This window comes from Sphingomonas alpina, assembly GCF_014490665.1.
Taxonomy (GTDB): Bacteria; Pseudomonadota; Alphaproteobacteria; order Sphingomonadales; family Sphingomonadaceae; genus Sphingomonas; species Sphingomonas alpina.
Genome location: NZ_CP061038.1, coordinates 741,191 through 797,146, shown reverse-complemented (window position 1 = coordinate 797,146; position 55,956 = coordinate 741,191). Strand labels below are relative to the sequence as shown.

Sequence of the window (55,956 nt, the reverse complement as noted above, 5' to 3'; positions counted from 1 at the left end):
CCGCCTTAGCGGGTGAGGACGCGACACGCCAATTGCGGCGGGCCAAATTACGAATGGTGCGAGGCTTTTAGCGGTAGCGAGGCCCGAATTTGATCGTTATGCATCGCCCCCGGGGCGGGCATCATTTGTTGTGTACAGGAGTTGCCAATGGCCGATCGACTGCAAGAGTATCGCAATCGGGTAAGCGACGCCGTGGATTCCTGGCAGGCCAATGTCTGCAATCCATATATCATCGCCTACAACACAGCCTATCTCAGCTATAACGAGACCTTCAAGAAGCAGAAGGAAAGCGACAAGGCGCGCGCCGAGCTGTTCGTGTCGGCCGCTGCGATCCTGCCGGGGTCGATCCTGATGGCCACGGCGGCGAACGCGTCGCTTCGTGTGCTGGCCAATCGCGTTGCGCTCCACACCCTGGCGAATCGCAATCTCACCCGCGTTCTCAACGTCTATCAGGCGATCGGCGCCAGCCCGACGGCGATGTTCGCGGTCGGCAAGGTGCTCGACGGCGTGAAGGCCGAAATCGGCAAGCAGATCAAGGATTCGGTGACCAAGGCGATGCAGGTCAGCAACAACCTGCTCGCAACCGATCCGCTCAACCGCGACAAGCAGCTCAACACCTGGCTGACCAACCACAAGCTCTGCGCCTTCGAAGCCGCCGATGCGATCGAGCATAATCGCGCGATCGGCGACGCAGAGAAGAAGCGCATGTTCGGCCTGTTGCAGCAGGCGCCGATCGCCAACAAGCCGGTCGGCATCATCGATCCGTCGCGGCTGGCGCTCAAGATCGAGCTTGGCTTCTATATGATGGCGCTGCTCGATTCGGACGAACTGATCACCACTCAGGCGACGGGCTCGGGCGGCATTGCCCGCTCCACCAGCAAGCCGATCGACATGATGCCCAGCGATCCGAAATATCCCCGCTCGACCATGCCGAGTTACGGCCCGGGCTATGTCGGTTCCTATCAGTCGGTCGGCATTTCGCGACCCGGCGGCGATGTCGAAGAGCAGATCGACAAAGTGCACAAGCAAGTGCGCGGTACGGCTTTCTACGCGCCGTCCGGCTGGTTCGGAAAATCCGATCTGGCCACCGTCAAGAACAAGGAACTGACCGACGCGGAAAAAACCCTTGGCTGGCTCGCCACGCAAACCTCTCCACTGACGCCGCTCGGGTTGCGGTCTTGAGGCTGGTGAACAGGACGTGCGCCGCGTTCGTCACGCTCGCCGGGCTGACGACCGGGGCGTGCCACGCGCAATCGCCCTCCGATGCGGAAGCGCTGACCCAGGTTCGCGCCGCCGTTGATGGCATTCCGGTCTGTGCGCCGCTCGTCTCGGGCAGCTGGCCGATCGAATTCAGCGCGGAGGCACTGGCAACGCCGGGAATCGACGCACTGGTCGCGGCGGGGCTGGTCAAGCGCGTGGCGCTGCCCAATCCCACGAAGGAGCGCGAGCGTGTCCGGATCGAACCCGCATCGACGGGTGAGAGCGACGTCCGCCTGTTTCGCATCAATGACAAGAGCCCGCCCCAGCCACAGCTGTGTTTCGGCCACAAGCAGGTCGAATCGGTGCGGGTCGAACCGGATGGCGGCACCGGCCAGCGGCTGCGCTACACCTATCGCATCGTCGGTGCGCCGGCTTGGACGGCGCGTCCCGATATCCGCGCCGCCTATCCGTTCCTCGCGCCCTTGCTGGACAAGCCGCAGCTGGCGCGGGAGGCCGCCTTTCTGGAGAAAGGCCAGTGGCAATTTCCGGGCAAGGCCGACCGCAGTGGCAATGGCGATCTGGAGATAACAATCCTGTTCAAATGAGGCGCCGTCACCGTGATGGCCTTACATTTGAGGCGTGGACGATACAGACTGCCTCTTTTATGAATGATCTTCCTGTAGCGTAAGGGGTTACCGATGCAGAACAACAACGACGCAAAGGCCGAGCAGGTTTCCGCCGTGAAGGAAGAATGGCTGCAGCCGGAAATCGTGTCCGTCACGCCGATTACCGAGGCACGCGGCCTTGGCGGGGCCGGCATCGATTTCGCTTCCGAACAAAGCTGATATCCCTACACATCAGTACCGGTTCGGCGGTCTCAATCTCTCGTCAGGGACACCCCTGACGGGATTGAGAGGTCTCGATGCTGCGCATGCCACCGATCCCCGGACCGACGTCCGGATCGAGATCCGCGAACCGCTGCCGCCCTACCCCGAGCAGTTCATCTTCGAATGGGGTGGCCGCTATGCGCTTCGGCTCGGTCGGATCGGGCAGGACTGGTCGTTCGGCTCACGGTTCGACGGCACGATATTGGTCGCGCCGGATGGACGGTCGATCAGTCTGGTTTCCGCAACAGATCCTCTTTCTGCAGGACTGGCCGACATCGTGTCGCGCCGGGTGCTGCCACGCGTGGCGACGCTTTTCGGGGGTACCGCACTTCACGGCGCATCGCTGAGCAAGGGCGATGCCGGGCTCCTGCTGCTCGGATCGTCCGGCGCAGGCAAGTCGACCACCACCGCAGCGCTGGCGGCGGCCGGCTGGCATATTCTCAGCGACGATATCTCGATTGTTCGGAACGACGGTGCGCCACGGCTCGAGCCCTGCACGACCGGCGTCTGCGTCTGGCCCGACTCGCTCGCGGCACTGGGACTGGATCCCCGGGCCTGCACGAACATGGCCGGCTATGACCGCAAGATACGTTACGATCCGGCGGTCGAGCACAGGATATCCCCGGCACGGCTCAGCGCCTGCATCCTGCTGCAACGATCCCCGGACGCCTCAGCGATACGCCTGGAGCGTCTCAGTCAGGCAGAGGCGCTGATCTCGGCCATTCGCCAGCTGGTCGTGTTCAACCCCGCCGGGCCGCATGAGGATCGGGCGCTTCAGGTAGGCCGGCTCAACACCATCATGTCGAAAACACCGGCTTTCCGGCTGGTCTATCCGGAAGGCTATTCCTTTCTTCCTGCCGTTGCCGACCAACTGAGCGAGGTCCTGCACCAGGATTGATGACATTTGACTGACCCACCACCGTCATTCCCGCGAAAGCGGGAATCCCGCTTCTTCTTCTCAGTGCGGGGCAAGGCAGCGTCATCCCCGCTTTCGCGGGGATGACGGGAAGGTGCACCTACAGTCACTCCCCCAGCATGCACCCCCTGTAAAACCGACCCGTCAATCCTGCTCGACCACAATCAGCTTTTGCTCGCGCATGTCCGCCATCCACGCCTCGATTTGCGCGGCGCACAGCTCCGGCGTCACATCGTAGCGATCCAGCATCAGCGCGCACAGGCCGGAGACCGTGTTCGGCGTGTCGAGCAGATCCCAGATCCGCGCGGCCGTCCGGTTGAGTTCGAGAAAATTGCCGCCCGCTATGTCCATGATCATCGCGCCGTCATCCAGCGGCGCCGTAATCAGGTCCGGTGCGCGGCGAACGCGTACATCACTCATCTGCCGGCCTTCGCATCCCGTTACGCCCGAAGCTTAAAGGCATTTTCAAGCCAGATGTCCACCGCGACGCAAGCCCAGATGCCGGTCAGAAACGGATTGGGCGCAGGGCCGGCAAGGCCGGAACTCCGCCATGCGCGGTGCTCGTCGAACAGTCGGCCGACAACCGCGCCATCGACCCAACCCATCCGTGCCGCAAGCAGCTCGGTCGCTGGCCGCTGGTCGAAATATTGTGCCACCGCGTCGATCACCGGGGCGGCAAATCCCGCCTTGTCGCGCCGCGTCCTGATCGGCTCGGGCAAGGTGTTGCGCATCGCCTCGCGCAACAGATGTTTGCGCTGGCCATCGCGCAACAACATCCCGCCGGACGCGCCCATGAAGAACCGCACGAGACGAAGATCGTGAAACGGGTGGCGCAGCTCCACGCCGTGGCGCGCCACGCTGGCATGGATCGGATCGAAGATGAGCTCCCGATGCGCCGGCGCCAGCGCTGCGGACCGCCGCTTCTGCGCGAACCCCGGCAGATCGTCCCCATGCGATTCCGCATGCCAGCGCTCGGCCAGGCCGACCTGCCCGGCCCAGTCGGGCCGTATCCAGGGCGGCAGGGGTGCGGCCGGATCGACAAAGGGCCAGACGGCTCTGCGCCTCCGCCCTGCGCTGACGATCGGGCCAATGCCCTGCGCCAGGACGCGGCGGGCATTGCCGGCAAAGGACCGGTCCAGCCCCTGCGGAAATCCTTCGCGCAACAGGCTGCCGATCTGCCCGGACAGGAACAGGTCGGGCCAATGCGCGTGCGAGCCGTTCATCCAGTCGTCGCCGCCCTCCCCGGTCAACAGGACGCGCTCGTCCAGTTGCTGCATCAGCCGGCAGGCCGAGAGAGTCGGGCCAAGCGAATTCGGCCGCATCGGAAAGAGCAGCGTGTCGGCGCACCAGCTGCGGCTCGCATCGAGATCATGGGCAGAGTCCGGAATAACCCGGGCCGAAATCCCGAGATGCTGCTCGACCAGCTCGCTCCAGTAGGTCTCGTCATGCGGTTCGCCGGGATAGCGTGCACTGATCGCGCCGGGCGGCCGATCGATCCGTCCGGCTCGATAGAGCTCGGTCGCCCGGCACATGATCGCCGATGAATCCAGCCCACCGGACAGATGTGCCGCGACCGGCCTGTCGCTGCGCAGGCAGGCGATCAGCGCCTGATCGAACAGCGTGTTGAAACGCTCGACATGTTCATGGTCGGAAAGGCGTGACAGATCCTCATAAGTTTCTTCGTACCAGCGCCAGGTCCGGACGCCGCCACGATCGAAGGACAGCGCGCCACCGGGCGCGAGGCGGAATATCTCCTGCCATGGCGTTTCGGTCCGGCTGACGAAGCGGGCGGAGAGTATCTCGCCCAACAATCCCTGATTGAGCGCGGGAGGATCGCTCAGTCCGGCCATCAAGCCGCGCGGCTCGGTGGCAAAGGCGAAGGCGGTTCCGTTGAGCGTCCACAGCAGCGGCTTCCACCCCGTTGCCGATCGCGCGCACAACAAGCGCCGCTCCCGCTGCTGCCAGATCGCCAGGGCGAAATCACCGACCAGCTCGTGCAGGAAGCGCTCGCCAAGGCGAACGAACAGGGCAAGCGCGATATACGAGTCGGGGGCGGCATGCAGCGCCCGTCCGCTCTCCCCGAGAAGATCCAGCAATGGTTCGCGATTGTCGAGGCGACCATCAAAGCAGATCGTGATCTCGGCCTCTTGCCCCACCGATTGATGATGAATGCTGGTTGGCGACGCACCAACCAGACCGGCGGGTCCGTCGTGCCAGAGCTGTGCCGGGTCGCTGCCGGACAACGGCAAGGTGCTGGCCATATCGTGCAGCAGCGTGGGCTCGACGTTGCGGCCATCGCCGCGGATAACGCCCGCTATCGCCCCCATCGCACTCATGCCTTCCCTTGAAGCACCATAACCATTCGGCGCTCCAGTGACAGATACCAAGCTACGCCGATCATGACCCGTCCATGTTTCCCGGCGAAGGCCGGGACCCAGTCGTGAAACAGTCGGCAACCGCTGCTGTCTTTCGTTTCCTTGACCTTTCCGACTGGGCCCCGCCCCCCGCCGGGGGAGCGGCAAGAATGGGTTAGAATCAACGCAGCTCGGTCCGATTCAACCCCAGCGGAGATCGGCGCAAGGTCACACAATTACTCCAATGCCCGTCCCGCTCTTTGACATGACTGGAAAAACTGCCGGATCGCCGGCGCGGGAATTTCCCGAAACAACCGTCTCGTCCCGGCAAGAGCAATACGTCGCTCCCTGTTATCTCCCTGCGTCTCCCTGTTACCGCGCCACCAACTCCCTGTTCCCACGCGCGATTCTCCCTGTTCTTCAATAACAGGGAGTTGATATACAACCGTCTGATAAACAAGGATAATATCAACGAAAATGGAGTCAGAACCACCAGAAAAAGTGCCCGCTCCCTGTTATTCTCCCTGTTATTGCCGATGAACAGGGAGAATTGGCCCGGCAAGACGGGCCCGGCACCTTTGCCTGGATCAGTCCCCGGTCACTTTCACCGGCCCGAGATCGCCCAGCCCGACCGTCCCGCTTGCCATGGCGAGCATCGCGTCGAGGCTCTTCTTGGCCTGCAGCCTTAGCCCTTCCTCGATTTCGACGCGCGGGGTCAGGTCACGCAGCGCGAGATAGAGTTTCTCCATCGTGTTGAGCGCCATGTACGGGCAGATGTTGCAGTTGCAGTTGCCGTCCGCGCCGGGCGCACCGATGAAGTTCTTGAGCGGCTCGGCCTTTTCCATCTGGTGGATGATGTGCGGCTCGGTCGCGACGATCAGCGTGTCGCCGTCCATGTCGCGCGCATAGGCCAGGATGCCGCTCGTCGACCCGACATAATCGGCATGGTCGAGGATATAGGGCGGGCACTCAGGGTGTGCGGCAACCGGGGCACCGGGATGCAGCCCCTGCAGCTTGAGCAGCTCTGTCTCGCTGAACGCCTCGTGCACGATGCACACGCCCGGCCAGAGCAGCATCTCGCGCCCGGTCTTGCGCGCGAGATAACCGCCGAGATTCTTGTCCGGGCCGAAGATGATCTTCTGGTCGAGCGGGATCTGGCTGAGGATCTTCTCCGCCGAGGAACTGGTGACGATCACGTCGCTCAGCGCCTTCACCTCAGTCGAGCAGTTGATATAGGTCAGCGCGATATGATCGGGATGCGCCTCGCGAAAGGCCTTGAACTGATCGGGCGGGCAGCTGTCTTCCAGGCTGCAGCCGGCATTCATGTCAGGCAACACGACGATCTTGTCGGGGCTGAGGATCTTCGCGGTCTCGGCCATGAAACGCACCCCGCAAAAGGCGATGACATCGGCATCGGTCGCCGCGGCCTTTTTCGACAAATCGAGGCTGTCGCCGACGAAATCGGCAAGATCCTGGATCTCGGGCTTCTGGTAGTAATGCGCCAGGATGACCGCATTGCGTTCCTTGCGCAGCCGGTCGATCTCGGCCCGAAGGTCGAGTCCGGTCAGGTTGCCGATGCCTCCCCGGCCACTAGATACGCGTGCGTCCATGTACCAATGCTCCCGCGAGTTACGGGTGTCATGTGGACGTGCCGCGCCCGGTGATCAAGGGACCACCCGGCGGCGGCGGATAATCGAGTGGCGCAACGGCCGCCCCGGGCGAACCCGCGGTCACCGCGCGGTAGAATGACGCGCCGGCCGACGAATAGGGCAATGTTTCGATCACAAGTTGCAACCCGACGATCGTACCGATTCCCCACAACCAGGCCGGATGGACGCGCCCGGTGCGGCGCAGATCCGCGAGAATGCCAATCAGCGGAAACAGCATGACCGCGCCGAAAACCGCCTCATGCGCATAGGGGATCAGCAGCGGCATCGGCAGCAACCGGCCAAACGCCGGGCCGAGCAATAGAGTCATGCCGCAATAATGTAGTCGCCGATGCCACTCGGTCTGCCGCCGCAGCGCGATCGCCGCCGTGGTCAGACCGGCAAAGGTCAATATGCTGAGCGGGTTGAAGATCAGGAACTGCAGCGGCAGGAAAAAGAATGGCGCCTGGCCGCGCCGCACCATCAGCACCGTGACCGCGATGCCGAGCACCACCATCAACACCATCCATGCCGCGCCGATCCAACCCAGACGCCGGTGCAGCGCCATCGCCCCGTTCGCGGCGAAGATATTCTGCAGGACGTAAAGCGCGACCCAGCCCATGAAGACGACCGCATGAGCGTGCACGATCAGCGGCGATGAAAAGCTCGAACGCCCCATGGCGAGTTGCAACGAGAATGCCGCCACCACGATGCCTGCCATGACGAACGCCATGACCAGGAAGAAGCGGCTCTCGCGCGCCATCCCCGATGCCGGTGCAGCTAATGTGGCCATGAATCACCCCCGTAATTCCAATCCCCGGAATATCCTATCACGAGGCGGGCGGCGGCTCCAGTTCAGCGGCGGTTGCCAAGCACCTCTTCGAGCGAGCGCGATCGGTCCATCTGCTCAGCCGGCCCACGGCGTTCGAACGGAAAGCTGACCACGACACGCACATCGCCAAGGCCGGTCGCTGCCAGCGGGCCCGTGGCGATCTCGGCCAGGACGCGGCGGGCATTTTCTCGGGCAACCGCCAGATGCTCGGGCTTGGCACCTTCCTTCTGCGCCGCGGTCTTGGCGTTGAGCGTCGCCCGGCGGACCAGCTGATCGGCGGCATCGCGGGTGACGAACAAGCCACGCGTGCGATTGGCGGTCTGCGCCGCCCAGTCGATATTCGGGGCGGCGGGCACCACGTCGGGCGCTTGAATGGTCAAGGTCCGACGCGCCGGATCCCAGTCATAGGCATCGGCCGACACACGCGACATATCGATGAAATAGTCGACCGAAAACGGCGCCTTGATCACCTTGTCGGAGGTCAACATGCCGAAACCGCGCGTGTCGGAGGCCGATGCCTGCACCGTGCCGGACAGCGCGCCGACCTTGATCGCGCTGGCGCCGGAGAATTTGGCGCTGACGATCCTGGTGATCGCCGTGCCATCATCCTCCCGGCTGATGGCATAGCGTTCGGTATATCTGTCCCATGCGATCCAGCCGCCGACCAGTGCAGCGATGATCACCAGAATGGCGAGAACGACCTGTGCGATGCGCTTGTTGTCCATCGCTCAGTCCTTCACGATCGACCAGGCATCGCCCTGTTCAACCACCAGGCCCCGGTTGCGCAGGTCGATCAGATGGGCGAGCACGGATCGCTCTGCGGCTGGAAACAGGCGCGGGTCGATCCCGACATACATGCGCTCCACCATCCCCGGGATCGCACGTGTCTCTTCGCGGAGCAGGCGTACGATCTGCCCCTCGCGCTGCTTGCGGTGCCCCATCATGCCGCGCACCAGCCGCTGCGGATTCTCCACCGGATCGCCATGCGCCGGGTAATAGATACGGTCGTCGCGCTGCATCAGCTTGTCGAGACTCCGCATATAATCGGCCATGTCGCCGTCCGGCGGCGAGACGATGCTGGTCGACCAGCCCATAACATGATCGCCGGTGAACAGCGCTTTCGTTTCGGGCAAGGCGAAGCAGAGATGGTTGGAGGTATGTCCGGGTGTCGCCAGCGCGGTCAGCGTCCAGCCCTGCCCCGCCACGGACTCACCCTCGGCCAGCACGCGATCGGGCGCATAGTCATGGTCGAACGACGCATCGGCGCGCGGGCCGCTATCGTCGAAGGCGAGCGGCGCACATCCGATGATTGGCGCACCGGTCGCCGCCTTGAGTGGTCGCGAACCGGGGCTGTGGTCGCGGTGCGTATGGGTGATGACGATCGCGGCGACCGGCCGGCCGGCGATCGCAGCGATCAGTGCGTCGATATGCTCCGGCGTATCCGGGCCCGGATCGATCACGGCAAGGTCGGTCGCGCCGACCAGATGCACTTGTGTGCCGGTGTTGGTGAAGGGCGATGGATTGGGCGCTAGCAGGCGGGAAACGAGCGGTTCGAGCGTTTCAGCCACGCCGGTCGGTTGCTCGGTCATAAGGTTCAGATGGCCGCTGGTGCCGCCAAACGCAAGAGCGCCGGCCCTGCATTGCAGTGACCGGCGCCATGCTCCCCCCGACTTGTCTTTATGCGTCAGTCTACCCTGGCGAGATTGGCTTCCATGTCGCGGATCGAGTCATCGATCGACTCAAGTGCATCGCTGCGTGCCTCACCGCTCAGGTCGAGGTTGCGGGCCATATTGGCGCGCGCGCTGCGCAGCCCGTTCAGCGCCGATCGATAGGCTTTGCGTTCGATCTCCCGGCTGTTCACCGCATTGTTCGCGGCCAGCGCCGCACCCTTTGCGGCCATCTCCGCACCTTCACGCGCGACGCGCTCGATGCGATTGTTGCAGATGATGATCTTGTGCTTGCCGCCATCCTTCTTGCTGATGACCATTTCCCGGCGATCGCCGCCTTCGCCGCAATTGACCGAGGAAATTTCGGGAATGTTCTGCAACGCCGCCATTCCGTCAAACTCTTCGGTACGAACCTTGCCGTCCTTGTCGCGCATGACGATCCTGACGTGCCGCGTCTTCTTGCCATTATCGTTGACGGTCGTGGTGATCACCTGGCGGCTCCGGTCGCCGGTCCATTCGGAGGCGGCAGGCGGTGCTGGTGGTTCGGGCGGCGCGACCTGTGCAAGCGGCGCTGGGGCGGGAGCGGGTGCCGGTGCCGGCGCAGGATCCGGAGCGGGAACAGGCGCCGGCGCGGCGGGCGCCACCGGCGGCACGATATCGAGGCTCGCCAGGTCGACGCCGGTGGCGGTTTCGACATTGCTGCGGATCGCTGCGGCGGCCTTGGTACCCGATGCGGTGAAAGCCAGGCCGGCGACGGTCAAGGTCGCGACCGCGGCGATGCCACTGAACAGGCGGGTACGCGATGTCTTGTTGGTGGTCAGCATCTTCAGTCTCCCTTTCAGATCGTTGATGGTGTGGAGGTGGCAAGCGGCGGACACCGCCCCGCCATGCGCGGATTTGACGATCGCGCAGGCATAGGTGTGGCGCGCGATCGGGCTCAACCCGGCCAGGACGCGCGCATCGTTGGCGATTTCCTGATCGGCGCGGAAGGCCCGGAAAGCGCGCCAGGCGATCGGATTGAACCAGTGCAGCGCAAGGATGAACAGCGCGACCCAGTTCGCGATCAGGTCGCCGCGTTCATGATGGCCAAGCTCGTGCGCCAGCGCGAGATCGCGTTCCTCACGATCGTAACGCTCGACGAAATCGCGCGGGAAGGCGACATATTTGCGCAGGATGCCGAAGGCCAGCGGGCCGCTCGCGGCGTCGGTCTCGATCAGGTGGATGCCGCCATCGATCTGCGCACCGCGTACCTGGCGATCCAGGATGCGCCGACAGAAACGGAGATGCGATACCGAATGCCAGGCGAGAAAGAACGCCGCGCCCGCAATCCACAGCGCGCCCACCATCAGGCCGAGCGAGGGATAGAGCGACGCAAAGAGCGATGACTGTTGTGTGACCGGTGCAGCGGAGGTGCCGGCCAGAGGCCCGCTCAGCGGCTCGATGACATAGATGGTGATCGTCTCGCTCGCGCGGGCCACCGGCGCGACCGCCATCTCGCGCCAGGATGCGGGAATGGGCGGCAGCAACAGGCGCAGGACCGGGAGCGCCCAGAGCGCATAGGCGACATCCGGTCCGAATGCGCGGCGAACCGGCCCTCGCAACGCGAGGACTCCGATCATCAGGATGGTGGATGCGATCAGCGCCTCGAGCGCCCATCCCGCGAAGAGGGACGCGGTCATGCCTTCAACCCCTTCAACAACGCCTCGATCTCGGCAATGTCGCTCGCGCTGAGCTCATCCCGTTCGGCGAGGTGCGCGACCAGCGGGGTCAGCTTGCCGCCGAACAGCCGGTCCATCAGCTTGCGCGATTCACCGGCGACATAATCGTCGCGCGCGACGAGCGGGCGATAGAGATAACGGCGACCGTCCTCTTCGTGCGCGATGATGTTCTTGGCGAGCAGCCGGCCGAGCAAGGTCTTGACCGTATTGGCGGACCAGTCGCGGCCCGCCGGGATACGCTCGGACACGTCCTGTGCGGTCAGTGGCGCTTCGTCCCACAGGACTTCCATGACCGCATGTTCAGCATCGCTTATCCGTTCGGCCATTCGAATCGCTCCCGTACTGACTACGTTTGTAATCTTCCTGATTACGTCTGTAGTCAATGGGCTGAACGCTGGATGAATACGGTTGAGCCGATCCGCGACGCGTGTAGGCTGGCAAGAAATACGGAGAGCCGTCACATGCCTGAATTCACTACCATCGCCACCGGTTTGCGCTTCCCCGAAGGACCGGTCGCAATGGCCGATGGCAGCATCATTCTGGTCGAGATCGCGGCAGGCCGGATCACGCGCGTGAAGCAGGACGGATCGACCGAGACCGTCGCCGAGCCCGGCGGCGGCCCCAACGGACTGGCGCTCGGCCCGGAAGGAAAGCTCTATTGCTGCAACAATGGCGGCTTCAACTATTTCGAGCATCCGAACGGATTGCTGATCCCGCACGGGCAGGCCGATGATTATTCGGGCGGCAGGATCGAGCGGATCGATCCTGCGACCGGCGTCGTGGAGACGCTCTACAAGGATGGTGATTTCGGCTGCACGCTGCGCGGGCCGAACGACATCGTATTCGACGCGCATGGCGGCTTCTGGTTCACCGATCACGGCAAGAACCGCCCGCGCGAACGCGACATCACCGGTATCTTCTACGCAAAGGCCGATGGCAGCCATCTGGAGGAAGTGGTCTTCCCGAGCGAGAATCCCAACGGCATCGGCCTCTCGCCTGATGGCAACACGCTCTACGCGGCGGAAACCTATACCTGCCGGCTGATGGCGTTCCGGGTGACCGCACCGGGCAAGGTCGACCTGACTCCCGGCCTGGGCGGCGCGGGCATCCCGCTTTATCGCCCGGCAGGGTATAAATTTTTCGACTCGCTCGGCGTGGAGGAAGGCGGCAATATCTGCGTCGCGACGATCGGCGAATGCGGCATTTCGGTCATTTCACCGGCCGGCGAGCTGGTCGAATTCGTCGCCACCCAGGATCCGTTCACGACCAATATCTGCTGGGGCGGGAGCGACCTGCGCACCGCCTATATCACCCTGTCGGGCACCGGGCAGCTGGTCAGTATGGCATGGCCGCGCGCCGGCCTGAAACTCGCTTACGACGTGAACTGATGCGCATCATCGGCAATCATGTCTCGCCTTATGCCCGCAAGGTGCTGGTCGCGCTGGCGATCAAGCGGATCGCTTTCGAGATCGATCCGATCATCCCCTTTTTCGGCACCGACGATTTCACCCGGCTAAGCCCGCTGCGCCGCATTCCGGTGCTGGTCGACGGCGACGTGACGTTGTGCGATTCGAGCGTGATCTGCGAATATCTCGACGAGGCCTATCCCGCCCCGCCACTGATGCCGGCAGCACCGGCAGACCGCGCCCGCGCCCGCTGGCTGGAGGAATATGCCGATACCCGGCTTGGCGATGTGATCATCTGGCGGCTGTTCCAGGAGCGCGTGATCAAGCCGAGCGTCTGGCGCACACCAGCGGACGAAACCGTGATCGCCACCGCGACCGATCAGGACCTGCCCGGCATCATGAACTGGCTGGAGGACGAAGCGCCGGCAGCGGCATTCATGTTCGGCGCGGCACCGATGACGGTGGATATCACCTTCGCATGCTTCTTCCGTAATGCCGCACTGGCCGGCTGGGGACCCGACGCCGCACGCTGGCCCCGCGCGGTCGCATGGATCGCCCGATGCCAGGAGATCCCCGAATTCGCCGCGACCATCCCGATCGAGCAATTGTTCATGACCGCCCGACGGGCCGATCGCAACCGGGTGCTGCGCGATGCGGGGCTGGCCATCGCCGCAGAAACGGTCGGCGGCGAGGCTCCGCGCAAGGGCGTGATGCCGATCTGATATTGGTTCGCCACGAGGTCGCGATTGCGTTTTGTGCAACCAGCGTTGCGCCGAAGGTGCGATTGACCGGTACCAGCGCGCACGCCTATTGCCCGGTCGATAAATCTCTGGAGAGCCCTGCGATGAAAAAGCTGTATTCCGATGCCGCAGGAGCGCTTGACGGCCTGTTGTTCGACGGCATGACGATCTGCGCGGGCGGGTTCGGCCTGTGCGGCATTCCCGAACGGCTGATCGACGCGATTCAGGCGGCGGGCACCAGGAACCTGACCATCGCCAGCAACAATGCCGGGATCGACGGCGAAGGGCTCGGCAAGCTGCTGCGCAGCCGCCAGGTGAAGAAGATGATCTCCTCCTATGTCGGCGAGAACAAGGAATTCGAGCGGCAATATCTGAGCGGTGAGCTTGAGGTCGAATTCTGTCCGCAAGGCACGCTCGCCGAACGCTGCCGCGCCGGCGGCGCCGGCATTCCCGGCTTCTATACCAAGACCGGCGTCGGCACGCTGGTCGCCGAGGGCAAGGAAGTGAAGAATTTCGACGGTGAGGAATATATCCTCGAACGCGGCATCCGTGCCGACCTGTCGATCATCAAGGGCTGGAAAGCCGATGAGAGCGGCAATTTGATCTTCCGCAAGACCGCGCGCAACTTCAACGCGCCGATGGCGACCGCGGGCAAGATCTGCATCGCCGAAGTCGAGGAAGTAGTGCCGGTCGGCAGCCTCGATCCCGACACGATCCATTTGCCCGGCATCTATGTGAAGCGGATGATCGTCGGCGCGCCCTACGACAAGAAGATCGAGTTCCGCACCGTGCGTGAGCGGGCCGACGCGTGAGGGCTGGCCTCTCTCCTTCCCTCCCACTTGCGGGAAGGGGGATAGGGCTTGCACTGGCGACTCTAGCGCTTGCAGGCTGCACAGTGGCGCAAACGCCGCCGCCTATGGCTGGCGCGGCACCGACGCAAACTGTCCCGCCAGGCATGCAATATCTCTACGGCTCGGGCGAAGGCGCTGCGATCAGCGCACAAGCGTGGCGCACACTGGTCAATTATGTCGGATGGGATGCGAAGGGGGGGTCCGACCAGTCCGTCGTGCTTGCGCCCGATGCGACGCTTGCCGTGCCGCGCTGGGTGCCATGCGGCAACAAGCCCCGCGCCGCAGTGTTCGACGTCGATGAGACGGTGCTGCTCAATACCGGCTTCGAATATAACGACGCCGTCCATCCCGCGCCGTATGACGAAGCGCGCTGGCAGGCCTGGGAGAAGACCGGGACGACTCAGGTCGCAGCGGTTCCCGGTGCAGTCGAGGCGCTGAACGATTTGCGCAAGATGGGCGTGACGGTGATCTTCAACACCAACCGTTCGGCCGCCAACGCCCCACAGACCGCGGCCGCGATCACCGGTGCGGGGCTCGGCCCCGCAGTGCATGGCGAGACCTTGTTCCTCGCTGGCGACGATGCGACCGGCAGCAAGAAGGATGGTCGCCGTGCGACGATCGCCGCGAAATATTGCGTCGTCGTGATGGGCGGCGACCAGCTCGGCGATTTCAGCGATCTGTTCAATGCCGGGCTATCGCCTGCCGCACGCCGCGCCGCCGTGACCACCGGTGCGATCTCGACCAGATGGGGCGCGGGCTGGTTCGTATTGCCCAATCCGGTTTACGGCAGCGCGCTGAAAGGCGGCATCGACGATGTATTCCCGCAGGACAAGCGCTGGGCGCCTCCTGCTGCTGCGGAGGCAAAATGACCGGCAAGCCAGTCCCGATCGACCTCGTCCCCTATACCGACCTGCTCGAAGGATCGCGCGAGTTCCTGCGCGTCTGGGCAAGCGATGGCGGTCCGGTGACCTGTTTCATCAATCCGGTACCGATCGGCGCCGACCCGGCCGCGTTCGGCATCGCACTGGTCGATTGCGTGCGCCACGGCGCGATCACCTATGCCCGCGCGACCGGCATCAGCGAAGCCGAAGCGCTCGACCGTATCTGGCTCGGCCTCGATGCCGAGCGTGCCAATCCCACCGATGTTGCGACCCCGATACCGGGCGCCAAAGAGGAGTTGAACTGACATGGCCTGGACCCGCGACGATATGGCGGCGCGCGCGGCGCGCGAGCTGCAGGACGGCTATTATGTCAATCTCGGCATCGGCATTCCGACTCTGGTCGCGAACCATATTCCCGAAGGCGTCGAGGTGACGCTGCAGTCGGAGAACGGCATGCTCGGGATCGGCCCGTTCCCGCTGGCAGGCGAAGAGGATGCCGACCTGATCAATGCCGGCAAGCAGACGATCAGCGAATTGCCGCAAAGCGCCTATTTCAGCTCGTCGGACAGCTTCGCGATGATCCGCGGCGGGCATATCGACCTGACCGTGCTCGGCGCGATGGAAGTCGCCGAGAATGGCGACATCGCCAACTGGATGATCCCGGGCAAGATGATCAAGGGCATGGGCGGCGCGATGGACCTGGTCGCAGGCGTCAAGAAGATCATCGTCGTGATGGAGCACAACTCCAAGGCCGGCGACCCGAAGTTCATCCCGAGCTGCACCCTGCCGCTGACCGGCAAGAATGTCGTCGACATGATCATCACCGACCTTGCCGTGTTCCAGCGCCCCGATCATGCCAGCCCGTTCAAGCTGATCGAGATCGCCCCCGGCGTGACGGCGGACGAGATCGCGGCGAAAACCACCGCCCATTATATCAGCTGAAGGGCACACATGCCGCTGACCCTGATCACCGCGAACCGCAATTATTCGAGCTGGTCGCTGCGCCCCTGGGTGCTGATGAAAGCGCTGGGCATCGCGTTCGAGGATCGCATCGAGCCGTTCGCAGCCGATGACAATCACGACGCGTTCCGCGCTTTCTCGCCCTCGGGACAGGTGCCGGTGCTGATCGACGGCGAGCGGACGGTCTGGGATTCGCTGGCGATCGCAATGTACCTCGCGGAACGCTTCGACGGCGTGTGGCCGGCGGACGAAGCGGCGCGAGCTTGGGCGATGTGCGCGGCGGCGGAGATGCATGGCGGCTTCGGCGCGCTGCGCAGCGATTGCACGATGAATGTCGGCGTCCGCGTGACGCCAAGGCCGGCATCGCCCGCGCTGGCACGGCAAATCGCTCGGCTCGCCGAGCTCTGGGCGGAAGGCATCGACCGGTTCGGCGGCCCGTGGCTGGCCGGACCCGCCTTCACCGCAGTCGACGCCTTTTACGCGCCGGTTGCCTTTCGTGTGCGCACCTATGGCCTGGAGGTCGGCGCGTCCGGCCAGGCCTGGGTCGACCATCTCCTCACTCTCCCGGCGATGCGGCAATGGGAAGCCGAAGCGCTGGCCGAGCCATGGCGCGAGGCGGAACATGAGGCGGAACTCGCCGCCGCCGGTACCATCACCGCAGACTACAGGATCGTCTGATGCGCGTTCTGCTGACCGGATCGAGCGGCTGGCTCGGCCGCTTCCTCGCACCCCGGCTGCGCGACGCCGGTCATGTGGTTACCGGCCTCGACGTGGCACCGGGCGTCGATACCGATGTGATCGGCACCGTCGCCGATCGCGCCCTGGTCGAGCGGGTCTTTGCCGAACGCGGGATCGAGGCGGTCATTCATAGCGGCGCGCTGCACAAGCCCGATATCGTCCGCTATCCCCGGCAGGCGTTCATCGATGTGAACGTCGCGGGCACGCTCAACCTGCTCGAAGCCGCGGTCGCGGCAAAGGCGAGCCGCTTCATCTTCACCTCGACCACCTCGCTGATGATCTCGACCGCGATCCGCGAAGGGCATGGCGATGCGGCGGTGTGGATCGACGAGAGCCTCGCTCCGCTTGAGCCGCGCAACATCTATGGCGTGACCAAGCTCGCCGCCGAACAGCTTTGCCGCCTGATCCATGCCGAACACGGCCTGCCGGTGCTGATCCTGCGCACCGGCCGCTTCTTTCCCGAGGATGACGACACGCACGACAGCCTGTCGGGCGAGAATATGAAGGCCAATGAACTGCTCCATCGCCGCCTGACGGTCGAGGACGCTGCCGAGGCGCATATCGTCGCACTCGACCGCGCGCCCGACCTTGGCTTCGGTACTTTCATCCTGTCTGCGTCAACACCGTTCGCGCCTGGTGATGTGGCCGAGTTGAAGGCCGATGCGCCTGCCGTGATCGCGCGCTATTTTCCCGATGTCGCGGCGCTGTACGCGACGCGCGGCTGGACGCTGCAGCACTCGATCGACCGCGTTTATGACGCCGGGCATGCCGAACGGGTTCTGGGCTTTCGCTGCCGCACCGGCTTTGCCGAGATGCTTGCGGCACTGCGTCAGGGCGGCGATCTGCCGGTAGCGCACGACGCCGCCTATACCTCGCCCAAGGAATCGCCCGCGCAATAAAGCGCAAGCCAAGCATTGCCTTCACGCAGTTTCCGACTAGATCGCCCTCATGGCCAGTCGTCCGCTCACTTTGTACGAGAAGATCTGGGCCGCTCATGTCGTCGAACGGCGCGATGACGGCACCTGCCTGATCTATATCGACCGCCACCTCGTGCATGAGGTGACGAGCCCGCAGGCGTTCGAGGGGCTGCGCGTCTCCGGCCGCACGGTGCGGCGCCCCGACCTGACGCTGGCGGTGCCCGATCACAATCTGCCGACCACCCCGCGCGTCGACGCGCGGGGCCATATGCTCCCGATCGCCGACCGCGAAAGCGCGCAGCAGCTCGACGCGCTGCGCCGCAACACTGCCGAGTTCGGCATCGATTATATCGACGCGATCTCGCCCGATCAGGGCATCGTCCATGTCGTCGGCCCGGAACAGGGCTTTACCCTGCCCGGTACGACCCTGGTGTGCGGCGACAGCCATACCTCGGCACATGGCGCGATGGGGGCACTGGCCTTCGGGATCGGCACCAGCGAGGTCGAGCATGTCCTCGCGACCCAGACGCTGCTGCTGACGCCGTCCAAGACGATGGAAGTGCGCGTCGACGGGACACTTGGCTATGGCGTGTCGGCCAAGGACGTGATCCTGTCGATCATCGGCAAAATCGGCGCGGCCGGCGGGACCGGCCATGTCATCGAATTCACCGGCGAGGTCATTCGCAACCTGTCGGTCGAGGGGCGGCTGACCGTCGCCAATATGTCGATCGAGGGCGGCGCGCGCGCGGGACTGATCGCGCCCGACGACACGACTTTCGCCTATCTCAAGGGCCGCCCGATGGCGCCCAAGGGCGCGGATTGGGAACGCGCCGTCGCATGGTGGCGCAGCCTGCCGAGCGATCCGGCAGCCGCCTATGACAAGTCGGTCCGGCTCGACGCGACCGATATCGCGCCTGCGCTGACCTGGGGCACCAGCCCCGAGGATGTCGTGCCGATCACTGGCCATGTCCCCGACCCCGACAGCTTTGCCGACCCGGCCAAGCGTGACGCGGCGCGCAAGTCGCTCGCCTATATGGGCCTGACGCCTGGCACAGCGATGCAGGACATTACGGTCGGCCATGTCTTTATCGGCAGCTGCACCAACAGCCGGATCGAGGATTTGCGTGCCGCCGCCGCGGTCGCCAATGGCCGCAGCGTCGCCGACGGCGTACGCGCGCTGGTCGTGCCCGGATCTGGCCTGGTCAAACGGCAGGCCGAGGCCGAGGGGCTCGACCGCATTTTCACCGATGCAGGGTTCGAATGGCGCGAACCGGGCTGTTCGATGTGCCTGGCGATGAACCCCGACAAAGTGCCGCCGGGCGAACGATGTGCTTCCACTTCCAACAGAAATTTCGTAGGACGGCAGGGACCGGGGGCACGAACGCACCTGGTTTCGCCGGCAATGGCGGCGGCCGCCGCCGTCACCGGTCGATTGAGTGACGTCCGCGACCTGATGGGGGACACGAAATGAAACGCGCACTGGTACTGCTGGTACTCGGCACCGTATTGAGCGGTATCGCCGCCTATGCCGCCACCGCCCGCCCCACCAGCGAGACCGCCCGTCCCGGCAAGTAGACGAGCCACCTTCCTCCCCACCCGTTAGATCACACGACAAAAGGGGAGATACCGCATGAGGATCGCTTTGTTCGCCGCCGCCGCCGTTTCACTGATGGTTCAGGCCGCCCCGGCAACCGCCGCTCCCGCCCCGATCAAATTGTGGCGGCTCGATTGCGGCACCATCGCCGCCAATGATCTCAACGCCTTTTCCGATGCCAAGGCCTATACCGGGAAGCGCAAGGATCTGGTCGGCAGCTGCTATCTCATCAAGCATGGCGACGCCTATCTGCTGTGGGACGCCGGCCTGCCCGCAGCAATGAAGGGCAAGCCGCTTGATCTCAAGATCATGATGGATGCGACGCTGACCAAGACGGTCGCCGAGCAACTCGCCGAACTGGGCCTGAAGCCCGAGAACATCAATTTCCTTGGTATCAGCCATTATCATTTCGACCATATCGGCCAGGCGGCCGACTTTCCCGGCGCGACCCTGCTGATCGGCAAGGGCGATTTCGATGCCGTGAAAGCGGGCGCTCCGGGCGTGAATCCGGCACTGCTCGCGCCCTGGGTCAAGGGCACGAGCAAGGCGGATCCGGTCAGCGGCGACCGCGACGTCTTTGGCGATGGCAGCGTGACGATGATCGACGCGCCGGGCCATACGCCGGGGCATCATGCGCTGCTGGTGCGGCTGAAGCACGGCACCTATCTGCTGACCGGCGACGCCGCGCACTTCCAGGAAAATTACGATAGCAACGGCGTCCCCGCCTATAACAGCAGCCGCCCCGATACGCTCACCTCGCTCGACCATATCAAGAAACTGGCGAAGGATCGGAAGGCGACCGTGATCATTCAGCACGAGGCGGCCGATGTCGCCAAACTCCCTGTATTCCCGAAGGCAGCCGACTGATGGACCCCGTTACCCAAGTCTCCGGCCGCGCCTATCCCTGGGGTGCGAAGAATATCGATACCGATGTGATCATCCCGGCGCACTGGCTGAAGACGGTGACGCGCACTGGTCTCGGCAAGGGCGCGTTCGAGACGGTGCGCGCGCAGGACGGCAATATCTTCGACGACCCGCGCTATGCCGGTGCGCCGATCCTGGTCGCGGGCGATAATTTCGGCTGCGGGTCGAGCCGCGAACATGCCGCCTGGGCACTCGCGGACATGGGCATCACCGCGGTGATTGCGCCGAGCTTCTCCGACATCTTCTCGGGCAATGCGTTCAAGAATGGCATCGTGCCCGTCGTGCTGCCGCAGGACGCGATCGACCGGCTGGTCGAGGTGGCGAAGACAGATACCATCACCGTCGACCTGGAGACGATGACCGTCACAACGCCATTCCAGGACCGCTTCCCCTTTCATCTCGACGCGTTCCGCCGCCAATGCCTGATGGAAGGGCTGGACGAGATCGGCCTGACACTGGCAAGGGATACCGCGATTTCGAAATATGAAGCCGGTGTTACCGAACACCGGCCCTGGATGAGCGGAGAACGGAGACATGCGGGCACTATTGTCGAAAGCACCGGGCGGACCTGAAACCCTAATCATCGACGAGCTGCCGGATCCGGTGGCCGGCAAAGGTCAGGTGGTCGTCGCGGTCAAGGCCTGCTCGATCAACTATCCCGACGTCCTGATCATCGAGGACAAATATCAGTTCAAGCCGCCCCGCCCCTTCGCGCCAGGCAGCGAAATCTCCGGCGTGATCGAAAGCGTCGGTGAGGGCGTGACCGACTGGGCGGTCGGCGACCGCGTGATCGCGACCACCGGCTCAGGCGGGCTGGTCGAAAAGATCGCGCTCCCCACCACCAGCCTGTTCCGCTTGCCCGAGGGGCGCAGCTTCGCGGAAGGCGCCTCGTTGCTGCTGACTTATGGCACGACGATCCACGCACTGCTCGACCGCGGCCGTCTGGCCGAGGGGCAGACATTGCTGGTGCTCGGCGCGGCCGGCGGCGTCGGGCTGGCGGCAATCGAACTGGGCAAGGCATTCGGCGCTCGCGTCGTCGCGGCGGTCTCATCGGAAGAAAAAGCCGCAGCCGCAAAGGAGGCTGGTGCCGATGTGACCCTGGTCTATCCCCGCGCGCCATTCGACAAGGACCAGTCAAAGGCGCTCGCCGATCAGTTCAAGGCGGCGCTTGGCGCAGGCGGCGCGGATGTGATCTATGATCCGGTCGGCGGCGATTATGCCGAACCGGCATTGCGCTCGATCGCCTGGGAGGGCCGTTACCTGGTGGTCGGCTTCCCCGCCGGCATTCCACGGCTGCCGCTCAACCTGACCCTGCTCAAGAGCTGCGACGTGTGCGGCGTGTTCTGGGGCGCCTTTGCGGCGCGCGATCCCAAGGCCAACACCGCGCATATCGAGCGGCTGTTCCGGCTGTGGAAGGACGGCGAGATCGCCCCGCGCGTGACCGAAACCTTCGCCTTCGAAGACGGCGGCAAGGCGATCGCCAAGATGGCCGCACGCGGCGCGATCGGCAAATTGGTGGTGAAGGTCGCCGAATAACGGCAAGGCAGCGAATTGACCGGCCCTCCCTTCACTGGGAAGGGCCGCGTATTCGAACAGCGCGACGATCCGCATTGGCGACGCGTGTGCAATTAAGGGGATGACATGCCGGGTGGACTCGTAGCGCTGCTGGACGACGTCGCGGCTCTCGCGAAACTGGCTGCGGCGTCGCTCGATGACGTCGCCGGCGCCGCCGGCCGCGCCGGCGCCAAGGCGGCGGGCGTCGTGATCGACGATACGGCAGTCACGCCGCGCTATGTCGTCGGCCTGCCGCCCGACCGCGAATTGCCGATCATCTGGAAGATCGCGGTCGGCTCGCTGCGCAACAAGCTGCTGTTCATCCTCCCTGCCGCACTGGCGCTGAGCGCATTTGCCCCCTGGGCGATCACCCCGCTGCTGATGATCGGCGGCGCCTATCTCTGTTTCGAGGCGGCCGAGAAGATCTTCGAAGCACTCAGCGGCGTTCATCATGCCGAAGAGGTCGCCGCGATCGACGATCCGGCCGAGCTCGAGGCCCGCCAGGTGAGCGGCGCGGTGCGCACCGACTTTATCCTGTCGGCCGAGATCATGGCCATCGCCCTCGCCGACCTGCCGGATCTGTCGTTCGGCCTGCGCGCCGCAGCGCTTGTCGCGGTGGCCTTTGCGATCACCGCCGGCGTCTATGGCGCGGTCGCGCTGATCGTGAAGATGGACGATATCGGCCTGCACCTCAGCCGCCGTCCCTTGTCCGCCGTACGCACGATCGGACGTGGCCTGGTCGCGGCGATGCCGGTGCTGCTCCAGGCGCTGTCGCACCTCGGCGTCGCGGCGATGGTCTGGGTCGGCGGCGGCATCCTGCTCCATGGCCTGGAGGAATTCGGCATGGGCGCGATCCCGCAGGCGGTCCACCATTTCGCCGAGGCCGCAGCGCATGCCTCGCCAGTGGCGCAGGGGCTGGTCGAATGGCTGGTCGGCGCGCTGGCAGCGGGCGTGGTCGGCCTGATCGTCGGTGGCGTAATCGTCGGCGTGTTGCATCTTGTGCCGCGCAAGAAAACGCCGTCGAGCGAGGCGCACGGGTAAGGAACCGGCGACCTGGACGCATCGCTGGCGGCGCCCGTCACGCGCGGATCGGCGCTACCGCAAGGTGGTTTTCGACACTGAGAAAGAGCGTGCCGGCACCAATCCGGCATGGGAAGACATGCCCGATCCCGCACCATGGTTGAATCGTCGCCAGCGACGCCGCGGGATAGGCAGCCGGAGATATGTTACACCAGTCGTGTCACATATCTCCGGCGCAGGTCAGCGACACTGCGGGGTAGACGGCAAGAGATATGTTACACCGGCAATGTCGCATATCTCAGGCATTGGTAAGCGACGCTGGGGGACCGGCAGTAGAGATATGTTACACCAGCAATGTACCATATCTCTGACCATCACTCGAAAAGTAATCTGAAGTATTATCGTTATATATCATATATTTAATGCAAAATAACGAACCTCGCACAGGTTAGTCCGGAGCGGTTTCGAGTTGAGTGGCCCCACCTCCTTCCGTTCGCCCTGAGCCTGTCGAAGCCTGTCCTGAGCGCCTGCCTTGGCAGGCAGTCGAAGGGGGCAGTTCTTTCTACCAACGGAGCGAAGAAAGAGCGGTGCTCCAACAAGCTCAGCGCGAACGGAGAAAGGGTGATTCTACCCAAGCCGATGGCGCGCCAGGCCGTGACCGTCGATCGTCTGACCATCACTTGCTCGACATAGGCACCAATCGCGAGCCTCCACCCGACCTGCCTGCGCACTCCTCGGGCAATCATCTCGCCGTCAGAGACGCGCCGCTCAAAAGACCATCTTCGCTCCGATGCGCAGCATGCGCGGCTCGACCGAGCGGCTATGGATGCCCTCGATCCCTTCGGGCGGTTCGCCGGGAAGCCGCGAGGCGTAGAAATAGTCCGCGTCGGCGCGGGCCGAATCGAGGATATTGAGCAGTTCGGCGCTCAGTTCGACCGCGCCGATCGTCCGCGCCGCGCGCAGATTGATCACGGTCGTTGCCGGTGACCGTATCTTATTGTCCTCGGTCAGCGGATGGGGACCGAGATAGCGCACGCGGAGCGCGGCATTGAAGCGGCCGAAGACCGTCGCCACGCCGAATTCGCCAGCGGATTCCAGCGCATTGGGAATGCGATCGAACCCGGGCGCATCGACGAAGCGCGCGTGATTGGTGGCATAGACCGCATCGATCGTCAGCCAGCGCGCCGCGCGCAGATAGAGCGTCGCCTCATAACCGTTGCGGCGGCTCGGGCCGGTCGGCGACACCGTGCCATCATCGCCGGAATAGATCAGCTCGCTCGCCGACCGGCTCCACCACCGGTCGAGCGTGACGATCAGCGGCCCGCGTTCGAAACGCGTACCGATTTCATAACCGGTGGCGCGGGCCAGGCCGGGCACCGGATCGACCGGCGCAGTCACCCCGCGCGCCGCGTTGGAATGAAAGCCCTGGCCGTAATTGGCATAGAGCGCGAGGCCCGGGATGATGTCGACACTCGCGCCCGCCTTGGGCGTGGCGATGCCATCCTCGACCGTGCCGCTATGGCCCGCGCCACCGCGCGCGACGGTCTGGAAGCGGAAATGATCGACCCGCGCGCCGGCGATCAGGCTCAACCGGTCGATCGGCTTCCAGTTCAGTTCGGCATAACCGCTCAGCGAGCTCTCCGACGCATCGACCAGGCTGGTCGTCCCGATCCGCTTGCCGAATTCGGTGTGATACAGACCAAGATTGGTGATCCTGTCGACCTGTCCATCGGCCCCCAAGGTCAGCTTGAGCCGGTCGGTCAGATCGACGCGGCGAGCGATGCGGCCGCCAAAGGTCCAGCGATCCTCGACCTGTTCGAGTTCATCGCCATGGACCGGGTCGTTGAGGAAGAAAGTGAAATTGGAGATCAGGTCGAAAGCATAATGCTGGACATAGGCAGTGACGGTCAGATGATCGCTCTCCAGCCCGATATTGAACACCTGGCGATTGGTCCGCCCGCGCAGATAGGGATCGAGCGTGCCGAAGCGATCCGGGATCAGCGTCCCGATCGCGCGGATCGGAATCTGTTCGGTCGGTTGCCAGCGCGCGTCATACAGCGAGAGACTGGCGCGCAGCGTGCCCGCGCCCGTCTCGACCGTATATTTGCCGAAGCCCGACACATGGCGCAACCGTTCGGGCAATTGCCAAACCCCGTCATTCGCCAGCAATTCGCCGGCGAGCAGCAGCGTTCCCGGCCCGAGTGCGACCGATCCCCCCCGCCGCGATGCGTCGATAGCCGTAGCTGCCGGCCGTGACCGATGCGAACGGCCGCTCGAACCGGTCAAGTGTACGCAGCGAGGCCGCCGCGACGGCCGAGAAATCGCCATCAGCCGCGCGATACGGGCCTTTGCGATACTCGATCCGGTCGATCGTTTCCGGGATCAGCCCGTTCAGGTCGAGATAGCCCTGGCCATGCGCCTGGCTGCGCAGGTTGAACGGCATAGTGTCGATCGCGATGCTGAAATCCGTGCCGTGATCGAGATTATAGCCACGGATCAGATATTGCGCCGCCTTGCCGCCGCCCGAATGCTGCACCGCGATCAGCCCCGGCACCGCCTCGGCCAACTCGCTGGTCCGCAGCAGCGGACGAATGCGCAGATCCTCCCCGCCGATCACCCCCTCGCTCGCCGAGCGGGCAGCCCCGATGCGGTGGCTGGCGCGGCCGATGACGATGATGTCGGAGTCGTCCGGCGCCGGAGCCGGGGTGTCAGCCGGCACTTCGGAGGATGGGGAAGACAATAGGGGCAACGACAACGGGACCGGCGGCGCCGACGGTGTAGCGGCGGCAAGAGCCATGACTGCACGCACCATGCCGGCGACTCCCTCAAACCAATGCTTAATTATTAAGCCATGGCTGAATTTTGATCGTCAGGCAACAGACGCTGTGCCAAGAGGATGGCATTGTACCAAGCTGCGTTGGTCATGACCCATTTCATGTTTCCCGGCGAAGGCCGGGACCCAGTCGCGAAACAATCGGAAACTGCTGCAGTCCTTCGTTTCCTTGACCTTTCCGACTGGGCCCCGGCCTTCGCCGGGGAAGCGGCAACAATGGGCCAGTATCAACGCACTTTGGTGTTGGAGCAGCATCGGGCCGGGTGGAATCGCCCCTCCGGTTCGGGCCGAGTCTGTCGAAGCCGGTTCTTTCTTGCCGAACAGGATGAAGAAGAACGGCCCCTTCGTCTGCCTGCCAAGGCAGTCGCTCAGGACAGGCTTCGACAAGCTCTGGGCGAATGGCGGAAGCGGAGCAACTCAGCTCGAGACCATATTAGCTTTTGGCCAGTTTCCGCGTCAGCCGCGCAAGCGCATCAAGCGTTTCCTGGCTGACATGATGCTCGATGCCCTCGGCATCGGCTTCGGCATTCAGCTCGCTGACGCCCAGCGCGCGGAGGAATTCGTGCACGATACGGTGGCGATCGCGCGACATGGCGGCGACTGCGGCGCCGTCCTCGGTCAGGAAGATCGAGCGATAGGGTCGGCTTTCGACCAGCCCTTCGCGTTGCAGCCGCTGCACCACCTTGGCGGCGGTGGCGTGGCTGACGCCGAGATGTTCGGACAGATCGGTCAGCCGCGCTTCGCCGGTTTCGGCGATCAGGTCGCCGATCAGCTCGACATAATCCTCCGCCACTTCGGTCCGCTGCGCATCACGCATGCGGCGAAACGCCGCCGCCCGGCGTGCCGCTCCGGTCAATTCACTCACGGCTGTCCCTGCTGATCGATCGTCATGCCGGTTTGCTACGTCATGCCGCAGCCGATGGCGACCCATTCCGCTTTAGCTGTTCCATGGGGCTGTCCATGGGGGCTGTTCCATGAGGCAGTTCCGCACAGACAATTCCGCATGGGCGATGATGCGCCGTTGCGCGCTGCCCCTCACGCCCCTATCTCGCTGGTTGAGACAGTACAGGCCCAAGGGAACGAGCCACATGACCACTTTCGATGACCGCGAACGCGCGTTCGAGACCAAATATGCGCGCGACGAGGAGATGCAGTTCCGCGTCACCGCGCGGCGCAACCGGTTGCTCGGCCATTGGGCGGCCGCCCAGATGAAGCTGACCGCGGAAGAGGCCGATGCCTATGCCAAGGCGGTCGTGCAGGCTGATTTCGAGGAAGCCGGCGACGAGGATGTGATCCGCAAGCTGGTCAGCGACCTGACCGCGGCGAACATCGAGATCGACGAAGCCGTGGTACGTCGCGCGATCGACGAGCATACGATCGAGGCCCGCCGTCAGCTGATGCAGGCGGAATAACGACATGGCGATGGCGGCAAGCGAGATCGAGGCATTGATCGTCGCCGGCATTCCCGGCGCGACGGTCGAGATCACCGATCTGGCGGGCGATGGCGACCATTATGCGGCGCGCGTCGTGGCCGAGAGCTTTCGAGGCGTTTCCCGGGTCGAGCGCACCCGCCTCGTCTATGCCGCGCTCGGGGGACGAATGGGAGCCGAACTCCATGCGCTCCAGCTGACTACCGCCCTGCCCGACGCCCCACTCGGCTCTGGGCCGGAACAAGGATGATGACGATGACCGACGATTCCACCCAATCCGCCGATTTGGCCCGTATTGCCGACCTGGTCGGCAAGAGCGACGTACTGCTGTTCATGAAGGGCAGCCCGTTGTTCCCGCAATGCGGGTTTTCCAGCCGCGCGATCGCGATCCTGCAGCATCTGAACGTGCAGTTCGACAGCGTCGACGTGCTGCAGGATCAGGGCATTCGCCAGGGTATCAAGGCCTTTTCCGACTGGCCGACCATTCCGCAGCTTTATGTGAAGGGCGAATTTGTCGGCGGATCGGACATCATGATGGAAATGTACGAATCCGGCGAGCTCGAGCAGTTGATCGAGGACCAGGGCGTCGCGCGCGCGGAATAAGCGCCCGGGCTGACCATCGTGGTTTCGAGCTGGACAGCCCACCAGCGTTCGCCCTGAGCCTGTCGAAGAGGCATGCGCACCGCTTGGGCTTCGGCAGCCCGGATTCGCGCGGTGCTTATCCCTTTTTACAAGGAAGCTTGTGTCCCCGCGAAGGCGGGGACCCAGTCTGGGCTCCCGCCTTCGCGGGAGCACAAGGACGGGGCAATTGCTCCCCAATTTATGCCAACCCCTTGGCCGAACGGGATAGACACCGGCTGAGCTAGAGGCAAACGGCGGATAGCGAGCGTGTCGCACCGGATGATGCTCTGATGGAATCGGTGAGGCCGGGTGCGGGCGGGCCCGGCGAGATCGGAATGAAGCTCGGGCCCGCCCAGCTGAAGCGTGAAACGCTCGGCGTACTCAAGACTATGCAGTGGGCGTGCCAGCTTTGACACCCCACGCAAAACCGGGCGAGTCGATGGTTAACGCACCATCCCGCCCGACCCGCACTGTAAGCAATCCCGACAGATCAACGCTCGGTTGTGGCGAAGCCTCGATATGCGCCTCGGATGCGGCCGGCGCGGCATCGCGCATAAATTTGCACCTCTCGCGCATAGCAAATGCGCGCATCTGCGGTTAGGAAACCGCGCATGACGAATTCCCGTACCGGCGGCCGCATCCTGGTCGATCAGCTCATCGCACAGGGTTGCGATCGTATCTTCACCGTACCGGGCGAGAGCTTCCTCGCGGTGCTCGACGCGCTGCACGACAGCCCCGAGATCGATGTCGTGGTGTGCCGGCAGGAGGGCGGGGTCGGCTTCATGGCGTGCGCCGACGGCGCGATGACCAACCGACCGGGGATCGCCTTCGTCACGCGCGGGCCGGGTGCGACCAATGCCTCGATCGGCGTACATGTCGCGATGCAGGATTCGCAGCCGATGATCCTGTTCATCGGCGACGTCGATCGCGGCACCAAGGATCGCGAGGCGTTCCAGGAGATCGATTTCCAGGCGATGTTCTCTCCGATCGCCAAATGGGCCGCCAAGATCGACGACGCGGCGCGCATCCCGGAATATATCGCGCGCGCCTATGCGACGGCGATGAACGGCCGCCCCGGGCCGGTGGTGCTGGCACTGCCCGAGGACATGTTGCTCGATGTGGTCGCGGCGGTGGATCGGCCGCGGGTCGAGCGCGCGGTACAGGCATGCGACCCTGCGCAGTTGCGTGCCCTTGCCGGAATGATCGGCAACGCCGAACGGCCGCTTGCCATCATTGGCGGCGCCGGCTGGGACAAGGCGGCCGCAAGCGACTTCGCCGCCTGGGCCGAACGCAGCGGTATTCCCGTCGCGGCCGCGTTCCGTCGCCAGGACGCGATTGCCAACGAGTCGGCGGCTTGGGCGGGCAATCTCGGCTATGGCCCGAACCCGAAGCTGGTCGAACGCGTGAAAGCAGCCGACCTGTTGCTGGTTGTCGGCCCACGGCTCGGCGAGGCAACCACCGACGGCTATACATTGGTCACACCGGACCATCCGGGCCAGACCCTGGTCCATGTCCATCCCGACCCGAACGAGCTCGGCCAGACCTACCGCGCCGATCTCGCATTCTGCGCGGGGATGACGGAGTTCGCGGCTGCGGTGCACGCGATTGATCTCGCGCCGCGATCGACGGGCACGGATGCACATGCGGAATGGCTTGCCTGGTCCACCCCTGCACCACGCGACGTCAAAATGGATCTCGGCCCGTGCGTCGCGACGATGCGCGAGACACTCCCGGCCGACACGATCATCTGCAATGGCGCGGGCAATTATTCCGGCTGGTGGCATCGCTACTGGCGTTATGCCGGCCCGACCAGCCAGCTGGCCCCGACCGCCGGCGCGATGGGGTACGGCGTGCCGGCCGCGACCGCGGCAGCACTGCGCCATCCCGACCGCATGGTCGTCGCGCTGGCCGGCGATGGCTGTTTCCTGATGAACGGTCAGGAACTGGCTACCGCCGTCGCACACGGCGCGAACATGCTGGTGCTGGTGATCGACAACAGCACCTATGGCACGATCCGCATGCATCAGGAGCGCGAATATCCCGGGCGGATTTCCGGCACGCGCCTGCAGAACCCCGATTTCGCCGCGCTCGGCCGGGCCTATGGCTGCTGGGCGGAGACAGTGGAGGAAACCGCCCAGTTCGCTCCCGCGCTCGATCGGGCAATGGCGCAAAGCGGCGTGCGGCTGCTGCATATAAAGACCGATATCGAGGTGATTACTGCAGGGACGACGATCACGGCACTACGCAAGTAACTGGGCGGATTGAGCGGATATCTCGCTCGAAAATATATCCTCTTCCCGGCGAAGGCCGGGGCCCAGTCGGAAGACAGGAGTTAACAGGCGTCTCGCTCACCGCGGATGCTCCTCCACTGGGCCCCGGCCTTCGCCGGGGAAGCAAAGAAGAGTTACGGGTCTGAAGCGGGGCAACCACCCGCAGTTGGGACCGACCACCCCCACACGAAAAGGCCGCCCCGGTTGCCCGGAGCGGCCCTTCATGATCAGGCAATCGCGACGATCAGATATCGTCGCCGAGCGCACCCTTGATCTTGCCGGCGGTCTGCTGCGCCTTGCCCTTCAGCTCCTGCGCAGCGCCTTCGGCCTTGGTGTCGGGGTTGTCGCTGTGCTGCTTCGCCTTGCCGATGGCTTCGTTCACATTGCCTTTGATCTTGTCGATGAGCTCGCCCATGATAATCTCCTGAAATCAGACCGTTGTCGTCGGGGGTAACGGTTTCGGGTCTTGGGGGAAGAACGGATGAGCGTGGGGGCGGTTCCCGGCGCGGCGCATGACGGCGGCGCATCTGCTCATGGTTGAGCGCGATCCGCCATCGTTTCCGGCGCGCCTCTGGTTCGACCGGTTCAAGGCGGCGCTCCCCGGGGTAGCGCGATACTCGACCTCGGATGCGGCGGTGGAGAGCCGATCGCACGCTATCTGATCGATCAGGGATTGCATGTCACCGGCGTCGACCGGGACGCAGCGATGATCGCCCTCGCCCGCACCCGTTTTCCACGCGAGGCCTGGATCCATGCCGATATGCGCACCGTCGAGATCGACGCAAAATTCGAGGGCGTGATTGCCTGGAGCAGCCTGACCCAATTGTCGCGCGCCGATCAGGCGGCGATGGCCGGGCGCGCCGCGCACTGGCTGAAACCCGGCGGGCGGTTGCTGTTCAGCGCCGAGGCCGATCGCGACAGCGCGTCATCCGATTATCGCAGCGGATCGCTTTATCATGCCGATCTCGGCCCGGCCGATTACAGCGCGGCGCTCGCGGCACGCGGCCTGATCGAAATGGCACATGTCGCCGAGGACCCGGCCTGCAACGGCGCCGGCGTATGGCTGGTGCGCAAACCCTAGCCCGTCACGCCTTTCAAAAAGGCGAGAACCGCCGCCCAGTTCGCCTCGACCCCTTTCGGATTCTTCGCGGCGATCAGCGTCGACGAGCCATGCACGCCTCCGTCCTTCGGCTCGTAGCGGACCTTGCCCGCGGCCGGCACCACGTCGAAGATCGCCCTGGCGTCCTTGATCTCGGCCGCGTCCTGCGCCGAGGTGACGAACACCGGCACGGCGACCTTCGCCGCCGCAGTGCGGATCAATGTCTTGTCGTCGAAATATTCGCCCGGCGAGAAGGACAGCACGGCCTTGACCAGCCCGGGATTGGCGGCAGCCACCGGGAAAACCAGCGACGAGGAATAGCTGCTGCCCCAGAGGATCACCGGCAGCTTCTGCGTCTTCGCCCAGTCGACTGCGGCCTGCAGGTCGCGCTGCGCCGCGAGATAGCCGGGATCCTTGCCGACCAGCCGCGCGGTCTCATTCTCGCCGAACAGTTCACCGCCGGAGCGCTGGTCGATCGCCAGCGCTTCATAACCGGCAGCGTTCAGACGCGGCGCGATCGTCGCATATTCGCCCTTGCCCGACCCGGCCTGGTGAAACAGCAGGATCAGCGCCTTCGGCTTTTCGGTCTTGTAGAGCCGCGCGAAGATTTTGACGCCGTCGTCCGCCGTGATCGACACTGACGATGGTTGCGGCGATTCCTGGGCCGATTCCTTGGGTGATGCCTGAGATGCCGCCTGGGTGGCATTCCCGTCCGCCGGTTTTACCGTGCATGCCGCCAGCATCATCGTCGCCATTACCATTATACGCCGCATCGCCGCTCTCCCAGCCCATCGAAAAGGGTGCCGGACTTTCGCCCGGCACCCCCATTTACGCAATCGCGTTCGGCCGCAGCCCGGCTGCGTTCAGCCGCAGCACGGCAGGCCGCAGCACACGCCGAGCGCGCAACACGCCGCCGTGACTGCGCCGGGCGCCGCGGCGAATGCCGCGCTGGCCGATCCGGCAAACAGGACGATGGCGATTTTGGTGAAACGAATCATGAGATGTCTCCATGTGAAATGATGTGAATTCGGATCGTCTCACGCGGTTCGCGGCGGCGGTGGTTCCGGGGCCAGCGCGCGCGCAACCAGACCGGTCGCCGGAGTGCCAATCGCGGCGATGGCTGTCCCTTCCCGCGCATTCATATTGAGCGGTTTGGGCAGGATCGCAGAGCAACAGGATTGGCAAGCACCGACCAGCATCCTGTCAGGGCATCGCTCCGGCCCTTGCGAGCAATCGCACGAGCCTGAGGCGGAATGATCGCACACGGCGTCCATCGGCGCGGCTGCCGCGTTGGCCGCACTGACGCTCAGCGCGCTAAACAGCAGCATCAGCAACAGCGTGAGCGCGCGCGTCATCGAAGCCCTTCTTGTCGGTCGTACAAGAACTTCGTTGCAACGGCTCATCTGGTTACAAGGTGACGAGAGCAGGAGCTCCAGCCGTACACCATACCCGTCATCCCCGCGAAAGCGGGGATCCCGCTACCTTGCTCAACACTCAGAAGGAGAAGGAGAAGGAGAAGGAGAAGGAGAAGGAGAAGGAGAAGGAGAAGAAGAAGAAGAAGAAGCTGGATCCCCGCTTTCGCGGGGATGACGGTAATAATTCGATCAAACCTAGATCAGTCCCGCCAGCGGGCTGGACGGGTCGGCATAGCGACGCTTGCCCATCCGCCCCGCCAGATACGCCATCCGCCCGGCCTCGACTCCGGCCTTCATCGCCGCCGCCATCAGGATCGGGTCCTTCGCCTCGGCGATCGCAGTATTCATCAGCACGCCGTCGCAGCCCAGCTCCATCGCAGCCGCCGCGTCGGACGCAGTGCCGACGCCGGCATCGACCAGCACCGGCACGCTCGCGCCCTCGACGATCAGGCGGATCGTCACCTGATTCTGGATGCCGAGCCCCGATCCGATCGGCGCACCGAGCGGCATGATCGCCACCGCGCCGACATTTTCCAGCCGCTTCGCCGCGATCGGATCGTCGACGCAATAGACCATCGGCTTGAAGCCTTCATTGGCAAGGATCTCGCACGCGCGCAGCGTCTCGACCATGTCGGGATAAAGCGTCTTCGCCTCGCCCAGCACCTCGAGCTTGACCAGTTCCCAGCCGCCCGCCTCACGCGCCAGCCGCAAGGTGCGGATCGCGGATTCGGCATCGAAACAGCCCGCCGTATTGGGCAGATAGGTGATCTTCTTCGGATCGATGAAATCGGTCAGCATCGGCGCATTGGGGTCCGACACGTTCACGCGGCGCACCGCGACGGTCACGATCTCGGCGCCCGACGCTTCGACCGCCGCCGCATTCTGCGCGAAATCCTTATACTTGCCGGTGCCGACGATCAGGCGCGAGCGGAAGGTCTTGCCCGCGACCGTCCAGGTGTCGGCGGCGCTCGCGGTGGAGATGGGCGTCTGGATGGTCATGAGGTGCGGTGCTCCACGATATTGGCAAGGCCGCCCACGGTGTCGCGGACGAAGAACCGACGCACGCCCCAGGGCTCGTCGGTGAGCGGATAGACGATCTCCAGCTCCTGCGCGACGGCGCGGGCATGGCAATCATCGACATCATCGACGCCGACCGAATAATCCGGCTTCAGGCCTGACGGGTCATTGGCAATCACGCTGATCTGCGCACCATGATGCCCGGGCGCGCAATAGGTCGAGATGAAATCCAGTTCCATGGCGAGGTCGAGGCCCAGCACATCGGTGAAAAAGGCGCGGCCTGCGGCGCTGTCATCGGCAAAACGGTTCGGTACGATGCGCGAGGCGCCCATGCCGCCGCCAACGAAATGCACGATCTCCAGTTCATCGCCATCCTCGACCTGAACCTGGCCGAGCGTCGAGCGCGGCACGATCTCCAGATTGCGCTCGACCGCGATCTTCTCCGGCACCAGCCCGAGATCGGCGGCAAGCTCCGCAAGCGTCAGCCCGGCAACGACGCGGCGATGCTCGCCATTCACGCGAATCGAGACGGTGCCGTCGGTATGTGTCATTGCTACTCCGGAACGACGCGCAATTTGATCACGCGGCCCTGCGCATATAGAAAGCGCTGGCCCGCACCCGCAACTGCCAAACCCGCAATCGCCAATCCCGCAACTGAAAGCCCGGTCCCTTGCCCGACACGATCTACGTCCTCAACGGTCCGAACCTCAACCTGTTGGGGCTGCGCGAACCCGACATCTACGGCACCGACACGCTCGACGACATTGCCGGCCAGCTCGAGGATCGCGCGCGCGACCTCGATCTGAAGATCGACATGCGCCAGTCGAACCATGAAGGCCATCTGGTCGACTGGCTGCACGAGGCGCAAGCCGAAGGCGCGAAGGCGGTAATCCTCAATGGCGGCGCGTACACGCATACCTCGGTGGCGATCCGCGATGCGATCAAGGCGATCGTCACACCGGTGATCGAGGTACATCTGTCCAACCCGCACGCGCGCGAATCCTTTCGCCATCGCAGCCATATCGCGCCGGTCGCACGGGGAACCATCGCCGGCTTCGGCGCGCTTTCCTATCTGCTGGCGCTTGAAGCCGCCGCCCGTCTCTGACAGGACGCCTGCCCAATAAGGGAGCATAAGGGTCGCATGGCCGAAAACGAACAATCCGCCGCTCAGAATGATGCCCAGAACGCCTCGATGCGAATCGATGTCGATCTGGTCCGTCAACTCGCACAATTGCTGGACGACACCAGCCTGACCGAAATCGAGGTCGAGGATGGCGGCCGCAAAATCCGCATCGCGCGCAAGGCTGCGGCCGCCGCGCCGGTGCATTACAGCGCCGCGCCGTCCGCGCCCGGCGCTCTCGCGCCGTTGCTGCCGGCAGCGCCGGTCGATGTCGCCGCTGCGCCGGTTGCCGCCGCCAATGCGGTCAAATCGCCGATGGTCGGTACAGCCTATCTCTCGTCCGACCCCGATTCGAAGCCGTTCGTGGCAGTCGGCGACAAGGTCGCCGCCGGCGCGACTTTGCTGATCGTCGAGGCGATGAAGGTGATGAACCCGATTCTCGCGCCCAGCGCCGGCACGGTGAAGGCCGTGCTGGTCGAGAATGGCCAGCCGGTCGAATTCGACCAGCCGCTCGTGGTGGTCGACTAACATCATGAAGCAGATCAAGAAGCTGCTGATCGCCAATCGCGGCGAGATTGCGCTGCGCATCCATCGTGCCTGCCATGAAATGGGCATCCAGACGGTGGCCGTGCATTCGACCGCCGACGCCGATGCGATGCACGTGCGGCTCGCCGACCAGGCGATCTGCATCGGCCCGCCGCCCGCGGTCGACAGCTATCTCAACATCCCGAACATCATCTCGGCCGCCGAAATCTCCGGCGCCGATGCGATCCATCCGGGTTACGGCTTCCTCAGCGAGAACGCCAAGTTCGCCGAGATCGTCGAAGCACACGACATCATCTTTGTCGGACCCAAGCCCGAACATATCCGCACCATGGGCGACAAGGTCGAAGCCAAGCGCACCGCCGGTGCGCTCGGCCTGCCGCTGGTGCCCGGCTCGGACGGCGCGATCAGCGACATCGGCGAAGCGACGAAGATCGCCGCAAAGGTCGGCTATCCGGTAATCATCAAGGCGGCGTCGGGCGGCGGCGGGCGTGGCATGAAGGTGGTCAACGACCCCGAAAGCCTCGAAACCCAGATGCTCCAGGCCGGTACCGAGGCGAAGGCCGCGTTCGGCGACGCAACCGTCTATCTGGAAAAATATCTCGGCAATCCGCGCCATATCGAATTTCAGGTGTTCGGCGACGGCGAGGGCAATGCGATCCATCTCGGCGAGCGCGATTGCTCGCTGCAGCGCCGCCACCAGAAGGTACTCGAAGAAGCGCCATCACCCGTGCTCGGCCAGGAAGACCGTGAGCGGATGGGCAATATCTGCGCCAAGGCGATGGCCGATATGGGCTATCGCGGCGCGGGCACGATCGAGTTTCTGTGGGAAGATGGCGAGTTCTATTTCATCGAGATGAACACGCGGCTGCAGGTCGAACATCCGGTGACCGAGGCGATCACCGGGCTCGACCTGGTGCGCGAACAGATTCGCATCGCCGAAGGCCATCCGTTGACGCTGCGCCAGCAGGACGTGATCTTCCGCGGCCATGCGATCGAATGCCGCATCAACGCCGAGGATCCGCGCACCTTCGCCCCCTCACCCGGGCTGGTGAAGCAGTTCCACGCGCCCGGCGGCATGAATGTGCGCGTCGATAGCGGGCTCTATGCCGGCTACAAGGTGCCGCCTTATTATGACAGCATGATCGCCAAGCTGATCGTCTATGGCACCACCCGCCAGGGCGCTCTGCGCCGCCTGCGCCGCGCGCTCGAGGAGTTCGTGATCGAGGGGATGAAGACCACCATCCCGCTGCACCAGGCGCTGCTCGATGATCCCGATTTCCAGAATGGCGACTATACGATCAAGTGGCTCGAGGAATGGCTGGCGAGGCAGGACGCCTGAACATGGGCGGGTGGCATAGTATTGGGTGAGGTAACCAGCGAGCGGAGGAAAAGCGCATGACGCCGGGATCATTTCGGAAGTCGCTCCTGGTTGCGGGAGCAGTGCTTTTCCTGCTCGGACTGCTGCAAGGAGTCGCCGTTCATTCCTTCCTGAATCCCAGAATGGCTCTTTCGGCTCACCTCACTGCGGTTCAAAGCGGCATGGCGATCATGATTGCCGGCCTGGTTTGGCCCACAATCACGCTCGCGCCAGTTCTCAAGGGTGTTGCACACTGGACGCTTGTCACCGGAATGTACGGCCTGTGGATCGCTTTGACGCTGTCAGCCGCGACGGGTGCCAGTGATGCCTTGCCAATTGCCGGTGCCGGCTATTCGGCCACACCCCCTGCCGAGCGATTGGTTTCGGCGCTGATCGTCATCAGCAGTGCCTCGATGGTCCTGGGCTGGGGCCTGCTCGCGATAGGGCTGCTTCGTTCGAAACAAGCATGATCGATAACCACGACGCCCGTTGACGTTGACGAAGAACGGCAACATCGCGCGGTTGAAACCGATCACCGCGCCCTCATTCCAGAACGCGCGACACTTCGTGCAGCGACTTGGAATATACCATTCAAGCTATTGAATATTCATCGATATATTACGGTTCTGGCGCACCGGTCGGGCGCTGGAGATATGCGACAACAGGGTGTCCCATATCTCGCCCAGAGATGGTTGGCGCAGCACGAGGACCCGCGCGCGTCTGGGAACAAACTGCCGGCGGATCGGATGAAGCCATCCGATCCGCCGGCGGGTTGCTAGAACCCGTAGCTCAGGCGGAGGTAACCGAACTGGCCCGGCACGTCATAAGTGGTCGGATCGAAATTATTCAGGCTGCAGCTGCCGCAGCCCGGTGGGTCCTGGTTGAACACATTGTTCACCCCGGCCGTCAGCTTGAAGCGGTGATCCATGAAGGACGGTGAGAAGCCGAGCTGGATGTCGCCATAGAAGCGCGAATCCATCCGTTGGGACACACCTTCAGGAGTAATCTCCGTTACGGCGGACACATAGCGTCCGGTAAACGCAGCGGAGAAGCCGTCGATCGACCAGTCAAGCGTCGCATTGCCCTTGAACTTGGGGAATGCCTGGTCCGGGCTACCGCGCTCGGTACCGGCACGCTGGATGATCACGAAGCCGTTCGAGGCCGCGAGCGTATATTTCAGCAGCCGGGTGGCATTCACCGCCAGGCCGAATGTGCCGAACGACGTGCGTGGCGCGCGATAGGCGAGGGTGAAATCCAGGCCATGGGTGTTGATGGCATCGAGATTCTGCAGCGTGCCGTCGATCTCGTTGATGAAGCCGTTCCGGGTGCGGATAATTTGCGCGCAGCTGGCGGCGTCGCCACGCAGCGCGCAATTCTCCAGCTTGAGGGTGGGATCAACCGCCGAGATCGCATTGGTCACGCGGATATCGTAATAATTGACCTCCGCGCTCAGGCTGCCGCCGCCGCTGCGTGCCCATTGCGGTGAATAGACCGCGCCGAACAACAGGCTGCGCGACTTCTCCGGCTTCAGATTGGCATTGCCCTGCGTCAGCACGGGCAACTGACCGCCCTGAGGTTCTTCATAAGTACCACCCGCCGGCACGCCGTTGGCGATGCAGTTTGCCTTCACGATGGGGTTGGTCTGGAATTTGCCGCCGTCCGCGCTGGTGCACGGATCGTTCGCCGGTAGATCGAAGCGCGAGCGAGCGCCAAATAATTCGCCAAGACTCGGGGCGCGGAAGCCGGTCGCATAGGATCCGCGGAACAGTACGTCGCTGACCGGTTTCCACAATCCGGTCGCGGTATAGGTCGTGCTTCCGCCGGTGATTGTGTAGCTGGCATGGCGCACCGCCCCGTCGACCTCGAGCAACTGGAAGAACGGCTTTTCCTTGAGGAGCGGCACGCGCAGTTCGCCATAGATTTCGTCCGAATTGTAGCGGCCGCGTGACGGTTTTGCGGGGATGTCGGCGCTGAGTCCGGCGGCAACGATCGGATCGGGATCGAAGCTTGCGGCCTGGACGCGATGTTCATAGCCGATCGCGAAGGCGAGCGCGCCGCCCGGCAGATCAAGCAACTCGCCGCTCAAATTGGCCGTGTAGTCATACAATTGTTGCGAACTGCGGTCGCGCTGGGTGAAGCCGATAAAGGCGAGCTGATCGGGCGTGATCGAGCCTGCGCCGCCGAACAGGTTGAGCGGGACGCAGGCGCCGGTGCATTGCGAAAGCGGCCCGACCGCCTGTGCGACGCGGGCAGCATTGACGTTGCCGGTGAAGCTCTGCTTCGCATCGTTGAAGCCGATCACCGTATTGACATCCCAATACCAGTGATGGTCGCCGACCTGGAATGAGCCATCGAGCGTGGCGGACGCGACCATCGTGTCGACGCGCTGATTGAAGGTGCGCTGCCCTGCCTCGACCAGGCGACGGGCAATGAAGCTGTAATTCTGCGGCGCCTCACCCGGCTTGCCGGCCGACAGGGTGTAGCCAAATGGATTATAAGGATTGGTGGCGTCGATCGAGAGCGTGTCAAACAGGCTGCCGGCGCCATTGCCGGCGTCCGGTCCGATGAACAGCGGTTCAAACGCTGCCTGATTTTCCGAGTTGCGGCGATTATATTGCATCTTCACGCGCAGGTTCACATTCGACGACACTTCCTGCTTGTAACTGAGCCACGCGCCGTAGCGCTCGGATGGCGTCAAGATGTAATTGAACGGTGCGAAGTTAAATCGGTCGGCAGCGGTAAAGGGCCGCAAATCTGCGAGCGTCGGGTGGTTGTTGGGCGGATTGCCGATCGTGAGGTTGCCGAAATCGCCGAGAAAACGGCCATTGACCGCGGCGCTGGAGCAGCCGCCGATCGGTTGGGTGCAGGAGGTCTGGCCGGGGTTGGGAAATTGCGAGATCGAGCGATTGCTTGAGCGCACCGCTTCCTGTTTCACATAGCTTGCGCCGACCACGAGGTTGGTCGCGTCGCCCTTGATGCCGTAACTGACCTGATAATCCTGGGTGTGCCCGTCACCCTGGCGATAGGTGCCGAACTGCGCCGACGCGCGCAGGCCCTCCTGCTCCGCCACGGTGATGATATTGACGACGCCAGCGATCGCGTCCGAACCATAAAGTGGCGACGCGCCGGATTGGAGCACTTCGACCCGCGCAATCATGTTGGTCGGAATGGTGTTGAGATCGATCGTCGATGGCATGCCGCTGCCGGCAGTGCCGGGTACGAAGCGCATCCCGTCGACCAGCACCAGCGTGCGCTTGGCGCTGAGATAGCGCAGGTCGATTTCGGACGAGCCCGCACCGACACCGCCGCCATCGGGCGGATTGCCGAGATTGCCCGAATTGTTGACCTTGGTGTTGAGTCCGCCCGCCGCGCTCGGCAGCCGCTGAAGAACGTCGGCAACCGAGGTCAGCCCGGTCTTGGCCAGCGCATCCTGATCGACGGTGATGACGGGTGAGGCCTGGTCGAGTGGATCGCGGCGGATGCGCGATCCGGTGACGACGATGTCCCCGCCCGCCGCAGCATCAGTGGCGGCTGTCTCTTCGGGCGCGGCCTGCGCGAACGCAGGCGCACTGCATAGCGCCGTGGTTAGCGCGAACGTCGCAATACCGGCATGCATCATGGTCTTGATCTGTCGCATGATATTTCCCCTGTCAGGCGAGACTTTTACTGGCTCGTAACGGAAGTGTGACAAACTGTTTCACATCAGATCAAGCATCATTGGCGGTTCGACGGTTTGAGGGCGCAGATAGAGCCACCATCGTGGCCCCGTGGCCACATGACAACGCCGGACAGAAGAGAAAAACCAATGCAATCGCGCCGGGCAAGCCTCGCGACTATTTTCAAATATTCGATAAATTCTTGATCGAAGGAAGAATAGCATTGCCCGGTAGCGCCGGACTTTGCTTGATCGTCCCGGTTGCCAGAGTGGCGGCTATGCCATCCAATGCCGCGTAGAGTGGTGGACCAGGCAGGATACGCGCCCTCCTCTCTCGCTTATGACGGACATGATCTTGCCTGGAACAAATGGCCGGAAACGGGCACGATCCTATTCTTGACCTGCTCCGTTCACATCATAAATGCTGCGATTTGCAGTCGAATTGCGCATCCGGCCTGACCCGTCAGGCCGGGTCTGCCCGCTTGTGAACGCCCCGGCGCGAGATGCGCCACGCCCACGGTCTGTGGCCATGCCCACCAAGGAACCGACAGCCAGCACATCGATCGCAGACGCTGATTGATATCCTCAATGCCCGCATCGATCCGTCCGCCCGCTGCCGCATCACCGCCCCGCTGCGTAAGGGCTCGACATGGTCAGGAACTGAATGTCCATATCGCCGGCTTCGTAGGATGCGCTCTCCCCGACGAACGCCTGCACATAGTCCGTGACGAAATGCCTCTTGAGCGCCTCAACATCGCGCCAGACCTCGTAGATCACGAAGAGGTCGCGGTCCGTTCGGTCACGATGGATGTGGAACTGGAGGCACCCGTGCTCGGCTCGCGTGCTGGCCAGGTCGAGCAACATCCGTTTTTCGAGCCTGCCCGCCGTCCCGGGAATTGCGCGGTGCCTGGCGATGACGACGAAAGGCCCGGTGTCGTCCGGATCGGGATCAGGCAGATGCGGCAGCGTAATAGACATGGGCACTCCCCGAGATGGACCTCTTTTCAGAACCTGAGCGGCTGCGTGAATTGCTTGCTGCCGGGCGTACGGCGCGCGCGCTCCCTTCCCGTCTTGCCGGCCAGAGCCGTCACGACGCCCCTTCTTCAAGAAATGCGAGTGTAGACATTGTGATCGGCGATCCGTTCGGATTCGCCGGGCGGTGTGAAGTAGATGTTGAAGACATGTTCGTCAGGGTTCTTGACGATGATCTCGGTACGTTGACCAATGGTCTTGCCGGCATAGGCTTCGCCAAGCACGCCCTGATCGATAAAGGTCCCCGTCATGTTGACCGGAAAGTGCGCGCCGGAGCCGCGCGCGCCTTGGTAGAACATCATGCCGGCATTGACGTTGTCGATGGTCATCCACTGATAGCACGAGGCCATGGTGTCATAACCGAGCGTGCCTTGCCGCCAATAGGGCATGCCGCCAATCGAGCCGACGGTCGTGTCTTGCAGGAAACGGCCGTCATCGATCCATTCACGAGAGGTGACAATATCGGTCGAGGTGACCGGATGATCAAGCGAGCCCAGCGCCATATAGAGCGAAATCGACACCCGCCACTTGCCCGCCAGCACCTTCGCCGCGTCGTGCCCCGGGCCAGGCAGCCCTCGCGTAAAGAAGGGCGGCAGCCCGCCGGTCGCCTGGGCCTCTGCCTGCGAGGAAAGACCGCCGAAAGCGCTGGCTGCCACGGCGGCCAGGAATGTGCGACGCTCAAGTATGGAATAGCACCTCATAACCGTTGAAAGGAGCCAGGCCGATGATTTCGGGATTGAGCAGACCGCCCTTGACCGCCGGAAGCGCGTCGACATGACGCGTAGCTTCACCGATGTCAGCCGCTTCGATCATCATCACAGCCCCGCGTCCGGGCGCGGAAATGAAATGGATCGATCGCAGGACGCCGGACTTGGCAAGGCCCCACACCGCCTGAACTTCCGCACGACGAACCGCTGCCTGTTGCTGTTCCGTGGCATCATTGCGAAGACGCAGGATCGCGACAAACTGCATGCCTTCCTCCTAGCCCGGGATGCGGGTGTAAATGGTTCGGTCGATGAGGATGTTTTGCTGCCCGCCCGGCACATCGAAACGCAGTTCGATCTCGTGCCGGTCGGGATCGATGATGCGAATGATCGTGCGCATCGGAATGATCTTGCCCGCAAAGGCCTCGCCCAGGAGCCCCTGATCGCTAAACGTGCCGGACAGCTCGATCAGCTTGCCGGGCCTGTCCAGCGGCTCCGATTTGTAGAGCATGCTGTTCGCGTTCATGCCGTCGAACGTCGCGAACTCGTAGCGGTGGTCGATGTTGGAAAAGCCCAGCACGCCTAATCGATAATATGGTGCCCCGCCGATCGTGCCCTGGGTGATGTCCAGCAAATGCCTCCCGCCGCCAATCCAGCTTCGGGTTGTGGTGATCCGGTCCGACATTGCGGGGCGCTCCGCCGTTCCGAGTGCGATGAATATCTGCTTCGCCGCACGCCACCGGCCTTCAAGCGGCTTGAGCGCCGCATGGAAGTCGCCGGGCAGGCCACGCTTCACAAAGGGTGGCAGGTCCTGTGGAGATGTCGTTGGCGCATCGGCGGATTGGGCGATCACGGGAGAGGTCGCGGTCAGAAAAAGGATCGCGAGGGCTCCCGAAATCGACCGAGTTCTTCGCACGTTGCGAACTGTTTTATCAGGCACGACGGTCATCCTCATTCTTCAAGCCTCGGGATATTCGGCTTGAGAGGATAAGATGGTGCAGGCGTGTTTCCCATTGCCGAACGTGTCATCGGCATGGCCATTTGCGCTATGGAATGGAATGACGGCTGATGGATTCAGGGGTGTGCGGAACAGAATAATTATTCGGATGGCTTCCTGACGAAACTCGGGGAAATTCCGACAGTTCGTTTGAACGCGCGACTAAACGACGCTTCTGATTCATAGCCAAGTTGTGCGGCCACTTCGGTTACGGTCATGTAGTTGTTCCGAATCCACACCGTTGCCAAGCGCATGCGCCATTGGGTGAGATAACGGGCGGGAGAAGCCTTTAGCAGTTCATTGAAGCGTCGCGAGAACTGGGATCGCGACATGCCGGCGATGGCGGCCAGCGCGTTCAGGTTCCAGTCCTTTCCCGGGTCGCGGTGGATGCTGCCCAGCGCCCGTCCGACTTGCGGATCCTTGATGGCGGCAAGCCATCCGGTCAGGCTCGCCTCTCCGGTCTCAACCCATGTGCGGATGATATGGGTCAGGATGATGTCGGCGAGGCGTGCCATGATGGTTGCGGTGCCGATCCGCTGGGCCCGCACCTCTTGCGCCATGAGATCAAGAACGGCGGTGATGTAGGAATCCCGAAGATCATTCCGGCGGACATGGATGATTTGCGGAAGCATCTCCAGCAGCGGATTGGCGGTGGGCCCCTCAAAGCCAATGGTACAACAGACGATCAGGGTCGGTTCGCCGCCGCCGCCGGCCGCCAGGCGATAGGTTCCGTTGCCTATGAGCGTCGGCCCCAGATCGGCGAGCGGTCGGATCCGCGACGACTCATCGTTCGCAATCTCGTGCGCTGTGCCATGCGGTAAAAGAACCACATCCCCGGCGTGCATCTTGACCGGAGGAAGGTTGCTGCTACGCATCAGGCACCGCCCTTCCACGATATAGTGAAAGCGGACACCTTCCTTGAATGGAATGTCGATGCCCCAGGGGGCCGTCAGTTCAGTCCGGCCGTAGGTGGCGTTCGCCAGCCGCAGATCCTGAAGCACTTCGCTCAGCAGGTCTGGCGCGCGCGAAGGCTCGCAAACGCTGAAGTCACGAGGAGCGGCGTTCTCTCCTTTCAATTCGGCATACATTGCAATCATTCTCCGCTGCTGGACCGCCTGTGTGCTTCGATGCCGGCCGAGGTGGAAGATGAGTCAATGGCGGGTTTCAGGCAACGCGATTTGCACCGGAGCGGCATAAATTGGGCGCTGGCAGCCAGCGCGCGATCTCGGTCCCGGTATTTCGGGGAAACTATTCGCAGATTTCGGGATCCAGCCATACGCAACGAGGCGCACCAGTCAGCTATGGAGTCCCCGATCTTCCGAGACATCTTTGCCTGATTGCCAGCACCGCTGCGCCGCCCTTATGCGCCCGCCACACGTGTCTGCCCGCCGACTATCGTCACCGGTCCGGCCGGCACCTGACCAGCATTGAGGGCGATGCCCGCGCCCGCTTGCAGAACCGCTGGCTGGCCGCCGATCAGTACGCGTGTCGTACGTCCCACCCATCGAACGGAGACGCAGGGATCGGGCCGGTCGCCCACAAAGAAGGGACAGCCGGCGATCAGGCATGGATCGAACATGGTGACGACCGGCACTCTGCCGACGCGCACGCGGCCGCGACTTGTCGCGGCGATCCGACCCCCATGGGGACAGACAGCCACCGCATCGAGCGTGACCAGAGGGCTGGGTATCATGTCACTTCCAACGCGTCGTTGTTGACCGAGACCGTGGGCCCGACCAACGTTACCGATGCGCCTTGCCCATTGGAAATGTGGATTCCGGTATCGTTGAAGGTCAGCGCTGCGCCCGCTGCGGTCCGCAGAACGATGCCGCCCGCCGGACCCGGCGCATCGCTGATGACCAGGCTATGACCGCCCGGTGTCTTGAATGCGATGCCGAAGAACGGCGACGAGAGTATCGATCGAGGAAATTCCGCCGCTGTGGGCCAGAAGCCGCCGACCCATATCGGATGGTCGTCGTCGCCTCGTTCAAACTCCACCCAGACCGTCGCGCCAATGGGCGGGATCGCGATCATGCCGGCTCCGGCAGCCGCTACGGGAGTGCACGGCATTGCCCAAGGAGCAGGCGTCGCGCCATAAACATCAGGGATCATGAGCTGGATGCGCCCCAAGTCCTGCGGGTCGACATTGTTGACGACTGTCCCGCGATATTTGCCGAAACGCTGGCTTCGTCGAGGCATCATCTCGCTCCTTCATATGCGGTGCGACTATGGCATGGCGTAAAGGGAGTGACTATTGCGCAATCGGGCCGCTTGGATCGCTTGCCCGGTATTTTTCGGGGACACTATACTAAACTATCTACAGATTTCCGGATCCAGCCACACGCAACGACGCTAGTCAGTTAGGTGAGGTGTCTCCAAATCTTTCCATGCCAAGCACAAGCACTTGCGAGCTCGGGCTATGCCCGCGCAACGGGTGCGCCGCAGCGTGTTGCGGCCGCCAACATCCACACGACAGCGCCACGGTCGTTACGCCCCTGAGTTCGCACACCCGACCAGATTCTCCTAAACCAACGATCTGTATATGCTCTTGCATGTATATATATAATTGCGTATGTTGCCATCATGATCGACACCGTGCAGCAGCGATTGACCGCGATCTCGGAGCCGAACCGGTTCCGGATCGTCGAATTACTCAGGGATGGCCCGCGGTCGGTCGGCGGCATCGTCGACAACCTTGTCATGGGTCAGCCACAGGTGTCCCGGCATCTGCGCCTGCTCGCCGAGGTGGGCGTGGTCGAGGCAACGAAGCACGCACAGCAACGGATCTACCGGCTACGTCCGGAATCGATGCGCGAACTGAGCGAATGGACGCAGCGCTTCGCCGGCCTGTGGTCGGAACGGATGGACCGCCTCGGCTCCTTCCTTGACGGGACGGAACAGTGAGGAACCAGACCATGCCTGAGGACGGCATTGTGATCGACAGATCGCGCAACACCATCCACATCAGCCGCATCTACGCCGCCAATGTGGACCGTGCGTGGTGGGCATGGACCGACAGCGAGGCGATCGCGATGTGGTGGGGCCCGGCGGGCTGGACCGCGACCGTGTACGAAATGGACGTACGACCGGGCGGCCGGTGGCGGTTCCAGATCGCACCGGAGGACGGATCGGCCGGGCCGGTCCGCAGCGTCGCCACCTACGGCATCGTCGCCCCACGCGCGGAACTGACCTATGAGGACGCCTTCGCCGACGAGGCATGGCAACCCGACGGCAGCGGCACCTTCCCGACCTCGGTCACCTTCACCTCGACCGGCACCGGTTGCCGCGTCGAGGTCGAGGCAAGCTTCCCTGACGACGAGGCACTGCAGCGAGCGGTCGAGCTGCAGATGGCCGAGGGCTATGCCGAAACCCTCGACCGGCTCGGCAACCTGCTCGAAACACCCCAAGGAGACTTGATCATGCAGACCACCACCTCGGCCGACGGCACAACGATCGCGTATGAGAAGACCGGCTCCGGCCCGGCGATCATCGTGATCAGCAACGTCGCCGAGGACCACACTGGCGTCGCCGGGCTGGCCAAGGTCTTGTCGGAGCACTTCACGGTGATCCGTTTCGATCGCCGCGGCCGCGGCGGCAGCGGTGACCCACAGCCCTATGACCCCGCCCGCGAAATCGAGGATATCGCCGCACTGATCGACATTGCAGGCAGCCCCGCAGCCTTGACCAGCGGCTCCGGCGGCTGTGCGATCGCACTCGACGCGGCGAGCGCGCTCGGTGACAGGGTGACGGGCCTCTACCTCTACGAGCCACCGTTCATTGTCGACGACTCCCGGCCGCCAGCGCCTGCCGACTATGTCGATCATGTGGAAGAGCTTGTCGCGGCGGGCAAGCGCAGCGAGGCTGTCGAATATGTGATGACGGAGATGATCGGCGTTCCCACGGAGTACATCGAGCCGATGAAGCAGGACCCGTCCTGGGCTGAGATGGCACGTTACGCCCACACCTTCGCCTATGAAGGGCGCATCCTCCGGGGACTGATGGACGGCAAACCCCTGCCCGCCGACCGCTGGTCGATCGACGCGCCGATTGCGGTCGCCATCGGCGGCAACAGCGAGCCCTATTTCGGCGTGGGCGCCGACGCGTTGGCCACGCTCCTGCCGAAGGTCACGGTATTGACCCTGCCTGGCCAGGATCACGGCGCGTTCTGGGCAGCGCCGGAGCCAGTCGCCCGGCAAATCCGCGACTTTCTGCTCAACTGACGGGGCGAAGGCAGTCGGTCCCGGCGAGGCCCGCGACGTGCTCATCGAGCGATGAGCGTGCGGGAGAGTTGCATCTGCTCTTCGATATTCGCCACGGACTATTTCCGGGACACTAAATTATCCGCGGACTTCCCAGATCCAGCTATACACAATGACGCGCGCCAACCGCGCGACCGCTGAACGGTTCGAATTGCGGCCATGCCGGCCGCCCTCAGGGGCGTTTCGGGAGACGCCGACCATGGCGCTCTGGCGAAAGCTGGTCACGCAAGGCATCTTCAGGGACCAGGCGCAAAATCGCGAAGGGATGAACGTGGAAAAATCGAAGACGGCGCAAGTGCGCGCCCGGATCGCGCTTGCGACAGCGGTCGCGCTGGTGGCGCTGTGGATCGGTCATGCGTTCGTGCCGTCGATTTTATGGGCCGGCGTCGTGACCGTCGCGGTCGAGCCGCTTCGCCGCCGCATCGTGACCCGCTGGCCCGGCCGTCACACCCTCGCTGCCAGCCTGATCACCCTGGCGGTGCTGCTCATCGTCGTCGTGCCGGTGGTGATCGCCGTCTCACGCGCGGTCGTGGAAGCACAAAGCGCTGCGCTCTGGCTCGCACAAGCGCGTGCCAATGGCGTTCCCCTCCCCGCATGGGTAGCGACCCTGCCGATCGGTTCGACGGAGATCACCGCGTGGTGGAACACCCATTTGCTCACCGCGGCGGCCGCGTCGGAGCAGTTGGGACGGATCGACACCGACACGCTGCTCAAACAATCCCAAACGCTGACCCACGGCGTCATCAGACGCGTCGTCGTGTTCGCCTTCACCATCGTCGTACTGTTTTTCCTGATCCGTGATCGCGACACCGTGGTTCAGCAATTGGAACGCGGCACGAAGCGTGCGTTCGGCGAGGCCGGCATTCGCCTGGGCCGGCAGATCTCCGCGTCGGTGCGGGGAACGGTCGACGGGCTGGTCCTGCTCGGCCTGGCGCAGGGCATCATCATGGCCGTCATCTATGCCATTGCCGGGGTGCCCCATCCGATCCTGATAGGCCTGTTATCCGGTCTCGCGTCGATCGTGCCATTCGGGCTGGTCGCGGTCCTGCTGATCGCGGTGGCGCTGCTGGTCATCAAGGGTTCCATAACGGCTGCGATCGTGGTCGGCGTTCTCGGCTTCCTGATCAATTTCGTGATCGATCACTTCCTGCGCCCCGGTCTGATCGGCGGCACGACCCGCCTGCCGTTCGTGTGGGTGCTCATCGGCATCGTCGGCGGGGTGGAGACAATCGGGCTTTTGGGCCTGTTCGTCGGCCCCGCCGTGATGGCGGCATTGGTCCTGATCTGGCGAGAATGGATCGCGGACGGCGACATCGGCGTACCGGGTGACGCGACCTGACAAAGCCTGACCCTATTCAGGCACCCCGTCTCGACACTCTGTCATCGCCCCGTCTATTTTGGGGACACAATATTAAATTCCAGATCCGGCGATGTGCAACGATACGCGCCAATTAGCTATTGTGCCCCAAAATCTTCCATTGACACTAAGCAGCTGATATTGAAACGAATTATTTAAACTCCAGACACCCGACCGCGCCGAAGATATGGCACAATCGGGTGTCCCATATCTCTCCCGGTCAGCCTCCCCCCTCACCGCCGTTGAGCAGATCGATTCACATCACGCTCGGCTGATGTCATGCCCACCCTCGGAGCGCGGGCTTTCATGTCGCGGGCGGAAGCCTCGTCGACAGGCCGATTCAGTTGTGCAGGCCCGACCATCAACCAGACCGAAGGCTGGAGTGAGCATGTCATGACCCTGCCCAGGATTTGTCACGATACTCCCGCAGCTGCGGGAATTTGCAGTCATGCCAACACCCGTACCGGATATGCTGCGGCGCCAAACGACATGATCCCCGAATCAATCCCGCTGATGCCCGGCACGCCCCTTTCCCCTGCCCCGCCACTCTGCCAGATGACGGCATCACAGGGAGAATCAGCGTGCGTCATCTGCTTGCCGCCACCGCCATCAGCGTCCTTGCCATCGCCGCGAGCCCGCTCGCCGCACAGGTCAAGACGCCCGACCGGCCCGTCACCGATCCAAAAAGCGTCACCTCACCGGTCAATCCCAATGCCCGCGCCGTGCCGGTCGAGGATATCGGCACCTCGCGCACGCTCGGCAGCACGGCGTGGAGCACCGACGGCAAGCAGATCTTCGTCGCGACCAACCTCACCGGCCGCACCAATATCTGGCGTACCGATACGGCCGGCAGCTGGCCGGTGCAGATTACGCAGGCGGATGATTCACAGACGGGGCTGGTCACCTCGGCCGACGGAAAATATGTCTATTTCCAGCAGGATGTCGGCGGCAATGAATATACCGACATCTACCGCGTGCCGGTCGATGGCGGTGCGGTCGAGAATCTGACCAACACGCCCGATCGCCAGGAAAGCAGCATGCTGGTCGGCCCGAAAGACGGGCTGACCGCGCTCTCGGTCAAGCTCAAATCGCAGGGCCAGTCGAACATTGCGGTGATGGACGGCGACGGCAAAGTTCGCGTGCTGACGAGCGAAGCCGATGCCCAGTTCGGCTGGTCGCCGGTGGCGTGGATCGAGGGCGGTGCGGCGCTCATCGCCGGGCGCAGCCGAGTCGATTCACGCGTTGCCGAAGTGTGGCGGATCGACATCGCCAGCGGCGGCACCACGAAGCTGCTCGGCAAGGCGGACACCGTCTATCAGGCCAATGACGTGACCGCCGACGGCAAATGGATTGCGGTCAGCACCGATGAGGGCACCGGCCAGCTTCATGCCGGCCTGTATGATACCGGCGCGAAAAGCTGGCGCTGGCTGAAACCGACGCCATGGGAGCAGGAGGCCAGCAGCTTCACCCGCGACGGCACGGCACTGATCTTCGCCACCAATGCCGATACCCGCAGCACGCTCTACCGGTTCGATCTTGCGACCGGTGCCGAGACAGCGCTGCCGATCCCGCCGGGGGTCAATTATCTCGCCGGAGCGGATCCGCGGTCGCCCGATGGCAAGACCTTGCTGGTCAGTCATTCGGGCGCAGACTCGCCGGCCAATCTCTATCTCTATGATCTCGCGACCGGCCAGTCGCGACCGGCGACTCAACTCGCCATCGCCAGCCTGATGCCGGCCGTGCTGCCCAAATCGCAGGTCGTCACCTATAAGAGCTTCGACGGCACGCTGGTCAGCGCGATCGTGACCATGCCCGCCAACCTCAAGCGCGACGGCGGCAATCCGGCGATCGTGCTGCCGCATGGCGGCCCGACCGGGCAATCACAGGACGGCTATAGCCGCTACGCCACCGCCTTTGCCAGCCGCGGCTATGTCGTGATCCAGCCCAATTTCCGCGGCTCGACCGGCTATGGCAAGGCCTTCCAGGAAGCGAATTTCAAGGACCTGGGCGGTGGCGACCTGAAGGATACCGTCGCGGCCAAGACCTTTCTGGTCCAGACCGGCTATGTCGATGCGAAACGCGTCGGCATCTTCGGCGGCAGCTATGGCGGGTTCATGACCCTGATGGCGATCGGTCGCACGCCCGACGAATTCGCCGCTGCGGTGCAATGGTTCGGCATCATCAACTGGCGCACCATGTACCGCGACCAGGACGAGCGGCTAAAGGCCTATCAGCGTGGCCTGCTCGGCACGCCCGAATCCGACCCCAAAGTCTATGACGCCGCTTCGCCGCTGACCTATATCCGCGCCGCCAAGGCGCCGCTGCTGACGATCCAGGGCGAGAATGACATCCGCGTGCCGCGTGGCCAGGCGCAGGAGGTCAACGATATCCTGACGGCCAAGGGCAATGTGGTCGAGACGATCTTCTACCCGGCCGAAGGGCACGGCTTCCAGAAGCGCGAGAACCAGCTCGATTCGCTCAAGCGTACTGTGGCGTGGTTCGACAAATATCTGAAACCGGCAGGAGTAGCGGCAAAGTGAAGGCGACGATCTGGCATAATCCGCGCTGTTCCAAGTCGCGCGAGGCGCTGGCGATCCTCAACGGCGCGCCCGGCGTCGAGGTCGAGGTGGTGGAGTATCTCAAGACGCCGCCGACCCGGGAGAAGCTCGCCTCGCTCTATGCACGCGCAGGCATGACGCCGCGCGAGGGGCTGCGCAAAGCCGAGGATGGCGCAAAGGCGTTGGCCGGAGCCAGCGATGATGCGATCCTCGACGCGATGGTCGCCGATCCCATCCTGATCGAACGCGCACTGGTCGAGACCGAGAAGGGCGTCCGGCTCGGCCGCCCGCCCGAGCGCATTCGCGAAATCCTTTGAGCGGGCTCGAACCCGGCCGCAATTGCTGGCGGATCGAACAGGTCGACAAGGCGACGGTGCTGATCGACGCGGATCGCTATTTCCGCGCCGCGCGCTCGGCAATGCTCAAGGCGCGGCAGCAGATCCTGCTGATCGGCTGGGATTTCGATGCGCGCATCGACCTGGTGCCCGGCGAGCATGTCGAGGATGGCGGACCGCATAATGTCGGGGACTTCATCTACTGGCTGGTCGAACGCAACGCCGATCTCAACGTCTATCTGCTGCGCTGGGATGTCGGCGCGGTGAAGACGTTGCTGCGCGGTACGACCATCTTCACCGTGATCCAATGGATGCGGCATCCCCGCATTCATACCAAGCTCGACAGCTTCCACCCGGTCGCGGCCTCGCACCACCAGAAAATCGTCGTGATCGACGACTGCCTCGCCTTTTGCGGCGGGATCGACATGACCTCGGAGCGCTGGGACACGCGCGAGCATCTCGATGAGCAGCCCGGCCGGATGATGAACGGCAAGCCCTATAAACCCTGGCACGACGCGACCACCGCGTTGCAGGGACCAGTCGCTATTGCGTTGGGCGAGCTGTGTCGCGACCGCTGGGCGCTCGCCGGTGGCGATCCGATCGCCACGCCGGACGTATCGGCGGATTGCTGGCCGGACGATCTCGACGCCGATTTCAGCGACATCCGGGTCGCAATCTCCCGCTCGCAACCTGAAATGCCCGACCTCGACCCGGTGCACGAGATCGAGGCGCTCTATCTCGACCTGATCGCGCGCGCGACGCGGCACATTTATGCCGAAAGCCAGTATTTCGCCTCGCGCCGTATCGCCGAGGCGATCGCCAAGCGGCTCGATGAAGCGGACGGGCCCGAAGTGGTGATCGTCAATCCGGTCACGGCCGAAGGCTGGCTCGAGCCGATCGCGATGGACACCGCACGGGCGCGCCTGTTCGAGGCGCTGAAGCACCACGACACCCACAACCGGCTGCGCATGTATCACCCGCACACCGCGGGCGGCGCGCCGATCTATGTCCATGCCAAGATCCTGGTGATCGACGACCAGGTGCTGCGGGTCGGGTCGTCCAACTTCAACAACCGGTCGCTGCGGCTCGACACCGAATGCGATGTGACGATCGATGCCGATCATGGCGCCGACCCGGCCTGCATCCGCGCGATTCGCGACGGGCTGATCGCCGAGCATCTCGGCAAGGAGATCGATGTTGTCGCAGCAGCAATCGACGCGAGCGGCTCGCTGATCGAAACGATCGAGCGGCTGCGTGGACCGGGCAAGACACTGATCCCCTATGAAGTACCCAATCTCAGCGAGGTCGAAGCATGGCTCGCCGACAATGAAGTGCTGGATCCCGAAGGCCCGGACGAGATGTTCGAGGCTTTCGCCAAGCGCGGCCTGTTCCGTCGCCTGCGTTTTTGGAAGCGCCGTAAGGGGTGACGAATCTCCCCGCTGTCGTTAGAGCCGCCGCATGAGCGAGATCACACCGCAAATCGTTGCCGAGCACGGCCTGTCGCCCGAAGAATATGAGCGTGTCCTGCACGCCATGGGACGCGAGCCGAACATCACCGAGCTGGGCATTTTTTCGGTCATGTGGTCGGAGCATTGCTCCTATAAATCCAGCCGTATCCATTTGAAAAAGCTGCCCACCACCGGCCCGCAGGTAATTTGCGGACCCGGCGAGAATGCCGGCGTGATCGATATCGGCGACGGCCAGGCGGCGATCTTCAAGATGGAGAGCCACAACCACCCGTCCTATATCGAGCCCTATCAGGGTGCGGCGACCGGAGTCGGCGGCATCCTGCGCGACGTGTTCACCATGGGCGCGCGGCCAGTGGCGAATCTCAATGCGTTGCGTTTCGGCCGGCCCGATCATCCCAAGATGCGCCACCTGATCGCCGGCGTCGTCCATGGCATTGGCGGCTATGGCAATTGCGTCGGCGTGCCGACGGTCGGCGGCGAGGTGAATTTCCACCGCGCCTATGACGGCAACATCCTGGTCAATGCGATGACCGTCGGCGTCGCCGAGACCGACAAGATCTTCTATTCCGCCGCCTCCGGCGTGGGCAATTCGATCGTCTATGTCGGGTCGAAGACCGGCCGCGACGGCATTCATGGCGCGACCATGGCCTCGGCCGATTTCTCCGAGGATTCGGAGGAGAAGCGCCCGACCGTGCAGGTCGGTGACCCGTTCACCGAAAAGCTGCTGATCGAGGCCTGCCTCGAACTGATGGCGTCGGATGCGATCGTCGCGATTCAGGATATGGGCGCGGCCGGCCTGACCTCGTCCAGCGTCGAGATGGCGTCGAAGGGCGGCGTCGGGATCGAGCTCAACATGGATCATGTACCGTGCCGCGAAACCGGCATGACGCCCTATGAGATGATGCTGAGCGAGAGCCAGGAGCGCATGCTCATGGTGCTCAAGCCTGGCCGCGAGGATTTCGCCGAAGCGATCTTCCGCAAATGGGAGCTCGACTTCGCGGTGATCGGCAATGTCACCGATACGGGCCGCATGGTGCTGACCTTCAAGGGTGAGACGGTGTGCGATATCCCGCTCGGCCCGCTGGCCGACGAGGCGCCCGCCTATGACCGTCCCTGGGTCAAGACGCCGCCGCCGGCGCCACTGTACGATGTGCCGGTGACGACCGATATCGCGGCCGACCTGCTCAAACTGATGGCCTCGCCCGACATCGCCAGCCGGCGCTGGATCTGGGAACAATATGACCACATGGTCGGCGGCGACACGGTGCAGCGCCCCGGCGGCGACGCCGCGGTCGTGCGCGTCCATGGCACCAATAAGGGCCTGGCGATCACCACCGATTGCACCCCGCGCTATTGCTATGCCGACCCCTATGAAGGCGGCAAGCAGGCGATTGCCGAGGCGTATCGCAATCTGAGCGCGGTCGGCGCCAAGCCGCTCGCCACCACCGACTGCATGAATTTCGGCAACCCGCAGCGGCCCGAGATCATGGGCCAGTTCGTCGGCTGCATCGAGGGCATGGCCGAAGCGTGCAAGGCGCTCGACTTCCCGATCGTGAGCGGCAACGTCTCGCTCTACAATGAAACCAAGAATGACGACGGCACCGGCTCGGCGATCCTGCCGACGCCGGCGATCGGCGGAGTCGGCCTGCTTGCCGACTGGTCGAAATCGGCGACCATCGCGTTCAAGGGCACTGGCGACGTGATCGTGCTGATCGGCACGCGCAGCGGCCATCTCGGCCAGTCGCTCTGGCTGCGCGAAGTCCATGGCCGCGAGGAAGGCCCGCCGCCGCCGGTCGATCTCGATGCCGAGCGCCGCAATGGCGAATTCGTGCGCCGCGCCATCGCTGCCGGCGCGTTGACCGCGGTCCATGATGTATCGGACGGCGGCGTCGCCGTGGCGATCGCGGAGATGGCGCTGGCCGGCAATATCGGTGCAATGCTTCACGCTCCCCTGCCCTGCGGCGTTGCCTGTTCGCTGTTCGGCGAGGATCAGGGCCTCTATATCGCGACCGTCGCCGACCATGCGCTGCTCGACACGCTGTCGGCCGCCCATGCCGCCGGGGTGGAGATGGAGCGGATCGGGCGCACCATCACCGACCGGCTGATCTTCGAGCTGACCGATGACGACCATGTTGTGACGCTGGCGCAGCTGCGCAGCGCGCATGAAGGCTTCTTCCCGGCCCTGATGGGCCCCGATCTGGTCGCATAGGGTAAGGCGGGTGGCGAGCGGCTATTCGGGCACGCCGCTTGCGACGAAGCTTGGCCTGAAGGCCGGGCAGCGCTGCTGGTTCCGCGACATGCCCGACAGCGTCCGGGCGGAAATCGATCCCGAGGCGATCGGTGTCGACGAGCAACTCGCCCCGTCCGCAGGGCTGGAGGCGGCGCATATCTTCGTCACGCGCGCCGCGGACCTGGCACGTGATGTGGCGCTGCTGCGCGGCCTGCTCGCCCCCGCCGGGTTCCTGTGGGTGTCCTGGCCGAAAAAGGCCGCGAAGACAGACACCGACATCACCGAGGATGTCGTGCGTGCGGTCGCGCTGCCGATCGGGCTGGTCGATATCAAGGTCTGCGCTGTCGATGCGACCTGGTCGGGGCTGAAGCTGGTGATTCGCAAGGAGCTTCGCTGAATCGAAAATTCGCGCATCACTAAGTTCGGACTCAACTCCGATGCGCTTCCCACGCTTCTCAGCTCTTGCGAATCAACCGCAAAATAGCTTGCGAGTAGTTCGCATTAGCCCTAGATAGAAGGCCAAGCGGTGGAGCATCCAATGGTCGTCTGCGTTTGTAATGCAATTCGGGAACGTGACGTGCGCGAAGCGGCGCGGCAAGGTGCGACCAGCGCCTGCCAGGCCTATCGTGCACTGGGTCGCCAGCCGAAATGCGGCCAGTGCGTCCCGTTTGCGCGAGCCATTATCGATTCGGAACGTGCTGCTGCGTAGCGTTCGCAGACCCAGAAAACCGCAGAATTCCGCCATTTTTTGACTGTTCGCTGCCCGCTCGTTGCGCTATCATACGCGTAACGAACGGAGATATGTGCCATGAAGGGCGACGCGAAAGTCATCGATTATCTGAACGAG

General features: G+C 63.7%; 60 protein-coding genes and 1 pseudogene (1 of these 61 running past the window's edge). 36 read left to right on the top strand and 25 right to left on the bottom strand.

What is annotated here, in order from left to right:
- Window positions 1-147 precede the first annotated feature (147 nt).
- From H3Z74_RS03665 to H3Z74_RS03650, 4 genes are all read left to right on the top strand, one after another.
- On the top strand, window positions 148-1,182 hold the full coding sequence (locus H3Z74_RS03665; RefSeq protein WP_187762647.1) for a hypothetical protein: 1,035 nt from the start codon (window positions 148-150) through the stop codon (window positions 1,180-1,182).
- Window positions 1,183-1,187: 5 nt separating this feature from the next.
- Window positions 1,188-1,805: a hypothetical protein gene (locus H3Z74_RS03660; protein ID WP_187762646.1), complete on the top strand. Its 618-nt coding sequence runs from the start codon at window positions 1,188-1,190 to the stop codon at window positions 1,803-1,805.
- Window positions 1,806-1,898: 93 nt separating this feature from the next.
- Window positions 1,899-2,045, top strand: a complete 147-nt coding sequence (locus H3Z74_RS03655) for a hypothetical protein (RefSeq protein WP_187762645.1) — start codon at window positions 1,899-1,901, stop codon at window positions 2,043-2,045.
- Between the two features lie 64 nt (window positions 2,046-2,109).
- Window positions 2,110-2,985, top strand: coding sequence for a hypothetical protein (locus H3Z74_RS03650; RefSeq protein WP_187762644.1), 876 nt, complete (start codon window positions 2,110-2,112; stop codon window positions 2,983-2,985).
- 162 nt (window positions 2,986-3,147) lie between these two features.
- On the opposite strand, the gene H3Z74_RS03645 is transcribed toward H3Z74_RS03650, so the two are convergent.
- The 8 genes from H3Z74_RS03645 to H3Z74_RS03610 form a co-directional block, all read right to left on the bottom strand.
- Window positions 3,148-3,423 carry a PqqD family protein gene (locus H3Z74_RS03645; protein ID WP_187762643.1) on the bottom strand — a complete coding sequence of 92 codons (276 nt, stop codon included), beginning with the start codon at window positions 3,421-3,423 and terminating at the stop codon, window positions 3,148-3,150.
- A gap of 20 nt (window positions 3,424-3,443) precedes the next feature.
- Window positions 3,444-5,339, bottom strand: coding sequence for an asparagine synthetase B family protein (locus H3Z74_RS03640; protein WP_229726860.1), 1,896 nt, complete (start codon window positions 5,337-5,339; stop codon window positions 3,444-3,446).
- 605 nt (window positions 5,340-5,944) lie between these two features.
- Window positions 5,945-6,967 carry a quinolinate synthase NadA gene (gene nadA / locus H3Z74_RS03635; protein WP_187762641.1) on the bottom strand — a complete coding sequence of 341 codons (1,023 nt, stop codon included), beginning with the start codon at window positions 6,965-6,967 and terminating at the stop codon, window positions 5,945-5,947.
- A 28-nt stretch (window positions 6,968-6,995) separates the two neighbouring features.
- Window positions 6,996-7,796, bottom strand: coding sequence for a BTB/POZ domain-containing protein (locus H3Z74_RS03630; protein WP_229726859.1), 801 nt, complete (start codon window positions 7,794-7,796; stop codon window positions 6,996-6,998).
- Between the two features lie 62 nt (window positions 7,797-7,858).
- Window positions 7,859-8,560, bottom strand: a complete 702-nt coding sequence (locus H3Z74_RS03625; protein ID WP_187762640.1) for a DUF4230 domain-containing protein — start codon at window positions 8,558-8,560, stop codon at window positions 7,859-7,861.
- Between the two features lie 3 nt (window positions 8,561-8,563).
- The gene (locus tag H3Z74_RS03620) at window positions 8,564-9,424 is read right to left on the bottom strand and encodes an MBL fold metallo-hydrolase (protein WP_187762639.1); all 861 of its coding nucleotides are present in this window, start codon (window positions 9,422-9,424) and stop codon (window positions 8,564-8,566) included.
- A gap of 95 nt (window positions 9,425-9,519) precedes the next feature.
- Entirely contained in the window at window positions 9,520-11,181 is a 1,662-nt protein-coding gene (locus H3Z74_RS03615) for a M56 family metallopeptidase (protein WP_187762638.1), read from the bottom strand.
- Complete coding sequence (locus H3Z74_RS03610; protein WP_187762637.1) at window positions 11,178-11,546, bottom strand: BlaI/MecI/CopY family transcriptional regulator; 369 nt, start codon at window positions 11,544-11,546, stop codon at window positions 11,178-11,180. Before H3Z74_RS03610 ends, H3Z74_RS03615 begins: the two co-directional genes overlap by 4 nt.
- A 135-nt stretch (window positions 11,547-11,681) precedes the next feature.
- Between H3Z74_RS03610 and H3Z74_RS03605 the strand changes: the two genes are divergently transcribed.
- The 13 genes from H3Z74_RS03605 to H3Z74_RS03545 all read left to right on the top strand — a co-directional run bounded on the left by H3Z74_RS03605 (window position 11,682) and on the right by H3Z74_RS03545 (window position 22,826).
- Entirely contained in the window at window positions 11,682-12,608 is a 927-nt protein-coding gene (locus H3Z74_RS03605) for an SMP-30/gluconolactonase/LRE family protein (protein ID WP_187762636.1), read from the top strand.
- Window positions 12,608-13,348, top strand: coding sequence for a glutathione S-transferase family protein (locus H3Z74_RS03600; RefSeq protein WP_187762635.1), 741 nt, complete (start codon window positions 12,608-12,610; stop codon window positions 13,346-13,348). The genes H3Z74_RS03605 and H3Z74_RS03600 overlap by 1 nt, the downstream gene beginning before the upstream one ends.
- Before the next feature lie 122 nt (window positions 13,349-13,470).
- The gene (locus tag H3Z74_RS03595; RefSeq protein WP_187762634.1) at window positions 13,471-14,178 is read left to right on the top strand and encodes a CoA transferase subunit A; all 708 of its coding nucleotides are present in this window, start codon (window positions 13,471-13,473) and stop codon (window positions 14,176-14,178) included.
- Between the two features lie 104 nt (window positions 14,179-14,282).
- Window positions 14,283-15,086, top strand: a complete 804-nt coding sequence (locus H3Z74_RS03590) for an HAD family acid phosphatase (RefSeq protein ID WP_187762633.1) — start codon at window positions 14,283-14,285, stop codon at window positions 15,084-15,086.
- Entirely contained in the window at window positions 15,083-15,403 is a 321-nt protein-coding gene (locus H3Z74_RS03585) for a DUF5076 domain-containing protein (protein WP_187762632.1), read from the top strand. Before H3Z74_RS03590 ends, H3Z74_RS03585 begins: the two co-directional genes overlap by 4 nt.
- Window position 15,404: 1 nt before the next feature.
- Window positions 15,405-16,040 (top strand): CoA transferase subunit B, encoded by a 636-nt coding sequence (locus H3Z74_RS03580; protein WP_187762631.1) that lies wholly within the window; start codon window positions 15,405-15,407, stop codon window positions 16,038-16,040.
- A 9-nt stretch (window positions 16,041-16,049) separates the two neighbouring features.
- Window positions 16,050-16,736 (top strand): glutathione S-transferase family protein, encoded by a 687-nt coding sequence (locus tag H3Z74_RS03575; protein WP_187762630.1) that lies wholly within the window; start codon window positions 16,050-16,052, stop codon window positions 16,734-16,736.
- Complete coding sequence (locus H3Z74_RS03570) at window positions 16,736-17,695, top strand: NAD-dependent epimerase/dehydratase family protein (RefSeq protein WP_187762629.1); 960 nt, start codon at window positions 16,736-16,738, stop codon at window positions 17,693-17,695. The genes H3Z74_RS03575 and H3Z74_RS03570 overlap by 1 nt, the downstream gene beginning before the upstream one ends.
- A gap of 49 nt (window positions 17,696-17,744) precedes the next feature.
- Window positions 17,745-19,184 carry a 3-isopropylmalate dehydratase large subunit gene (leuC, locus tag H3Z74_RS03565; protein ID WP_187762628.1) on the top strand — a complete coding sequence of 480 codons (1,440 nt, stop codon included), beginning with the start codon at window positions 17,745-17,747 and terminating at the stop codon, window positions 19,182-19,184.
- Between the two features lie 159 nt (window positions 19,185-19,343).
- Window positions 19,344-20,174, top strand: a complete 831-nt coding sequence (locus tag H3Z74_RS03560; RefSeq protein WP_187762627.1) for an N-acyl homoserine lactonase family protein — start codon at window positions 19,344-19,346, stop codon at window positions 20,172-20,174.
- The gene (leuD, locus tag H3Z74_RS03555; protein WP_187762626.1) at window positions 20,174-20,803 is read left to right on the top strand and encodes a 3-isopropylmalate dehydratase small subunit; all 630 of its coding nucleotides are present in this window, start codon (window positions 20,174-20,176) and stop codon (window positions 20,801-20,803) included. The genes H3Z74_RS03560 and leuD overlap by 1 nt, the downstream gene beginning before the upstream one ends.
- Complete coding sequence (locus H3Z74_RS03550) at window positions 20,766-21,767, top strand: NADPH:quinone oxidoreductase family protein (protein WP_187762625.1); 1,002 nt, start codon at window positions 20,766-20,768, stop codon at window positions 21,765-21,767. The genes leuD and H3Z74_RS03550 overlap by 38 nt, the downstream gene beginning before the upstream one ends.
- 105 nt (window positions 21,768-21,872) lie before the next feature.
- Window positions 21,873-22,826, top strand: coding sequence for a DUF808 domain-containing protein (locus tag H3Z74_RS03545; RefSeq protein WP_187762624.1), 954 nt, complete (start codon window positions 21,873-21,875; stop codon window positions 22,824-22,826).
- 747 nt (window positions 22,827-23,573) lie between these two features.
- Here H3Z74_RS03545 and H3Z74_RS03540 read toward each other — a convergent pair.
- The 3 genes from H3Z74_RS03540 to mntR form a co-directional block, all read right to left on the bottom strand.
- Complete coding sequence (locus H3Z74_RS03540; protein WP_187762623.1) at window positions 23,574-24,974, bottom strand: TonB-dependent receptor; 1,401 nt, start codon at window positions 24,972-24,974, stop codon at window positions 23,574-23,576.
- A complete protein-coding gene (locus H3Z74_RS03535) occupies window positions 24,961-25,524 on the bottom strand; it encodes a TonB-dependent receptor plug domain-containing protein (protein ID WP_187762622.1) in 564 nt (187 codons plus the stop codon). Before H3Z74_RS03535 ends, H3Z74_RS03540 begins: the two co-directional genes overlap by 14 nt.
- Window positions 25,525-26,071: 547 nt before the next feature.
- Complete coding sequence (gene mntR / locus H3Z74_RS03530; protein WP_229726858.1) at window positions 26,072-26,503, bottom strand: manganese-binding transcriptional regulator MntR; 432 nt, start codon at window positions 26,501-26,503, stop codon at window positions 26,072-26,074.
- Between the two features lie 223 nt (window positions 26,504-26,726).
- Between mntR and H3Z74_RS03525 the strand changes: the two genes are divergently transcribed.
- The 4 genes from H3Z74_RS03525 (at window position 26,727) to H3Z74_RS03510 (ending at window position 29,941) form a co-directional block, all read left to right on the top strand.
- Window positions 26,727-27,050, top strand: coding sequence for a DUF1476 domain-containing protein (locus H3Z74_RS03525; protein ID WP_187762620.1), 324 nt, complete (start codon window positions 26,727-26,729; stop codon window positions 27,048-27,050).
- Window positions 27,051-27,054: 4 nt separating this feature from the next.
- Window positions 27,055-27,318 (top strand): BolA/IbaG family iron-sulfur metabolism protein, encoded by a 264-nt coding sequence (locus H3Z74_RS03520; protein ID WP_187762619.1) that lies wholly within the window; start codon window positions 27,055-27,057, stop codon window positions 27,316-27,318.
- A gap of 5 nt (window positions 27,319-27,323) precedes the next feature.
- Window positions 27,324-27,671, top strand: a complete 348-nt coding sequence (gene grxD / locus H3Z74_RS03515; RefSeq protein ID WP_187762618.1) for a Grx4 family monothiol glutaredoxin — start codon at window positions 27,324-27,326, stop codon at window positions 27,669-27,671.
- A gap of 629 nt (window positions 27,672-28,300) precedes the next feature.
- Entirely contained in the window at window positions 28,301-29,941 is a 1,641-nt protein-coding gene (locus tag H3Z74_RS03510; RefSeq protein WP_187762617.1) for a thiamine pyrophosphate-binding protein, read from the top strand.
- Between the two features lie 262 nt (window positions 29,942-30,203).
- On the opposite strand, the gene H3Z74_RS03505 is transcribed toward H3Z74_RS03510, so the two are convergent.
- A complete protein-coding gene (locus tag H3Z74_RS03505) occupies window positions 30,204-30,374 on the bottom strand; it encodes a CsbD family protein (RefSeq protein ID WP_187762616.1) in 171 nt (56 codons plus the stop codon).
- A 138-nt stretch (window positions 30,375-30,512) separates the two neighbouring features.
- Between H3Z74_RS03505 and H3Z74_RS03500 the strand changes: the two genes are divergently transcribed.
- Window positions 30,513-31,040, top strand: coding sequence for a class I SAM-dependent methyltransferase (locus H3Z74_RS03500; protein WP_326838811.1), 528 nt, complete (start codon window positions 30,513-30,515; stop codon window positions 31,038-31,040).
- Here H3Z74_RS03500 and H3Z74_RS03495 read toward each other — a convergent pair.
- The 5 genes and pseudogenes from H3Z74_RS03495 to thiS form a co-directional block, all read right to left on the bottom strand.
- Window positions 31,037-31,831: an alpha/beta hydrolase gene (locus H3Z74_RS03495; RefSeq protein ID WP_229726857.1), complete on the bottom strand. Its 795-nt coding sequence runs from the start codon at window positions 31,829-31,831 to the stop codon at window positions 31,037-31,039. The genes H3Z74_RS03500 and H3Z74_RS03495 overlap by 4 nt on opposite strands.
- A 90-nt stretch (window positions 31,832-31,921) precedes the next feature.
- Window positions 31,922-32,056, bottom strand: a complete 135-nt coding sequence (locus H3Z74_RS24590) for a hypothetical protein (RefSeq protein ID WP_261300210.1) — start codon at window positions 32,054-32,056, stop codon at window positions 31,922-31,924.
- 39 nt (window positions 32,057-32,095) lie between these two features.
- Window positions 32,096-32,413 (bottom strand): hypothetical protein, encoded by a 318-nt coding sequence (locus H3Z74_RS03490; RefSeq protein ID WP_187762615.1) that lies wholly within the window; start codon window positions 32,411-32,413, stop codon window positions 32,096-32,098.
- A 255-nt stretch (window positions 32,414-32,668) separates the two neighbouring features.
- Window positions 32,669-33,439 (bottom strand): annotated as a pseudogene (locus H3Z74_RS03485) (bifunctional sulfur carrier protein/thiazole synthase protein); the annotation flags it as partial.
- Window positions 33,440-33,468: 29 nt separating this feature from the next.
- The gene (gene thiS / locus H3Z74_RS24820) at window positions 33,469-34,041 is read right to left on the bottom strand and encodes a sulfur carrier protein ThiS (protein WP_261300211.1); all 573 of its coding nucleotides are present in this window, start codon (window positions 34,039-34,041) and stop codon (window positions 33,469-33,471) included.
- 119 nt (window positions 34,042-34,160) lie between these two features.
- Here thiS and aroQ point away from each other — a divergent pair, with 119 nt between their 5' ends.
- The 4 genes from aroQ to H3Z74_RS03460 are packed head-to-tail and all read left to right on the top strand — an operon-like array spanning window position 34,161 to window position 36,983.
- Window positions 34,161-34,595 carry a type II 3-dehydroquinate dehydratase gene (gene aroQ, locus H3Z74_RS03475; RefSeq protein WP_187762614.1) on the top strand — a complete coding sequence of 145 codons (435 nt, stop codon included), beginning with the start codon at window positions 34,161-34,163 and terminating at the stop codon, window positions 34,593-34,595.
- Between the two features lie 36 nt (window positions 34,596-34,631).
- The gene (gene accB, locus H3Z74_RS03470) at window positions 34,632-35,138 is read left to right on the top strand and encodes an acetyl-CoA carboxylase biotin carboxyl carrier protein (RefSeq protein WP_187762613.1); all 507 of its coding nucleotides are present in this window, start codon (window positions 34,632-34,634) and stop codon (window positions 35,136-35,138) included.
- Between the two features lie 4 nt (window positions 35,139-35,142).
- A complete protein-coding gene (gene accC / locus H3Z74_RS03465; protein WP_187762612.1) occupies window positions 35,143-36,495 on the top strand; it encodes an acetyl-CoA carboxylase biotin carboxylase subunit in 1,353 nt (450 codons plus the stop codon).
- A gap of 56 nt (window positions 36,496-36,551) precedes the next feature.
- Window positions 36,552-36,983: a hypothetical protein gene (locus H3Z74_RS03460; protein WP_187762611.1), complete on the top strand. Its 432-nt coding sequence runs from the start codon at window positions 36,552-36,554 to the stop codon at window positions 36,981-36,983.
- Window positions 36,984-37,288: 305 nt separating this feature from the next.
- Here H3Z74_RS03460 and H3Z74_RS03455 read toward each other — a convergent pair whose 3' ends face one another.
- The 8 genes from H3Z74_RS03455 to H3Z74_RS03420 form a co-directional block, all read right to left on the bottom strand.
- Entirely contained in the window at window positions 37,289-40,150 is a 2,862-nt protein-coding gene (locus H3Z74_RS03455) for a TonB-dependent receptor domain-containing protein (RefSeq protein WP_187762610.1), read from the bottom strand.
- 639 nt (window positions 40,151-40,789) lie between these two features.
- A complete protein-coding gene (locus H3Z74_RS03450) occupies window positions 40,790-41,146 on the bottom strand; it encodes a putative quinol monooxygenase (protein WP_187762609.1) in 357 nt (118 codons plus the stop codon).
- Window positions 41,147-41,271: 125 nt separating this feature from the next.
- On the bottom strand, window positions 41,272-41,856 hold the full coding sequence (locus H3Z74_RS03445) for a DUF1579 family protein (RefSeq protein ID WP_187762608.1): 585 nt from the start codon (window positions 41,854-41,856) through the stop codon (window positions 41,272-41,274).
- A gap of 22 nt (window positions 41,857-41,878) precedes the next feature.
- The gene (locus tag H3Z74_RS03440; protein ID WP_187762607.1) at window positions 41,879-42,172 is read right to left on the bottom strand and encodes a YciI family protein; all 294 of its coding nucleotides are present in this window, start codon (window positions 42,170-42,172) and stop codon (window positions 41,879-41,881) included.
- 9 nt (window positions 42,173-42,181) lie between these two features.
- On the bottom strand, window positions 42,182-42,853 hold the full coding sequence (locus tag H3Z74_RS03435; protein ID WP_229726855.1) for a DUF1579 family protein: 672 nt from the start codon (window positions 42,851-42,853) through the stop codon (window positions 42,182-42,184).
- Between the two features lie 149 nt (window positions 42,854-43,002).
- Complete coding sequence (locus tag H3Z74_RS03430; protein WP_187764140.1) at window positions 43,003-43,989, bottom strand: AraC family transcriptional regulator; 987 nt, start codon at window positions 43,987-43,989, stop codon at window positions 43,003-43,005.
- Between the two features lie 272 nt (window positions 43,990-44,261).
- On the bottom strand, window positions 44,262-44,594 hold the full coding sequence (locus tag H3Z74_RS03425; RefSeq protein ID WP_187762605.1) for a hypothetical protein: 333 nt from the start codon (window positions 44,592-44,594) through the stop codon (window positions 44,262-44,264).
- The gene (locus H3Z74_RS03420) at window positions 44,591-45,013 is read right to left on the bottom strand and encodes a phage baseplate assembly protein V (RefSeq protein WP_229727049.1); all 423 of its coding nucleotides are present in this window, start codon (window positions 45,011-45,013) and stop codon (window positions 44,591-44,593) included. The genes H3Z74_RS03425 and H3Z74_RS03420 overlap by 4 nt, the downstream gene beginning before the upstream one ends.
- Window positions 45,014-45,484: 471 nt before the next feature.
- Here H3Z74_RS03420 and H3Z74_RS03415 point away from each other — a divergent pair, with 471 nt between their 5' ends.
- The 10 genes from H3Z74_RS03415 to bfr form a co-directional block, all read left to right on the top strand.
- Entirely contained in the window at window positions 45,485-45,805 is a 321-nt protein-coding gene (locus H3Z74_RS03415; protein ID WP_187762603.1) for an ArsR/SmtB family transcription factor, read from the top strand.
- A gap of 11 nt (window positions 45,806-45,816) precedes the next feature.
- Window positions 45,817-47,121 carry an alpha/beta fold hydrolase gene (locus H3Z74_RS03410; RefSeq protein WP_187762602.1) on the top strand — a complete coding sequence of 435 codons (1,305 nt, stop codon included), beginning with the start codon at window positions 45,817-45,819 and terminating at the stop codon, window positions 47,119-47,121.
- A 373-nt stretch (window positions 47,122-47,494) separates the two neighbouring features.
- The gene (locus H3Z74_RS03405) at window positions 47,495-48,499 is read left to right on the top strand and encodes an AI-2E family transporter (protein WP_229726854.1); all 1,005 of its coding nucleotides are present in this window, start codon (window positions 47,495-47,497) and stop codon (window positions 48,497-48,499) included.
- Between the two features lie 599 nt (window positions 48,500-49,098).
- The gene (locus tag H3Z74_RS03400) at window positions 49,099-51,057 is read left to right on the top strand and encodes a S9 family peptidase (RefSeq protein WP_187762601.1); all 1,959 of its coding nucleotides are present in this window, start codon (window positions 49,099-49,101) and stop codon (window positions 51,055-51,057) included.
- A complete protein-coding gene (locus H3Z74_RS03395; RefSeq protein ID WP_187762600.1) occupies window positions 51,054-51,392 on the top strand; it encodes an arsenate reductase family protein in 339 nt (112 codons plus the stop codon). Before H3Z74_RS03400 ends, H3Z74_RS03395 begins: the two co-directional genes overlap by 4 nt.
- The gene (locus H3Z74_RS03390; RefSeq protein WP_187762599.1) at window positions 51,389-52,837 is read left to right on the top strand and encodes a phospholipase D-like domain-containing protein; all 1,449 of its coding nucleotides are present in this window, start codon (window positions 51,389-51,391) and stop codon (window positions 52,835-52,837) included. Before H3Z74_RS03395 ends, H3Z74_RS03390 begins: the two co-directional genes overlap by 4 nt.
- Window positions 52,838-52,868: 31 nt before the next feature.
- Window positions 52,869-55,088, top strand: a complete 2,220-nt coding sequence (gene purL / locus H3Z74_RS03385) for a phosphoribosylformylglycinamidine synthase subunit PurL (protein WP_187762598.1) — start codon at window positions 52,869-52,871, stop codon at window positions 55,086-55,088.
- 10 nt (window positions 55,089-55,098) lie between these two features.
- Window positions 55,099-55,506 carry a hypothetical protein gene (locus H3Z74_RS03380; RefSeq protein WP_187762597.1) on the top strand — a complete coding sequence of 136 codons (408 nt, stop codon included), beginning with the start codon at window positions 55,099-55,101 and terminating at the stop codon, window positions 55,504-55,506.
- 141 nt (window positions 55,507-55,647) lie between these two features.
- Complete coding sequence (locus tag H3Z74_RS03375) at window positions 55,648-55,818, top strand: (2Fe-2S)-binding protein (RefSeq protein ID WP_082006538.1); 171 nt, start codon at window positions 55,648-55,650, stop codon at window positions 55,816-55,818.
- Between the two features lie 99 nt (window positions 55,819-55,917).
- On the top strand, window positions 55,918-55,956 hold the 5' portion of the coding sequence (bfr, locus tag H3Z74_RS03370; RefSeq protein ID WP_034159346.1) for a bacterioferritin. It continues 444 nt past the right edge of the window; 39 of the gene's 483 nt are visible here — the first part of the coding sequence; the start codon lies at window positions 55,918-55,920; the stop codon falls past the right edge of the window.

What these genes read in the sequence shown, in the direction of transcription:
- H3Z74_RS03665 (WP_187762647.1), top strand. Translation starts at nt 148, where the DNA reads ATGGCCGATCGACTGCAAGAGTATCGCAATCGGGTAAGCGACGCCGTG.
- H3Z74_RS03655 (WP_187762645.1), top strand. Translation starts at nt 1,899, where the DNA reads ATGCAGAACAACAACGACGCAAAGGCCGAGCAGGTTTCCGCCGTGAAG.
- H3Z74_RS03645 (WP_187762643.1), bottom strand. Translation starts at nt 3,423, where the DNA reads ATGAGTGATGTACGCGTTCGCCGCGCACCGGACCTGATTACGGCGCCG.
- H3Z74_RS03640 (WP_229726860.1), bottom strand. Translation starts at nt 5,339, where the DNA reads ATGAGTGCGATGGGGGCGATAGCGGGCGTTATCCGCGGCGATGGCCGC.
- nadA (WP_187762641.1), bottom strand. Translation starts at nt 6,967, where the DNA reads ATGGACGCACGCGTATCTAGTGGCCGGGGAGGCATCGGCAACCTGACC.
- H3Z74_RS03630 (WP_229726859.1), bottom strand. Translation starts at nt 7,796, where the DNA reads ATGGCCACATTAGCTGCACCGGCATCGGGGATGGCGCGCGAGAGCCGC.
- H3Z74_RS03625 (WP_187762640.1), bottom strand. Translation starts at nt 8,560, where the DNA reads ATGGACAACAAGCGCATCGCACAGGTCGTTCTCGCCATTCTGGTGATC.
- H3Z74_RS03620 (WP_187762639.1), bottom strand. Translation starts at nt 9,424, where the DNA reads ATGACCGAGCAACCGACCGGCGTGGCTGAAACGCTCGAACCGCTCGTT.
- H3Z74_RS03615 (WP_187762638.1), bottom strand. Translation starts at nt 11,181, where the DNA reads ATGACCGCGTCCCTCTTCGCGGGATGGGCGCTCGAGGCGCTGATCGCA.
- H3Z74_RS03610 (WP_187762637.1), bottom strand. Translation starts at nt 11,546, where the DNA reads ATGGCCGAACGGATAAGCGATGCTGAACATGCGGTCATGGAAGTCCTG.
- H3Z74_RS03605 (WP_187762636.1), top strand. Translation starts at nt 11,682, where the DNA reads ATGCCTGAATTCACTACCATCGCCACCGGTTTGCGCTTCCCCGAAGGA.
- H3Z74_RS03600 (WP_187762635.1), top strand. Translation starts at nt 12,608, where the DNA reads ATGCGCATCATCGGCAATCATGTCTCGCCTTATGCCCGCAAGGTGCTG.
- H3Z74_RS03595 (WP_187762634.1), top strand. Translation starts at nt 13,471, where the DNA reads ATGAAAAAGCTGTATTCCGATGCCGCAGGAGCGCTTGACGGCCTGTTG.
- H3Z74_RS03590 (WP_187762633.1), top strand. Translation starts at nt 14,283, where the DNA reads ATGGCTGGCGCGGCACCGACGCAAACTGTCCCGCCAGGCATGCAATAT.
- H3Z74_RS03585 (WP_187762632.1), top strand. Translation starts at nt 15,083, where the DNA reads ATGACCGGCAAGCCAGTCCCGATCGACCTCGTCCCCTATACCGACCTG.
- H3Z74_RS03580 (WP_187762631.1), top strand. Translation starts at nt 15,405, where the DNA reads ATGGCCTGGACCCGCGACGATATGGCGGCGCGCGCGGCGCGCGAGCTG.
- H3Z74_RS03575 (WP_187762630.1), top strand. Translation starts at nt 16,050, where the DNA reads ATGCCGCTGACCCTGATCACCGCGAACCGCAATTATTCGAGCTGGTCG.
- H3Z74_RS03570 (WP_187762629.1), top strand. Translation starts at nt 16,736, where the DNA reads ATGCGCGTTCTGCTGACCGGATCGAGCGGCTGGCTCGGCCGCTTCCTC.
- leuC (WP_187762628.1), top strand. Translation starts at nt 17,745, where the DNA reads ATGGCCAGTCGTCCGCTCACTTTGTACGAGAAGATCTGGGCCGCTCAT.
- H3Z74_RS03560 (WP_187762627.1), top strand. Translation starts at nt 19,344, where the DNA reads ATGAGGATCGCTTTGTTCGCCGCCGCCGCCGTTTCACTGATGGTTCAG.
- leuD (WP_187762626.1), top strand. Translation starts at nt 20,174, where the DNA reads ATGGACCCCGTTACCCAAGTCTCCGGCCGCGCCTATCCCTGGGGTGCG.
- H3Z74_RS03550 (WP_187762625.1), top strand. Translation starts at nt 20,766, where the DNA reads ATGCGGGCACTATTGTCGAAAGCACCGGGCGGACCTGAAACCCTAATC.
- H3Z74_RS03545 (WP_187762624.1), top strand. Translation starts at nt 21,873, where the DNA reads ATGCCGGGTGGACTCGTAGCGCTGCTGGACGACGTCGCGGCTCTCGCG.
- H3Z74_RS03525 (WP_187762620.1), top strand. Translation starts at nt 26,727, where the DNA reads ATGACCACTTTCGATGACCGCGAACGCGCGTTCGAGACCAAATATGCG.
- H3Z74_RS03520 (WP_187762619.1), top strand. Translation starts at nt 27,055, where the DNA reads ATGGCGATGGCGGCAAGCGAGATCGAGGCATTGATCGTCGCCGGCATT.
- grxD (WP_187762618.1), top strand. Translation starts at nt 27,324, where the DNA reads ATGACCGACGATTCCACCCAATCCGCCGATTTGGCCCGTATTGCCGAC.
- H3Z74_RS03510 (WP_187762617.1), top strand. Translation starts at nt 28,301, where the DNA reads ATGACGAATTCCCGTACCGGCGGCCGCATCCTGGTCGATCAGCTCATC.
- H3Z74_RS03505 (WP_187762616.1), bottom strand. Translation starts at nt 30,374, where the DNA reads ATGGGCGAGCTCATCGACAAGATCAAAGGCAATGTGAACGAAGCCATC.
- H3Z74_RS03495 (WP_229726857.1), bottom strand. Translation starts at nt 31,831, where the DNA reads ATGCGGCGTATAATGGTAATGGCGACGATGATGCTGGCGGCATGCACG.
- H3Z74_RS24590 (WP_261300210.1), bottom strand. Translation starts at nt 32,056, where the DNA reads ATGATTCGTTTCACCAAAATCGCCATCGTCCTGTTTGCCGGATCGGCC.
- H3Z74_RS03490 (WP_187762615.1), bottom strand. Translation starts at nt 32,413, where the DNA reads ATGACGCGCGCGCTCACGCTGTTGCTGATGCTGCTGTTTAGCGCGCTG.
- thiS (WP_261300211.1), bottom strand. Translation starts at nt 34,041, where the DNA reads ATGACACATACCGACGGCACCGTCTCGATTCGCGTGAATGGCGAGCAT.
- accB (WP_187762613.1), top strand. Translation starts at nt 34,632, where the DNA reads ATGGCCGAAAACGAACAATCCGCCGCTCAGAATGATGCCCAGAACGCC.
- accC (WP_187762612.1), top strand. Translation starts at nt 35,143, where the DNA reads ATGAAGCAGATCAAGAAGCTGCTGATCGCCAATCGCGGCGAGATTGCG.
- H3Z74_RS03460 (WP_187762611.1), top strand. Translation starts at nt 36,552, where the DNA reads ATGACGCCGGGATCATTTCGGAAGTCGCTCCTGGTTGCGGGAGCAGTG.
- H3Z74_RS03455 (WP_187762610.1), bottom strand. Translation starts at nt 40,150, where the DNA reads ATGCGACAGATCAAGACCATGATGCATGCCGGTATTGCGACGTTCGCG.
- H3Z74_RS03450 (WP_187762609.1), bottom strand. Translation starts at nt 41,146, where the DNA reads ATGTCTATTACGCTGCCGCATCTGCCTGATCCCGATCCGGACGACACC.
- H3Z74_RS03440 (WP_187762607.1), bottom strand. Translation starts at nt 42,172, where the DNA reads ATGCAGTTTGTCGCGATCCTGCGTCTTCGCAATGATGCCACGGAACAG.
- H3Z74_RS03435 (WP_229726855.1), bottom strand. Translation starts at nt 42,853, where the DNA reads ATGACCGTCGTGCCTGATAAAACAGTTCGCAACGTGCGAAGAACTCGG.
- H3Z74_RS03430 (WP_187764140.1), bottom strand. Translation starts at nt 43,989, where the DNA reads ATGTATGCCGAATTGAAAGGAGAGAACGCCGCTCCTCGTGACTTCAGC.
- H3Z74_RS03425 (WP_187762605.1), bottom strand. Translation starts at nt 44,594, where the DNA reads ATGATACCCAGCCCTCTGGTCACGCTCGATGCGGTGGCTGTCTGTCCC.
- H3Z74_RS03420 (WP_229727049.1), bottom strand. Translation starts at nt 45,013, where the DNA reads ATGATCCCTGATGTTTATGGCGCGACGCCTGCTCCTTGGGCAATGCCG.
- H3Z74_RS03415 (WP_187762603.1), top strand. Translation starts at nt 45,485, where the DNA reads ATGATCGACACCGTGCAGCAGCGATTGACCGCGATCTCGGAGCCGAAC.
- H3Z74_RS03410 (WP_187762602.1), top strand. Translation starts at nt 45,817, where the DNA reads ATGCCTGAGGACGGCATTGTGATCGACAGATCGCGCAACACCATCCAC.
- purL (WP_187762598.1), top strand. Translation starts at nt 52,869, where the DNA reads ATGAGCGAGATCACACCGCAAATCGTTGCCGAGCACGGCCTGTCGCCC.
- H3Z74_RS03375 (WP_082006538.1), top strand. Translation starts at nt 55,648, where the DNA reads ATGGTCGTCTGCGTTTGTAATGCAATTCGGGAACGTGACGTGCGCGAA.